This window comes from Streptomyces sp. NPDC005775, assembly GCF_042871565.1.
GTDB lineage: Bacteria > Actinomycetota > Actinomycetes > Streptomycetales > Streptomycetaceae > Streptomyces.
The window spans coordinates 113,132-170,802 of record NZ_JBIAIU010000009.1 but is presented as its reverse complement, the minus strand read 5'-3'; the positions used below and the strand labels follow the sequence as shown (position 1 = coordinate 170,802).

Genomic DNA, 57,671 nt, shown 5'->3' with positions numbered 1-57,671 from the left:
TCGGCCGATGCGAGCATCTCACCCGGACTACGGTCCAAGCTGCGCTGGCTCCCGCTACAGACCAGCCTCGGCTGGACGAAGAAGCGCCCCGTCTACGCGATCGACCACCCTGGCATCGCATATGCCCTCGGTGAGAGCCTGCGCATCTGGCAGCCAGGCGGGGACCTGCAGCAATTCGTTGGCCTGTTAGGCCCACTCAGGGTGCACCGACTGGAAGTATCAGCGGCCTCGGTGGTGGCCCCAGACCGCGCCCGTCCGGACCGTCAGCTCACTGAGGACTTCCGGTGGGCGGTCACGCGGTTGCAGGACACCCTCGTACGCGACGAGCCAGGCGTCGCCCAAGCCTACCACGATTGGGTCGTACTTACGGAGCTAGAAGTCCGGGTTCTGCCGGGCCTGCAGATCCAGATGAGACCGGGGCACGGACACGAAGTAATCGAGGTCCGCGTTGACGCGCACGTCGATAGGAAAGCAAAGGCACTCTTCCTCACGGCTCCCGAGGCACTGCGAACCAAGCGGGGAGCCGGTCTCGCTGTAGCGTCACTCTTCCTCGCAGAACGGGCTCGCGTGGGGCATCACTGGCGCGACATCTGGGAAGCAGACGGGGCGCAGGAGGCCGCCTCCGTCCCGCTCGTCTCGGCCGCCCAGCAAGACCACGAGGACCGTCAACGACTGGCTGCCCAGCTCAAAGAACGCTCCGTGTCGGAACCCTCAGGACCCGCAGTGCCCATCCAGAGACGCAGTGCTGAAGCGCCACCCGCCGTCCCGACGCCTAGCCTGACCGTTCTGCCTCACCTCCAACCGGCGACCGTAACCCCTGGCGCATCTAAGGCACTTGTGCCCACAGGCCGCAAGCTGATCGCCGCGGCCGACCTGGCATCCCGCGTCCCGCAGGTCACCCGAAGTGGCCCATCGGCGGGGGCGTCTCGTCCTGCCTGTACCCCGGGAAACCGGAGGGCCGACTCTCTGTCCCAACCGCGCCCCGGCGGGGCGACGCCCTCCGAGCGTTCCGGGCTGCTCGGCTACCGTGACTCCGACAAGGAGAAGATCGTTCTCGACCTGCTCGCCCAGATCCTTAGCGACAGCGGGCAGACGCTTGAGGACCAGCGCGGTGTCCAGCGCCTGGGTGCGGACGCTGTCGACTCCACCGGCCACTTCTACGAGATCAAGGCCCACGGCGGCGGCGAGCCTGCGGATGTCTCCCTCACTAGCGCGGAGCTCACGCGCGCACTGGCCGAAGGGAGCAACTACTCCCTGGTCATCGGGTCTTGCCTGGAGGAGGGCACCGGAACGCCGACGCTTCGGATCATCACCGATCCATTGCGCTACTTCGAGGTGGAGTCCATGTCGGAGGTCAGACTCAAGGGCGTACGCGACACGGATGCGGAGACCGATGTGTGGCAGTGGCCGAGCTGAGGCACGGGATGTCAGAGACGCTGCGCTGGTCGCGACCGAGTGAGCGCAGGATCTGGCACGTCCGTGGCGGACGGGACGGCGCCCTGGTCTTGCCGCAGCTCAGACAGGCCGAGTTGATCGCTCTGCTGTTACAGGCACACTCATCTGCTGCCGCTGGCTTACGAGGTGACGCAACGGAACAGTCGGGCCGAGGCCGAGCCCAGAGCAATGCTCAGGACTTGTGAATTGGTTACGGACGGAAGATGATCCCGAGAGATGCCCATGAACAACGAATGCGTGAGTACCAAACGGTCAGCCATACCCCTCACCGATATGGCAGGCCCGCCCGCTATTACGCACCAAATCGTTAGCTTGACGTTTATGCAGCTCTGCTGCCTGCGGTGGCTTCCGCGAAGTTTGGTTTGTCCTGTTTCCCGACGGGGTGCTCGCGTGCGCGGCGCTTGTTCTGCGTCCCGATTGGCCGGCCGGGGCCCGCGACGCTGGATTTCGGTGCGCTGGCCGGCTGAGGTGTTTTCCCGTGGAGGCGGCGAAATCCTCGACGGACGCGCGCGGGTGTGAGGCGCCCCTGACGGGCGGGCCGTTCCCAGGGATTGCGGAGGTCTTCTGCGAGGGGCCGGGCAAGGCGGAGTTGAGTGTGGGCTGCGATGACGAGCCAGGTCCAGCGGTCGGCGGCGGCCGGCTCGCGGAGTTTGGGAGCGGTCCACCCCAACGTCTGCTTGAGCATTCTGAAGGTGTGTTCAAGGTCGAATCTGCGCAGGAATGCCCGCCAGAGCCGGTCCACGTCGTCTGCCGTTGCGGCGGTGCCCGACCACCACAGCCAGACCGGCCTGGGGTCGTGGTCTCCACGGAGATGGTCGACCTGAAGACGGACGACGGTGCCTTCGATGACCGGCAGCTCTCCTTCGGGGTGGCCGACCCAGGCCGAGCGCCGAACCAGTAGCGGGTGCAGGCGATCCCAGGCACTGGCGATGGCCTTCCCATAGTGGGTGGTGTCGGACACCGTGGTGACCGACGGGACAGGCTGAGTGGCCGCGGCCTCGAACGCGAACACAGCCCCGCGCTTGGGCTTGCGCCCGCGCTTGCCCGGTGGCTGCGGCGGAGGCGGGAAGTACAGGACGCGGTCCGAACGCATCCTGCCCAGCAGCTCCACGGGCAGGTCCGCAAGCAGGAAAGCCAGACGGGTCACGTCATAGCCGGCATCAAGGACGACCAGGACAGGCGGGTCACCGACCTGCCACTGGCCTGTCACATCCAGCCGCTGGAACACGTCCCGGACCTGGGCGGCGGTGACGGCGATCGCGTCGTCCCAGGGACACAGCCGGACCACGTCCAGCAGGGCAGTCCACGACGTCCGCCCCTGCTCCAGAGCGGCAACGAAGGAGTAGGGCCACCCGGGGATCATCTGGGCCGAGCCCCTGCCACGACCGTACGTGTGGCAGAACATCCGGTCCGGGCTGGTATTCGCATCAGGCCGCAACCAGTTGCTCACGTCGACCGCCAGGACCAACCGCCCCTCCGATGTGCGGGGAAGCGGCAGCCCTGCCAGCGTTCTGCGCAGCCGTGCCACATCCAGATCTCCGTGGTTCAGGCCGCCGTACAAGGCGCCATGCCCGCGCCGGTGCTCGGGCTCCAACGACAGCTCGACCAACGTCCTCACCGGACCATCCGCGCACAGCAGGGCATCACTCAGCACGAACAGCGCATCGCGCCGCCCGGTCAGACAGGCATAGAGCCCCATCCGGAAGCCCGACAGTTCGGCAAACGCATCCCGCGGGGCGCCGTGGTGCAGCAGACTCATAGCGACGGCCTTCGTGTTGATCCCATGCCTCTGTGACGGAGCACAGGATCAAGCGAAGGCCGCTCTTACGTCCGGATCTTAGGCAAAATCATCAGCAAGTTCGAGACCGGTGTTCGACGGCAGACCATAAACGTCAAGGTTAGGGCTCGCAGAGAATCAAGGTGTTGCTTCCCGTGATGCGGCTCGTTGTTGTGATATGAGCGTCTCCGATGAGGTCCGTAGTCAACTCGCTGTGAAGTTCGGGATGTTGTTTCCGCACCTTGATGAGCGGCAGCGGCGGCTGCTGATGGAGGCCGAGGCCCGGGTCCTGGGGCATGGTGGTAGGTATCCGGGCGGTCGCCCGGGCGGCCGAGGTCAGTGAAACGACGGTCCGCAAGGGCGTGAGCGAGTTGGAGGCCGGCGTCGAGCCTCTGGGCCGGGTACGCAGGCCCGGTGGTGGCCGCAAGAAGGCCGTGGACCTTGACCCGGGTCTGCGGCTCGCACTGCTGGCACTGGTGGAACCCGATGAACGAGGCGATCCGATGTCGCCGCTGCGTTGGACGGTGAAGTCGACCAGGAATCTCGCGGCTGAGCTCTCCGCCAGGGGCACAGGGTGAGTGCCGACACGGTCGGGGACCTGCTGCGTGAGGAGGGCTTCAGCCTGCAGGCTGGTGCCAAGACCATCGAGGGGAAGCAACACCCGGACCGGGATACCCAGTTCCGCTACATCAGCGAGCGGGCCAGGCAGCACATTGACGGCGGACAGCCGGTGATCAGCGTGGACACCAAGAAGAAGGAACTGGTAGGCGACTACAAGAACGCGGGCCACCAATGGCGGCCTGCCGGTGAGCCGGTGCTGGTCAAGACGCACGATTTCCCGAACCGGCAGGGACCGGGCAAGGCGATCCCGTACGGGATCAACGACATCGCCGCGAACGCTGGATGGGTCGGTGTAGGCACCGATCATGACACCGCCGCGTTCGCTGTCGCCTCCATCCGGAATCTACGTCCTGCTGATCAAAGAGGGCGCGCGCGCCGACTGGCGTACCGGCCAGCGGGCCGAGGACGCTGAGTACTTCGCGGAGTCCGTGGACATCCACCACATCTTCCCGACGGCCTGGTGCGCGAGTGAGCAGATCCCTCCTGGGCGGTACAACTTCATCGTCAATCCCCGCTCGGCTCCCGTACCAACCGGATCATCGGTGGTGCAGCACCGTCCGTGTATCTCCGCCAGGGGCGCCGGCAACGCCGAGGTGAAGGCGGCCGTTGTTTCCGATCATCTCCGCACGCATCTGGCCGATCCGGTCCTGCCGGCCCGGGACGACTCCGATGCCTTCTTCGCAGCTCCTCAGGAAGCGTTGGCCAGGGCGATCGAAAGAGCGACGGGCAAGGCCGTGGTCATCGGTGAGGGCTACCCCGACAATGAGATCTCCCATGAGGACGTGGGCAAGGACGAAGGCGACGGCCGCTGACCCCGGAGCCGAGCCGTCGGCGGGTCTCTCTTGGTCGAAGTTCAGTGCGGCGTAGGTACTGTTCGAAAACGCGACATCCGACGTGGCGCGTGAAAGGTGTGATCTGAGTGAAGTACTTGGTTCAGCTTCGCCGTTGGCTGTCCGACCTCGACGAGGTCTGGCTCGGCGAGTTCCTGCGCGACTTCGCCGTCGAGGTCAAGCAGCAGGGCGGTCGGGTGCACGGGTTGCCGACGCTCGGCCGGAATGGTGCTCAGCGGGTGTGGGCCAGCAAGGCTCCGGAGAGCCTGCTGCGCAATCTCACCGGATTCGCGCTGGGGCGGGCGACGGGAGCGTTGTGCGCGCGAGGTTTTAGCCACGAGGAGATCGAGGCACCCGGCGAGGAGACGCTGGTCAGCATGATGCGTGCGCTGCCGCCGGAGCTCGCCGGCCTCGCCCTGTTCGGGCTTGCTTTCGACGAGCGGGAGCCTGGGCACACACCGGCACTCCAGGCGTGGGGCCCCTGTTGGCAGGCCGCCGAATTGCCTGCGGAGCCGTACGAGGAAGCGTCGGCGAGCGCCGTGGCGGACGAGCCCGGTGAGGTGTTGCTCCAGACGCTGGCCGAGCGCGTGGACGCGCTGAAGGAGAGTGGCGAGCGTACGGTCGATGCCTTGCGCAACGCAGTGGAGGACATAGCAGTCGGCCGGGAGACGGACGAGGAACCCGTCGTGCGCGAGCTCTCCGCCTGGGCGGCGGAGCGCCGGACCGTGGGGCGGCTCAGCGCTCGGCCGGCCGGTCTCGACCGTCCCTGGGGAGCGCTCGGCGGGTATGACGACTGGGCGGACCTGGTCGCCGAGGCCGAGAGCCGGTGCGAGAGGACACGCGCCGAGTTGGAGAAGGCACGCAGGTCGGCCGAGGTCTACCGGTCTCAGTACGGTGCGGCGGACCCGGAGGAGCGCGAGATCCTTGAACCGCTGCTGGCGATGTACGACAAAAAGGTCACCGAACTGGAGCAGCGGCTGGAGGAGTTCGGTGGCTCGGCCGATTGTGGGGCGCGGCCCGGGAACGGCCCTGGCGTCAGCGCGGTGGAGCCCTCGGAAGGCTCCGCTTCGGGCAGCGGCGGTCCGGAGCAGCCGGAGGTCGGCGAAGAGCGGGAGACGGTCCTCTCGGGGCCGGCCGCCGACGCCGATCAGGGAGAGGAGGACGCTACGGCTCCGGAATCCACAGCGGCTTCGGGCGCCGTGTTCCCGGTGGCCCCCTCGGACATCCCGGAGAGCGAAGACAGCGGCGTTGAGTTCGCCCTACGGGTGGACGACTCCACCGGCATGCCGTCGGACGGCACGGGCCGGACGGTCGGGGAACCACCCTCCGCGGACGAACTGATGAACCGTGAGGTCGCCACGGACGGTGGCACGGCGACCGGGGCGGAGGCCGGCGACACCGCGCACGCCGCGGAGCCGACGGAGACGACGGTGTCCAATATGGTCGAGGTCGAGGACGCTGGGAAAGAGAACGGAGCGGACAGTGCTCCGGTCGCTTCCGGAAAGGGGGAGCAGCCGGGCACGGCCGAAGCCGGAACACAGTCCGCTGCCGTCGGCCGGAAGGACCGGCTGCCCGATTTCGGGTCCGGTGGGGAAGCCGTGCGGGAGAGCGTGGTGACGCCGGCCGCAGCCGGGCAGCACCGTTCCATGTGGCAGGCCGGTGTCGGCCGGGCGCCGTCCCCCGTCGAGACCCTGCTCAGGGAAGGGAATTTCGCGGGTGCCTACTGGCTGAGCGTGGCGGCCGACGAACCGGAGGAATGCCGCCGGGCGCTGGCCTTCGCGGCCGCGGCCTTCACCCTGCGGGGCGAACCGGGCAGGGCGAACGAGCTCCAGAGCAACCGCGAGGTGGACCTCCTGCCCGACGCCTCCACCCACCACGATGCACACCTGGTTGCCCTATTCGCGACCTTGCGCACCGGGTTGGAGGCAGGCTGGCCGGCCGGCCCGGTCACGACGGCAATGGGGAACCCGCCGCAACTCGCCGCCCCCTGGGACAGGTGTGTCCAGGCCCTGGTGAAGACGGTGGCGGGCGGAGCCATGCTCCGTCCCGGTGAACTCCTTGACGGAGGCGTCGGCCAGGACGCCGAGCTCCGCACCGAGCTCGCGGACAGAGCACGTGCCGAGGCTGAGGCCCTGCCGCAGCGGACCATCACCCTGCAACGCGGCACCGTCGTGCTGAAGGCGCTCAGCGAGCCCACGGGGCCTTTGGGCACGACGCTCGCGGCGGTCATTGACTGGGCCGAGAACCGATGCGGCGCGGACCGGCTCGACTACTGCTTCAACACCTGGTTCGGACGCACGGGATCGCCGGACCGGCTCATCGACGAGACCGACCGGAAGCACAGTTCGCCGAAGCAGAAGCGAGAGAAGATCCACTCCGGGGCCCGGGAGAAGCTCCGGTCCCACATCCACAAGGTGGCGGGCCTGCTGGAGGAAGCGCGCCGTATCGCGTCCCGGCTCGGGCAGACCGGAATCCGCAGGGCCGACGACGAGCTGGCGCAGGCGGTGACCGAAGCACGCGCCGCACAGCCGCCGGCCGGTCCCGGCGGGGCAGCCCTGAAGGTACTCCTGGACTGGGTCTGCGGCACCGTGGCCCCACTCGGGGCTGCCACACCGGTGTCCCGTCCCGAGGGTCTGGAGGTCGACACCGACTGTCTGCTCGCGGTCGACGGTCTGTCCTGGATGCGCGAAAAGGGCGTCGACGCACCCGACCTCACGCCCCGGGGGACCGTGGACCTGCTGTGGAGCAAACTGCTTCGGCCCGACCCCGACGCGGCTTTCGAGACGTTCCTGAAGAGCGGTGACCTGCACCTGGCGCGGCGGCTCATCGAGCGGCGTTCCACCGAGGCCGGGACGGCGGCCGATCTGGCTGTGGCCGCCGAACTGGATCGCCAGCAGCGGACGCTGGACGATTCCACGGCGAAATGGCGTTCCCACCGGACGAGTCGCCTCGCTGCGGCCCGGGAGATGCTCGACCGCGTCCGGGTGGAGAACCTGCTCCAGCCGCGACGTGAAGCCTTGCTGGCCGCGAGGCTCACCGATGTCGAGGTGGACGCGACCCTCTGCTTCGCTGCGCAGTTCACGATCTTGAAGGGCATCGTCGACGAGCTCGGTGAGGTGCTGCGGGAGAAGACCGGGCAGCTTCGCGCCGAACTGGCCCGGCTGGAGTGCGAGGAGACGGACCGGGAGCGCATCGTTGAGCTGCTCGACCAAGGCGAGACGGTCACCGCGGAGGAACTTCTGTCGTTCGCGCGCAAGGGGGAGAGGCTGCGTGACACGCGCTCCCGGTCCGGGGACGAACTCGCCGAGTTCCTGGAAGGGGTGAACCACCAGCAGGCGCCGAAGCCTTCGGACAGCGGCGTCAGCGCGCGCTGGTGGGCCGAGCACTACGCCGGTGACGACGGCCTCCAACGGGAGGTGGGGCCGGCCCTGGAGTCCTGGGACAGCCTCGCTGACCCGCGTGACCGCAGGAACCAGTTCCAGAAGCACGTCAAGAACGTGCTCAGGCTGCTCGGGCTCGCCGTCGCCGAGGTGGGATTGGTCGATCAGGGTGGACGCAAGGACTGGAGCGTGCTCCGCCTCAACGTCCGGGCCACGGTGACGGAACGGACGGCTGGCTACGTCGCCGCGCTCGGCTCCGGAGCCAAGGGCGTGTACAAGGTGCTGCTCATCGCCGAGGAACAGCGTGGCGACGACGGCCTGCTGCGCCATCTCGGCGAGGCGGCGCACGAGGCCCACCTCGTGCTCCACCTGCAGCCGCTGAGTGGCTCGGGCCGGCGCAATCTGCTGCGTTCCGCGCTCGCGCACAGTCAGAAGGCTGTCGTCGTCGACCCCGCTGTGGTCGGCTGGGCGGCCGCACGCGCTCCCCGGTCCTTCCGCGCCGTCCAGCGGGTCACCCTGCCCTGGGCCGCGTACTCGCCCTACCTGCCCTATCGGCCGGGCCAGGTGCCTCCCGAGGTGTTCAAGGGGCGCCACACGGAACAGAACGAGGTGGCGGACAGGGACGGGGGTGTCTTCCTCTACGGCGGACGGCAGCTGGGGAAGTCCTCGCTGCTCCGTCTGGTCGCCGAGACCTTCGCAGCACCCGGGGAATCCGACGGATCGAGTGAGAAGGTGGCGCTCTATCTGGACCTCCGTAACCAGGAACTCGGTTACAGCAAGGGGCCCGAGCAGCTGTGGGTGCTGCTCGCCCGGGAACTCAAGGCCAGGGGTGTCCTGGAGAACAAGGTCTCCGACACGGCCGGCGCGGAAGTGGTCGCCGAGAAGATCGCCCGCTGGCTCCGGGCCGTGCCCGGCCGCCGGATCCTCGTCTTGGCTGACGAGGCGGACAACTTCCTCAACAGTGATGCCCGGGCCACCGCGTCCTCCGGTGGGGAGGCCACGTTCGCCACCGTGGTGCGGCTGCACCGGCTGATGCAGGAGACCGAGCGGGACTTCAAGATTGTCTATGCGGGTCTTCAGCAGGTCCAGCGATTCCAGCGGCTTTCCAATACCATCACCGCACACGGCGGACGTCCGGTGCTCGTCGGCCCGTTGCAGCCGACTGCCGCCATGGAGCTGGTGGAGGAACCGCTCGCCGCGCTCGGACTGTTCTTCGACACACCGGCCCTGGTGTGGCGCATCCTCGCCCTGACCAACTACCACCCCAACCTGATCCAGATCTTCTGCGACGGCCTCGCCGGGGAGATGCGCAAGCGGCCCGTCGCGCAGGACGGCAGCCCGGCCCGCATCACCGAGCGGGACGTCCAGCAGGTCGCCGCCTCGCCCGACTTGCGCAAGCGCATCGCCGAGCGGCTGCGCTTCACCGTCGACTTGGAGGACCGCTACCGGGTGCTCACCCTCGTCCTCGCGCTGCGCTGCCTCGACGACGGCTACGCCCACGGGTACACGGTTCGTGAACTCCTCGACGCCGCCCACCAGGCGTGGCCCGAGGGCTTCCCTCCTACCAGTTACGACGAGACCAGGGTCGACCTGGACGAGATGGAGGGGCTCGGCCTGGTGATCGCCCTCGACGGCGGGCGCTACGCCATGCGCAGCTCCAACGTCGTCAACCTGCTCGGCACTCGTGAGGAGCTGAAGGCCGAGCTGGAGACCACCGACTTCACCCAGCGGTTCGACTACAACCCCCGGATGGCCCGCCGCCAGCTCACCCCGGGCCAGAACGGCATGGCCCGGGTCAGCCCGCTCACCGAGGAGCAGTGGCACCAGGCTCTCGCGCACCCGATCTCGGGCATCGTCGCCACGCCCGCGCTGGGTTCGGGCCGGATCGGCGAGGCCCTGGCCCACTACCTCGGGGACAGCCGGGCGCTCCACCGCTGTGACTCGGCCGCCGTGGGCGCGGCGCTCGCGGTGACCAGTCGTACGAGGAGCCCTCAGGTGATCTTCGCCGACCTGCGGACATCGGAGGCCACGTCGGCCGCGGAGATCACCGAACGGCTCTCCGAATGGGCCGGTGCCGTCGGCGAGAGCAAGGACGAACGGGGCGGGCCGGGTGGCCTGCCGCGGCGACGGGCGATCGTCCTCACCGGGCCGATGCCGTACGAGTCCGCGGCCGAGGCCCGGCAGTTCCGGCCCAGGCGCTGGGACGTCACCAGCGTGCGGGCATGGCCGGACGGCCCGTTCGCGACCACCGCGGAACGGCGCGACCTCATCGACGCGACGGGCGGCTGGCCGGAACTCGTCGAAGGCGTCATGCACTTGGTCGGTCGCGGAGGCTACACCCGTGACCAGGCCCTGGAGCGGGTGCGGGACGCGGGCAAGCAGGTGAAACGAGCGGTCGACCACTTGAAGGCGGTCGGGCTGGCCAGTGCGGACCGTGACGCCCTCAAGGCGTGGTCGTACTTCTTCGACGAGCGGGAACTGCGCGAGAGGAAGGCGCTGTGCACGGCACAGGCCGTGGCGGAGGCGGCGGACCTGACGACGGAGGAGGCCGAGCAGCTGCTCGGCCGTGCCGATCTCCTGGGACTGATCGACGAGACCCTCGCCGGTCCGACGCTCGACGCGGTGACCTTCCGGGCACTGCAGGCGCTGGTGACGGCGGAGGAACAGCGGTGACAGCAGCACCTCCGCGGGCCGCCGCCCCATCCGGCGCCTTCGGCGCGCCGGTGCCCGGGCACCAAGCGCAGACGGCCGCCGTGAGTCGTGCCTTGTGCACCGGGTCCAGTGTCGTCTGGTACTTCGCGGACGCCGCCGTCCAGGACGGAACGGCCCGGACGTTGCTCGGCCTTCTCGACCGAGCGGTGGGGCACCCGGTGCGGGTACCGGCACCGAAGCCCGCCGGGGCGGGCGGCCGGGCCGACATCTGGGCCGCCGGGGAGGATGCCGCGGACGGGCCGGGGCGGAACCCGGCCCAGGACGCCACCGCGTACGATGCGGTGCCCCCGCCGCAGGCCGGGTCCGAAACGGTGCCGGATGGCAGCGGTGCGTGGGACGACCTGTGGGACACGGAGCCGCCGGTGCGCGTTGCCGCGACGGACGACCGGCCGGCCGATACGACTGCCGACAGCCTGCTCCAGCGCCTGGCGGTCGAACTCGGCACGTCGTTCGACCCGCTGGACGCTCTTTTCGCCGACCCGGGCTGGGAAGGAGCCACGGTTCTGATCGAGGCGTGGCACGGCGAGGAGCGGGAGGAGCTCGCGGTACTGCTCCGGAGGTTCCAGAACCTCGCACGCGATTCCGGCCGCGAGAGCGCGCGCAGACCGCGACTGCTGGTGGCGGCCCGGCACCGGGACCTTCCGCCGGACCTGTCGGCGTACCTCGACAAGGGTTTCGCCAAGGCCGTCTGGTGCTGGAACGTTACCGACCGTCTGGACACCGCGGTGACCGTTGCCTCGGCCGCCGGACCGAACGGGGGAGTGAGTCCGGCCGGGCGGCTCCGTGAGGAACTGCGTCGGGAGGCCGTGGTGGAGATCTGCGGCCCCGATCTTGCCTGCGCGACCGAGCTGACCGGGTCGTGGGACGGCTCGGTGGCCGGACTGCCCGGATCGCTCCTCGCCGTACGGCACCGGGTGCGTCCGCACGAACCGCCGCCAGGCCGGTGGGATTCGGATCCGCTCGGGGAAGCGGTGACCGGAGACCGGCCCGGTCAGGAAGGCCAAGAGCACTGGGATGCCGGGACCGCCGACGGATGGTGCGGGCGCATCCGAGTGTCGCCTCTCGTATGGTTCGGGTCAGCCGGCGGCGGGATGAGGCTCAACCGCTACCTGTGGCGTGCGCAGAACAGAGTCCTGCTTCCGTTGCTGGATGAGGCTCGCGCCTACTATGCCGGGCTGGTTCCCACCGCGGCCGTACGCGGCGAGAGCAGTCTCCTGCTCGCATGCTCCCGCGGTACGGGGCGCGGGCCCGACGGCGGCCCGCCCCGGAGTGCCTCGCTCGAACTGGGGGAGCTCTGGTACGCCTGCGTCTCCGGCGAGCTCGCCCTCACACCGGCTCGACGGAGCCGGCTGCGGACTCTCCGGGACGCCCGGAACAAACTCGCGCACCACAGCGTGCTCTCGGACGAGTCACTGGAGCAACTGATTCCTGCCCTCCTCGAACGCTGAGGCGAACGGGAGAGGGCAAGCCGGTATCGCGAGAGGAGGCCGACAGGTTCCTCCTGGTCCACGAGGAGGCCGCCGACAGCGTCTTTGTCCTCCTTGCGCGGGGCGCTGCCGTGTTCCGTCGGACCGTCCCCGGTGGCGAGTGCGGGCGGGAAGACGGGTGAAGGGCTCTCCGCCGGCCGCCCCTCTCAGCCCTCGGGCCGCAGCGGTCCGCGCTCGTACGCCTTGGCGAGGCGCTGGGGGACCAGGTAGGTGGAGGCGTCGACGGTGATTGGTGTCAGCTGAGGGGTTGTGTCTGCGGGTGTGTCCAGTAAACGGCCCTGTCTCACTTTCCGGCACAGGGCGCGATTTCCCCACAGGAGGCCGGGCCCCTCCGGATCCCCGTACTTTCCTGAACGGAACCCTTGGGCCTGAACTCTGCAGCCCAGCTGTGGCGCCAGGCAGGGGAGTTGGCAGGCTCCAGCATCGGCACCTGGTGGTTCTTGGAGCCGGGTTCGAGGGCGAACCCGCTGATCGGATCTGCTCCGGTAGCCGTCTGGGCGCGGCGCGCTGTAGCTGTATACGCTGGTGTTGCCTTAACGGAGTTTGGTGGACACGAACGTCGACAATGCGAACCGTCAGGTCCGTCTGTCGTTCTTCGGGTAAGGCTGCGTCTGCCGTCACTGAGCTATTTCCAACTCGTTCACTCATCTTGCAGTTGAGATGCAACAGGGTGAAGCCCTTGATGGATAGTTTTTCGACCAAGAGAGCCGTCTCAATTAGAGGCTTCGCATGCTTGTCTAACCACCGTCATCGACGTGTCCAGCTCCACGCTGCGTTTCCTCGCACACCAGCTGAGAGGACACCGCGCGCGGTCGGGTCCCGGTGGCGACGGCTGAGCGCCGGCCGCCAAGCCCACCTCGCGCTCGCCCACCTCCGCGTCGGACACACCTATGCTCAGCTCGCCGCTGGCTTTGCGGTCGAAGCTACGACCGCCCACCACTACGTTGCCGACGACAGCCCCCGCGTTCGGAGCCGTGTCGGCGGCCGGGCCGCAGGGGCCGTCGCCGGTGTTGGTGCCCTCGGGGGATCACGCCCCTCCTTCTTTGACCATGCGGAGGTTCAGGGGAACTGCCCTCGCCCGCCCGAACTTTGAACGACGATGTATCCGCAGGTCCGAATAGGACAGCAGGTCGGGAATCAGGGGGCGTCATGCACGTTGATCTGCGTATGGAGCAAGGTACGGGCGAACTGCGGTCGCTTCATGTCTGGCTGCGGAACGACGCAGCCGTGCGGCGGTCCTCCACTTCGGAGGTGAAGGCGGACGGGCCCCCTCAGCCGGGGCAGATGGGGTCCACCCTGGAAGTGATCAAGATGGTCACCGAGAATGGCTGGAGTGCGGCCTCATTCGTGATGGCTGTCGTCGCCTGGAAGCGGACTCGACCGCAGAGCCCGCAGATCACGATCACCAGAGACGACACGACCATTTCGCTCACAAACTGCAGCGACGACGAGGTGCGGCGTGTGATCCGCGTCCTCGACGACGGGCAGAGTGGGGAGAGCCGAGGCGAGTGAGTGTGTTGCCTGATCCGGGAGCATCGCGTGCCGTCCTCATCGGATCGAGCCGATTCGATCACCTTGAGCCGTTGCCGGCCGTTACCAACAATCTCACCGCACTTGCCGAAGCGCTCGCGTCGCCTACCTCATGGGGGCTGCGGCCGGAGCACTGTTTGATCTTGGCGAACCCCGGGTCCGCCGACGAGGTGATGGCCGCGTTGCGCGCTGCTTCCCTGGAGGCCCGGGACACCCTGCTCGTGTACTACGCCGGACATGGCCTGGTCGACCTGCAAAGTCGTTTGCAGCTGGCGTTGCCCAAATCCCAGCAGGACTGGCCGGAGTCGTCTCTCCACTATGAATGGCTGCGCCAGGCAGTCCTGGCGGGGCGCTCGGAACGGCAGGTCCTCCTGCTGGACTGCTGCTTCAGCGGACTCGCCCTGGGCACCATGGCCGGCGGACAACCTACGCTGGTCGATCACGCTTCCGTGGAAGGGAGCTACCTTCTGGCCGCATCCTCGGAAACGAGTGCCGCTCTCGCTCCGCCAGGTGAGACCTACACGGCCTTTACCGGCCAACTGCTGGAAATTCTGCGCCATGGAATAGTCGGCGGTCCCGAGTTGCTGGAGCTCGACGCGGTGTATCGGCATCTGCGGGTGTCGTTGGCCGCTCAGTCGCGCCCCGAGCCACAGGCCAGAAATCGGAACACGGGAGCCCGACTGGCTCTCGGTCGAAACCGAGCGTTCGACCCGGACTCTCCCGTCGGTACGTCCGGTGGCCTGGATCCGTCCCTCCGCGCCTGGCCCTCACCCGTGGGTATCCGGACAGCCGAGGGATTCATCGCGCGGCTCGGGGATGTCCGTGTGGTGTCCGGGCTGTCGCAGAAGGCGATCAGTCAACGATCGGGCCGCAAGATTACGGACGGCACGGTCAGTAACTTGCTGAATCGCAAGACGCTTCCGCGTACATGGACTGCGATCCCCACGTACTTGTCGGCGTGCGGAGTACCTGAGGACCAGGTGCAGCAGTGGATGGAAATATGGGAGAGAGTCGGCGCGGAACAGGCAGGCACAGCGCAGGGCTTGACGGCCTCTGCTGCAGAAGACCGGAAGCCCCAGATTCGGACCAGGAGGTTCTGGCGGAGGAAGGCCGGTAATACCGCGCGTCCCGAGCGGGGTTGAGCACTCGGCCTATCGGGCTGGCGACCCCTGGGCAGTGGGATTCGTCCGCTGGGGTGTTGTAGCGGGCGCATCGGAATCGCCGCCGAAGAGGGCGTTCCAGGCGGCGATGGCGAGCACAGCCAGAGTCACCACGAGCCAAGTGGCGGGTTTCTTCATGCGTCGGGAGACCGTCGTGGGCCTGACGTAAGTCGCTGCCCGGTAGTGCCCCTTGCGGCTCTGCGCCACTGCTGATCCTTCCTCGCAAACCGATGGGGACGAGTAGCTCGTCCTGAGAGGGATTGTGGCAGGGCTCTGTTGTGGTTGTCGGCGCCTTCGGGCCTACCGGCCGGAATCCGATGGTGTGGGCTGATCGCACCATGAGTCGGGGGCGCCTTCGGCCGGGGGGTCTGCAGGGTGGGACGAGGTGATCAAGCTGGCTGACACTCTGATGTGGGAGGAGCGGGAGAAGCTCTGGGAATACGAGGAGCGGATACTCGCGGGCGAGGTCCAGGAGTGAGCGGGGGTGTTCGTCTCCCTGCCCCGCCCCCGCGTGGCAGGCGGCCTTGACCACTGCGTGCAAGGGGCAGCGCGCCTCTTACGGAGCCTCCGCCGGCAGCTGATCGAAGCCAATTGCCCTCGTCGGAGAGGGACGTCCCATCATGGTTGCTCTCTGTCCTCGCTACGAAGGTGCCGTTCTCGCTGGTCAGGGAGCCGTGCCAGTTCTTGAGCTCAAGCATTTAGATGCCGCCGGGGGCGACGACGAGCAGGTCCACGGCAGGGCCAGCACGCTGAGCCGGCTGACCAAGGCGTCCCGCTCGGAGGCGGTGAGAGCGCCGGAAGCCCTTGAGGTAACAGCGTGGTCTACCTGGAATTTAAGTCCGAGATCGGCGACGAGTCTCCTGCCCACTGGGACATCCTCACAAGGGGGTGAACGGCCCCACCGGACGGCACCGTCGGACAACTCGTTTGCTCTGTGACGCAGTTCGTTGTCATACCTGTCTCGTAGCGTGACCGGATGCTTAGAGCAGGCGCCCCCGGCGCTTCCACAAACTGTACCCTCGAGCTGCCTGCTACCTCGCTTCGTGCGTGGCCACCACAGCCGGATCCGCTGCGTGTGGTCGGAGGCGGCCGCGAGGTCCGGCGTCAGATGCTGGGCCAGATGCGCGGCTTCTGGAAAGAGCAGAACCGGGAGAGGCGTGAGCGCACACAGGCCGAGGTCGAAGCAGCTCAGGCTCGTCAGGCTGAGGCCCATGCCTACTGGGACCGGCACAAGGCCGCAGTCAAGCAGCAGTGGGCTACCCGCACGACCGGGCGTGGGCAGACCATGGTCGCCGATATCGCTGAAGTGGCCGCGCAATGGCACCAGGACAACGGCGCCCGGTCTGAGGACGTTTCCGCAACAGCCGATCGCAGAGAAGTCCCGTATCTGTGGCAGTGTCCCCTTGGGCTGGGCCACGAACCGTGGCGGGCCACGCCGAAGGACAGGGTGCTGCGCGGTGCGGGGTGCCCCTCCTGTCGACAGCTGATCAGGCTCGTCGACATTTCCACCTTGGCCGCGCAGTACCGCGGCCCGGCGCGCGTGTCCGACATGAACTATGCGGCGCATGAGCGAGTGCCCTGGACCTGTCGGACCTGGGCAGTCGACCCCGCGAACGGTTCTTGGCGGCAGGTCGAGCACCATTTTGAAGCCGTAGTCAAGGAGCGCGCCCTCCAGGCAGATGCCTGCCGAGTCTGCGCCGGATACGTGGTGGATGACACCAACTCGCTGCGCACGTGGTTCCCTGAGATCGCCGACGAGCTGGACGATCCCGACGCCGATGCGTGCCGACTGCCCACCACGCGGCACAACGTGCCGAGGAGGCAGGCCGCGGGGGAGGCGTCTGGAGGGGTCTATGCAACGTTTCCCTGGCGGTGCCGCCGCGGGCATTGCTGGGAGGCGACCATTCTCAACCGCGTTCAGGGAGGCGGCTGTCCATCCTGCTCGCTGTCGGGCATCTCCAAGGAGCAGGTCCGGCTCGTCGCCGAGCTCGCGGGACTCATTCACCTCGTCCCGCCCGGGCCCACGGACCCTCGGCTGCCGGACGATCTGCCGGACTTCTCATCGCATCAGCTCTTCGTCCCACCGCAGCACAAGCCAGATCACTGGCGCTACAAGGCCGTAGAGGTCGACGCCGTCTTCCAGCTGGCGGTCGGGACCCGGATCGGCGTTGAGTACGACGGAGCCTTCCATCACTCCATCAAGCGCAGGGACCGACGGCAGTACGAGAACGAGAAGGGCAAGGTCCTCGTCGCCGCCGGCCTGCTGGATCTGCTCGTCCACGTGCGACTGGGTGACCTGCCCCCGCTCGAGACCGCGCAGGCGCTGGCGGTGCCGGTGCCGGAGCGGTCCACCGCCTACCAGCAGGCATGCGCCGCAGCCGCGGCGATCGAAGCCCGGTTTCCGGGTAGCGTTCCCGGACTCGACGCCTACCTCGTCGGCGGACACTCTCGACACCAGGACCAGGCTGACGCATTCATCGTCGCTTTATGGGGCGAACTACGGCCCCCGCGGCGCAGACCCGCACGAACACAGCCACGGCGCCCGCGCCCACTCAAGGAAACGCCTCCTCACAACGACAGCCTTCTGACGCCCGCGGGCACTCCGTACCGCAACCCCGATCGCCCGAAGGAGATCCTGCGCGACTATTGGTGTGCCTGCGGCAACCCACGCCTGTTCACGGCCGTCCAGGCCCAGGTCACCTCCGGCAACACCAAAAGCTGCCGCTGCTTGCAACGCCAAGCCAAGCGACCATGGCGCACCCCCCTGTCCCGCGCGGAGACTCGAGCGGTGCGTGAGTGGGCTCGGCAGCAGGGAATCGACGTCGGCACGAGCGGACGGCTTGCCGATCGGGTCGCTGCCTCCTGGCATCTGCACAGGGCCGGCCGGTTGGACGTTCTAGGGGCAGACGGGCTGGTCGACGACCGCCGCGTGACGCAGTGGGCGCAGAGAGACGGTGTGCACCTGGGTGCGAGGGGTCGGGTGACTAGCGGGGCCTGGCTCGCCTACGCGGCGCACTGCCTCGGACCAGATGAATCGGACATCGCCGCTAACCGACAGCAGCAGGTGCGCACCACGGTTCAGGAGAGCCTGTTCGAGTTTAATCGCCCCGACTCCAGCCGGACTCGGAGCGGCCCATTCACACTCTGACCCTCGAACGCACGGGCTGTCGTGCAACCGGTCGGAGCGCTCAAGGATCTTAAAGGTCTGGCTCGGGCAGGTGCGAGCGTGAACTCCGCTACCTCCGGGGTCGGATAGACCTTGGTGAATCCGGCGACGACGTGTGCCTCCGCCTTCCACCGGCCCACCTGAATGAGGTCGATGTCGAGGCTCATCTCTGACAGCCAACGTGTGCACGGCCGCGGCTGCCCCCCTTCACCGGATGCTTTGCAGGAGCGCCCCCGTGGCCGTGACGGTCCAGAACGACCACCCGTTGCGGTTCGGATTGACGTGCGGGTTGAGGGCCCGAACCATGGCCACTGCCGCCCCGCTGGGGGATTCGTACACCCCGCGGCCCGCACCGGAAGGGATCGTCACGGTGCGGGACGGCGGATCGTAGTAGGCGGTGGTACGCCGGCCTTCGTACACGGCGTGCAACTCGACGCCCTGCTCCGTGCGCAACGCCTGCACGTCTGCCTTGACCAGCGCGGGCGCGGAAGTACCCTCCGCGATCACGGTCTCGTCGGCGGGCATCTCGTCGGCGTCCTGACGGACGGCCCTCCCGTCGTAGGCGGGCAGACCCAGGAGCTCGTTGAGAACGTTGGCCAGCAGGCTCCTGCGCGCAGCCAGGAAGTCGGGGAACCGGTCCAGGGACCGCAGCTCCGGGTCGCTGGGGATCCACTGTTCCGCCAGGCGCTCCGGCGCGATGCCCGCCATGTACTCGGCGGGCAACCTGGAGGAGATCATCTTGTTGGTCTGGCCGGTGACGAAGGCCAGGTTGGCGAGGCTGTTCCACTCCTCCTTCGCGTAAGTCCCCTGGACCCGGGCGCGAGGGAATACGTGGTGGAACTCGATCCTGGAACCGCTGTACATCGGCTGATCGCTGATGGCGATGTTGGTCGACCAGTCCCGCGCCCTGCACCGCAGCGCGGCAATGTAGAGCAGTTTGAAGAAGGCGTGCGTGGAGTACTTCTGCTCCAGGTCCCTTGGGTGCAGTGCGCTGTCCAGGGATCGAGGGCCGGAGGCCCGGCGGATGAGCTCGGCGAACAGGTCCTCCCCGGCACGGGACCTGATCAGCCGGGCCTCCGCGTCGATCTTGCCCTCGACCTGCAGCGAGTAGTGGCTGAAGGCCATCGCCGTATACACCCAACGACGCAGCAGCTGCGCCTCTCCCGGACGCAGCTTGCCGCTCCGGTGATAGAGCAGCAGCGCAGGCACGATCGTGACGTTCGGCGAGGAGAGGATCTCGGACCGGGGGATCGAGCACTCGCCTTTCAGGAAGTCGATGGCGAAGCGAAGGGCCCTCTCGGTGGCGTGCCACGCCTCCTTCAGCGCGGTCTCGTCCACCTCCGCTCCGATGAGCTTGATGTGATGGGCACCGGTGCCCGCGAGGAGGCTCATGAGGCGCAGAACGGCTTCCCTGTTCAGGTCGAAGTCGCTATCCCGTAGCTCCTGGTGAAAGGCGTCCATGGTGTCCAGGCCGGTGGACCAGCGGGCCGCGATGGCGCTGTACACGAGATCGCCCTTGGACAGCCGTCGACCGCCCTTGTTCAGCCGGGCGAACAGCTCGGCGACCTCCTCGTAGTCGTCGGACTCATAGGTGATGACGGCGATCTGGTGAGACCGGATGTTGTTCACCTTCTGCAGCCGCTGCATCCAGGTGCCGAAGTCCGGGTTGTCGGGGGACACGCCGGCCTTGTTCAGGACCGGATAGAACTGCACGTTCTCCCGCAGGAGCGTCGACACCGGGATCAGGAGCGGATCCTTGCGCTGCACGGCGCTCGGGGTCACGAATTCTTCGGTACGCACGTCGAAGCGCAGGTCTATGTGCCGACCGTCGGCCTTCGACTGCGGTTGGTAGACCCATGCGAGGGAGGTCAGCCGCTGCTGCCCGTCCAGCAGATAGAGGGGTTGGTTCGTCGCTTTGTCGGTCTGGACGACGGCCGCAGTCTTGAACGGGACGTTCAGGCCGGTCTTCCACAGCAGCAGGGCGCCGACCGGATAGCCCCGGTAGAGGGAATCGAAGAGATCACGTACGTCAGGCCGCATCCAGACGAAGTCGCGCTGGATGGAGGGAATGACGACCATGCCCCGCAGCAGGTTCTCCACCTGGGAGATGATCTTTTCGTTCGCCAGTCCCATGCCGCCCCCAGCTTTCGGGTGATCCGTCACATCCACGGTAACCGCCATCCGGGTGCGGCCGGCTGGTTTCGGATCTTTGCGCTACTCCAAGCAATGGCCACAACTGCATGGCCCGATCGGCCGTCAGCCCTCACCAGTGGCTCCGCTTGTCCGCACGGACGATCGTGGAGTGCGCTCAGGGCATGAGACGCGACACCGCAGTGCGGCCCCTGGTCGCGCTTCACTGACGTCTCGTGGCGTGCTGCGGGAAGACCGTCTGTCGTGTCGTCGTTGGAGCGCAAGCGTAGGTCGACCGCGAGGCCGATAGAGATCCCTGGACGAGCGCGACCGTATAGTTGGCAGATGACTCTGTCCGCCGAGTCGAACCCCCTACGAAGTGCCGGTCGCTCGCACGTGACGGTCTCCGTCACGTTCAGTTCTACGGCGAGGGAGCACAGTAGCTCGGGTCTGAGCCGACGTGAGTACCTCGCGAATCGACAGTGACAGCCTCCCAGAGAGTCAGAATCCCAACCGAGCGCTCGTTGGCGTGGTCGGCTAGCCTCAGGGTTGCCTTAACGGAGTTTGGTGGACACGAACGTCGACAATGCGAACCGTCAGGTCCGTCTGTCATTCCTCGGGTAGAGCGGCGTCTGTCGTCACTGTAGGAATGATGTCCGGCCGCACCAAGTGCCCACCTGCACGGCCGAGGAACTTGCCCTTCTCTTCCGGACCACCATGAGCCCGGCCCGCCCCCCCCCACGGCTGCACGGGCGTCCAGAGCGCCCTGGCCACCAGCGACTCCGGACAGGCATTACGGGACCTCCTCGCCGATTGACGGAACAACGGACGCTTTCGCCCGCGGCAGCGGTTCCAGCAAGCCGTTGACGACGGCGACCTGCCTCCCCCCGGCAGATCCGGCGCTCTTGGTTCGTCACGTCACCACCCTGGCATTCGGCGTTGCCGTGCGAGCGGCGAGCGCCAGACACCGCGAGCAGCGGAGGCGCCGCCCGGCCGATGTCGCCGTCCCAGGTCCGGATGCGGCGTCAAATCCGGGTCCGGCGGGGTGAGCCGGTGGACGCGTTCGTCGAGGTTCGCCGGGCCGGGACGCGTCGGGAAGCCCGGAAGTCCGGACCGCGGAAAGCCTTCCTGGGGCCAGGGGCGCCGCTCCGCGTCCCGTTCGAACGAGGAGTCGCTCGCGCCGACGGTACTGGGCTGACGCGCATGCGAGGCCGAGCCGAGGCGGTTACGGGACCAGCAGAACCCGGCCCAGCGCGGCCCTGTCGTCGAGCAGCCGGTGCGCCTCGGCCGCCTCGGCGAGCGGCACGGTGGCGTGCACGGAGGTGGTGAGTCTGCCTGCGGCGAAGTAGCCGGCGAGCTCGTCCATTTCCGCGCGCGCCTGCTCGGGCCTGGCCATCCGCCATGCCGTGAGGTTGAAGCCCGCCAGGGACTTCAGCGCGAAGATGCTCGTGACCGGTACGGAGATCAGGTCACCGCCGGCCGCACCGTAGGTCACCGCCCGGCCGTACGGCGCCAGCACCTCGAAGCTGCGCTGCAGGATGTCGCCACCGACCGCGTCGAGCACGACGTCGACCCCGCCCGGCACCGCCGCGCGCACCTGGTCGGTCCAGTTCTTCTCGGTGTAGTTCACCGCGACGTCGGCGCCGTGCCCGCGGGCGAACTCCAGCTTGGCGTCCGAGCCGGCGGTGGCGACCACCGTGCCGGCTCCGAGCAGCTTCGCGATCTGCACGGCGAGGTGTCCGATGCCTCCGGCCGCGGAGTGCACCAGCACCGACTCACCGGGGGTGAAGTTGCCCGTCCGTAGCGCGCGCAACGCGACCGGCGCGCCCATCGGCAGCATGGTGGCCGAACCGTTGTCGATACCCTCGTCCACCTTGACGATCCACTGCGCCGTGGCGAGCACGTAGTCGGCGTAAGCGTCCTCCGCCGCGAGGGCCGCAATTCGTTCTCCGACCGCGAATCCCTCGACACCCTCACCGACGGCCTCGACGGTGCCGACGACGTCACCGGTCAGCTTGCCCGGCAGCGGCCGCTGGAAGATTTCCCCCGCCTCCGGCCCCTGCCGGTACTTGGTGTCGACGAAGTTGGCACCGACCGCCTCCGTCTTGACGAGCACCTGACCCTCACCGGGAACCGGCACCTCGGTCTCCTCGACCTGCAGGACCTCTGGTCCCCCGTACGCGTGGTAGCGGACACGCCGCATGATGACCCCTCTGTCCCGGCTAAAGTGGACTGTCAGTCAACTCGCGTCAAGCGTACTGGACCGCCGGTCCAGTTGTCTCGGAGGTTTCTCGATGGCGGAAGTCCGACGCGAGCGCGCCGACGCGGCCCGTAATCGCCGCGCAATCCTGCGCGTCACCGAGGAACTCCTGGCCGTGTACCGCCCGGAAGAGATCTCCATGGAACAAGTCGCCGCGGCAGCGGGCGTCGGAAAAGGCACCGTGTTCCACCGCTTCGGCAGCCGCGTGGGCCTCATGGACGCCTTGATCCAGGACCGCGCCCTGGCCTTGCACGATGCCGTGGTCTCCGGCCCGCCTCCGCTGGGTCCCGACGCCGACCCACGGTCGCGCCTTTTCGCGTTCCTCGACGGCATCGTGGACGTGGTGGCCCGCAACAAGGGCCTGCTCGCGGCCCTCGGCCACGCCGCCACCACCACTCAACGCCCCAAGGCGGACGACAACCATCCTGTCTACCGCTTCTGGCACGGCCACCTCAGCATGTTGCTTGCCGAGTTGCAGCCCTCCCTGGACGCCGAGTTGGTGGCGCACGTTCTGTTGTCGACCCTGGGCAGTGAGCCCATTCTGCGACTCCTGGAGAAGGGAGAGGGAGAACGGCTTGTCGTCACGTTGCGGCTGATGGTGACGACCTTGCTGGATACGTGATTCAGCCGACCTGGCCGAGGTCGTCGGGCTCGTGGGGCGCGTGTTCGGGTCGCGTGCCGCCGATTTCTACCACGCGTGTGCGAACGGAAAGAGGCTTGTGCGGGACGGACCTGCGTACGATCGGGCGTCCTCACGACGCATGCGGTAAATGCCGGCCAGGCCGTTTCGTTCGGATCACTTCCGCTGGTCGAGGCTGTCGTTGATGATGTCCGTGTGACTCACCGCATCAGCGCTCTGATCTCGGCCCTCGGCGTCCTTGTCAGCGTGATGCTGCTTGTTGCCGGCGTTCGTGAGTACTGCTCTGGGGAGTCCGTCCTCTGGCCCGTGGCTGGAGCCGTGATCTTCCTCAGCGCCTCACAGGTGCTCGTGCGGGACGTGCGGCGGCTCCGCAGTGGGCCGAGCGACTGACTGCGGCGCCGTTCCGGCCGGCCCCGCCGGTCGTTGTTCGTGTGTGCCGCTATGGATGTGCGGTGGGCGCGAATCGAGCCGTTACTCCCAGGTCGGCCGCCTCAGCGGGTGTGGCCGGTGGCGGAGCCACCTGGAGATGATCGACGCGATCGCCCGGAAGTTCTGGACGGGGTCGCCGGCTCCGGCTGCCGCCGCGGCACCCGCCGCCCCCCACCTCCGAGCGGTGCTGAACGACCCCGCACGGGCTGTGCTTGGACATTGCCGGAAACGCGCTTGCGGCCCGGCGGATCCGCCGGACGGGATGCGTGAGACATGCACTTACTTGCCCGGCTTTCGCTCGGAATCGCCTCGTCCTCTCTTGCGCGAACACCCCTTGACGCCCTTGCCGCCCGGACCTACATTCCTGCAATAGATCGGAAAGTGTCCTAACTATTCAACGAGGAGCCACTCCATGGCCGCTCCGGTGAGGGGAACCCCGGGTACCCCGCGCACCATGCGTGCGATGAACGACCGCGCGACCCTGGACCTCCTCGTGGCGCACGGCACCCTGACCCGGGCGCGCATCGGCGAACTCACCGGCCTCTCCAAGGCGACCATTTCGCAGATGCTGGAGCGTCTGCAGAGCGCCGGGCTGGCCAGGGCGGTCGGGGCGAAGACCGGTGGCCCCGGTCCGAACGCACTGCTCTACGAGGTCGACCCCTCCGCCGGGCATGTCGCCGCCCTGTCCGCAGGTCCCACCGGCATCACCGCGATCGTCGCCGACATCGCCGGACGCGAGGCCGGCCGCTGTCACATCGCGGCGAGTGCCGTCGCCGAGGACGTACGTCACCGCACCGCCCAGCTCGTCAGTGAGGCCGTCGACGGGGCGCTCGGCCGGGCCGGGCTCGGGCACGACGACATCTCGGCCGCCGTCATCGGCACGCCGGGAGCCATCGACCCCCGCACCGGACAGCTCCGCTACGCCCCCCACCTGCCCGGCTGGCACTCCCGTACCCTGCGCGGCGAACTGGCCGAGGTGCTGGGCACCCAGGTGGACATCGAGAACGACGTCAACCTCGCCGCGCTCGCCGAGCAGTACGACGGCGCCGCCCAGGGCCGGGACAACTACGTGCTGGCCTGGATCGACGAGGGCGTCGGCGCCGCCATCGTGCTCGAAGGGACGCTCCTGCGCGGCGCGACCGGGGGAGCGGGCGAGATCGGGTACATGCCCCTGCCCGGCGCGCCTCTCGCGCGAGAACAAGCAGCGGGGGCCGGCCAGGACGCCGGGGGCGGCTTCCAGAGCCTCGTCGCCGCGGCTGCCGTACGTCGGCTCGCCGGCGGCACCGCCTCGCTCCAAGAGGCGCTTGCCGACGACTCCGTACGCGAGGAGCTGGCCCGCCGGCTGGCCTCCGGCCTGGCTTCGGTCGTCGCCGTGGTCGACCCCGACCTCGTCGTGCTGTCGGGCAGAGTTGCCCAGGCCGGCGGCGAATCACTCCGTGCCCTCGTGGAGCAGGAGATGACCGGCCTCGCGCTTCCCCGGCCCGAGCTCCGCATCAGCGACCTGGATGGCGACCCCATCCTGATCGGCGCTCTGCGCCGCGCCCTCACCCGGGCACGCCACACCGTCTTCGACACCTCCGCCTGATCCCCCGCCCCCTGTTCCGTACTCCCCAGTGGGGGAGACCACCGCAAAGGAAGCCGCCATGAAGCGATGGCGCATGCGCACGTGCGTGTCCGCGGCGATCGCCACGGCCGGACTACTGCTGTCCGGCTGCGCCAACCCCGGCGTCGGCAGCGCCGACGACGACGTGACCGCTCCCGTCACTCTGAAGTTCTGGCACGGCTGGTCGGCGCCCGGCGAAGTGAAGGCGATCAACGATTCGATCGCCCGCTTCGAGAAGCTCCACCCGAACATTCACGTCCAGGCGACCGGCAACGTCACCGACGCCACGATCAACCAGGCCCTGCGGGCCGGTGGCGACAGCTCGCCCGATGTGATCACCTCGTTCACCACCAACAACGTCGGTCAGTACTGCGACTCGGGAATGTGGGCCGACCTCGACCCGTTCCTGCACAAGACCGGCGTCGACAAGACGAAGGTCTTCCCCAAAAGCCTTCTGCGGTACACGAGTTTCGAGGGCAGGCAGTGCGCTCTGCCGCTGCTCGCGGACGCCTTCGGCATGTACTACAACAAGGACGAGTTCAAAGCGGCGGGCATCGCGCGTCCGCCGCGGACGATGTCGGAGTTCGTGCGCGACGCGAAGAAGCTGACTGTGCGCTCCGGCAAGGGTTCGTACAAGCAGGTCGGCTTCATGCCCAACTTCCGCCTCTACCAGAACAGTCCGGACCGGCTGTTCGGCCAGTGGGGCCCTACGTACTTCGACAGGAAGGGCAACTCGGTCCTCGCGGACCAGAAGGCCACAACGGACTTCTACCGCGTGACACAGCAACTCGCCGACGTGCAGGGCGGGTACGACGCGCTGGAGAAGTTCCGCACCTCATTCGGTGACGAGATGTCCGCGCAGAACGCCTTCCTCACCGGGAAGCTCGCCATGCACCTCGACGGCGAGTGGCGCGGTCTGATGCTGAACGAGGCCAAGGCCGACTTCGACTGGGGAGTCGCCCCGCTCCCGGTGCCCGACGACCAGGCGGACACCTATGGGCGCGGCTATCTGACAGGCACGGTCACCGGCATCGGGCACAGCAGCAAGCACCAGAACGCGGCCTGGGAGCTGGTCAGGTTCCTGACGACCGACACGCGTCAGGTGGTGGACTTCGCCAACGCGATCCACAACGTGCCGTCCACGTTCGCGGCGCTGAAGTCGCCCGACCTGGACGCCGATCCGACGTTCAAGACGTTCATCGACATCGCGCAGAACAAGTACAGCCAAGCCATGCCGCAGTCCACCAACGGCGGCATGTACATCACGTCGCTGCAGGACTTCTCCTACACCGCCGAGGCGGGACGGATCCCTGACCTGCACAAGGGGCTGCGCGAGCTCGACGCGCAGATCGACGCAGACACCCTCCAGTCGAAGAGCTGACCGACGCGGGAGCACCACACCATGGCCCTCACCCTCTCCATCCCGGCGCGGCGCAGACTGCGCACGCTCGGCTTCCTCTCCCCGTGGTTGATCGGGTTCAGCGTCTTCTTCGCCTATCCGCTGATCGCCACCGTCTACTTCTCGTTCATGCACTACAACCAGATCCAGGCGCCGACCTTCGTCGGCCTGCGGAACTGGACCTACGTCTTCGAGCAGATGCCACTGTTCGGCCCCGCCCTGTGGAACACCCTCTGGCTGGTCGTGATCATGGTGGCGCTGCGGGTGGTCTTCGGGCTGACGCTCGGCCTGTTGATCACGAAGATCAAGACCGGCCCCGGCCTCTTCCGTACCGCCTTCTACCTCCCCTACCTGGCGCCCCCGGTCGCCGCCACCGTCGCCTTCGTCTTCCTCCTCAACCCGGCGACCGGGCCGGTCAACGGCATACTCTCCGCCGTCGGGATCGACGGTCCCAACTGGTTCAACGACCCCAGCTGGGCCAAGCCGTCGCTGGTCATGCTCTCCCTGTGGGGCATCGGCGACCTGATGGTGATCTTCATGGCGGCCCTGCTGGACGTGCCGAAGGAGCAGTACGAGGCCGCCGAGCTCGACGGCGCGGGAGCGTGGGCCAGGTTCCGGTACGTCACCTGGCCGTCGATCACACCGATCGTGATGTTCGCGGTGGTCACGGGTGTCGTCCAGACGATGCAGTACTACACCCAGGCCCTGGTGGCCGGGAAGCTCGCCTCCGGGGTCTCGATCGGCCCGGGCTCGGTCATCCAGCCCGGCTACCCGGACCACTCGACTCTCACTGTCCCCCAGCTCGTCTACTCGATGGGCTTCCAGAACTTCAACACCGGCGCGGCGTGCGTTCTGTCGCTCGTGCTGTTCGCCATCGCGATGGCCGTGACCATGCTGCTCATGCGTAAGCGCTCGGGCCTGCTCTCGGCGGAGGACTGATTCCGGTGACCACTACGACCATCGAAGCCCCGGCCGCTACCAGGCCCCCCTCCATCTCGCGCGCGCAGGGCCCCGCGGCCGCCCGCGCCCGCCGCAAGCGTGTGCTGAACTGGATTGCCGTGCACAGCGTGGCCCTGGCCGTCGCGCTGCTGTTCGTCCTGCCGTTCGTCTTCGTGTTCCTCACGTCCGTGATGAGCGACGCGCAGGCCATGAGCGGCGACCTGTGGCCCAGTTCCTGGCACTGGGAGAACTACACCGCCGTCTTCCGCACGGAGGGCTTCCTCACCTGGTGGAAGAACTCCCTCATGTACGCCGGGCTCGGCACGCTCTTCACCGTCTGCTCGGCCGTCCCCGTCGCCTACGCCCTCGCCAAGTTCCGCTTCCGCGGCCGGCGCGGCCTGATGATCCTCGTCATCTCCACGATGATGCTCCCGCCTCAGGTCATCGTGATCCCCATGTACCTGGTGTGGGCCCAGCAGTTCCACCTCTCGGGCACGTTGTGGCCGCTGATCATCCCGATGGCGTTCGGCGACGCGTACTCGATCTTCCTGTTGCGGCAGTTCCTGCTGACCATCCCCAAGGAGTACATCGAGTCGGCCCGCGTCGATGGCTGCGGGGAGCTCCGCACGCTGCTGACGATCATCGTTCCGATGGCCAAGCCCGGGATCGCCGCCATCGCGCTGTTCCAGTTCTTCTACTGCTGGAACGACTACTTCGGCCCGCAGATCTACGCGGCTCAGAACCCCGCTTCCTGGACGCTGAGTTACGGACTGGAGTCCTTCAAGAGCGCCCACAGCGTCAACTGGAACCTGACCATGGCCGCGACGCTCCTCGTGATGGTGCCGGTCGTCATCGTTTTCTTCTTCGCACAGAAGGCCTTCGTCGAAGGCGTCACACTCACCGGAGTAAAGGGCTGATTGATGAAGCTGGCAGTAGTGGGTGGCGGGTCCACCTACACACCTGAACTGATCGACGGTTTCGCACGGCTGCGGGACACCCTGCCGGTCGAGGAGCTCGTGCTCGTCGACCCGGCGGCCGACCGGCTCGAACTCGTCGGCGGCCTCGCCCGGCGGATCTTCGCCAAGCAGGGCCACCCGGGCAGGATCGTCACCACCTCGGACATCGACGCGGGCGTCGCCGACGCCGACGCGGTCCTGCTCCAGCTGCGCGTGGGCGGCCAGGCCGCCCGCAACCAGGACGAGACCTGGCCGCTGGAGTGCGGCTGCGTCGGCCAGGAGACCACCGGAGCCGGCGGCCTCGCCAAGGCCCTGCGCACCGTCCCCGTCGTCCTCGACATCGCCGAACGCGTCCGGCGCGCCAACCCGGACGCCTGGATCATCGACTTCACCAACCCGGTCGGCATCGTCACCCGGGCACTGCTCCAGGCCGGCCACAAGGCCGTCGGCCTGTGCAACGTGGCGATCGGCTTCCAGCGCAAATTCGCAGCTCTGCTCGACGTGACCCCCGGCGAGGTGCACCTCGACCACGTCGGCCTCAACCACCTCACCTGGGAGCTCGGGGTACGCCTCGGCGGCCCCGCGGGCGAGAACGTACTGCCGCGCCTCATCGCCGAACACGGCGACGCCATCGCGGACGACCTGCACATGCCGCGGGCGGTCGTCGACCGGCTCGGCGTCGTCCCCTCCTACTACCTGCGGTACTTCTACGCACACGACGAGGTCGTACGGGAACTCGCCACCAAGCCGTCCCGGGCGGCCCAGGTCGCCGCGATGGAGAAGGAACTCCTCGCCATGTACGGGGACCCGGCACTGGACGAGAAGCCCGCGCTGCTCGCCAAACGCGGCGGCGCCTTCTACTCCGAGGCAGCCGTCGACCTGGCCTCGGGCCTGCTTGGCTCCGGCGGCTCACCCCTCCAGGTCGTCAACACCGCCAACAACGGAACCCTGCCCTTCCTCCCCGACGACGCGGTTATCGAGGTGCAGGCCGCAATCGACGCGAAGGGGGCCGTCCCGCTGGCCGTGCCGGAGCTCGATCCCTTGTACGCCGGTCTGATCGCCAACGTGACGGCGTACGAGGACCTCGCGCTGGAGGCCGCGCTGCACGGCGGCCGCGACCGGGTGTTCAAGGCACTGCTCGCGCACCCCCTGATCGGCCAGTTCGAGTACGCCGAAGCTCTCACCGACAAGCTTCTCGCGCACAACCGGGAGCACCTCGCGTGGGCATGAACGCTTCCCTCCTCGCCATCGACGCGGGGAACAGCAAGACGGACGTCGCCGTCGTGGCCGTTGACGGCACAGTCCTCGGTACGGCCCGGGGCGGCGGCTTCCAGCCGCCCCGGGTGGGCGTCGAACCGGCAGTGGACGTTCTCGCCGAAGCGGTCGAGGTGGCGCTCGCGGCGGCGGGCGCCACCGGCGTCGAGCATGTCTCCGCGTGCCTGGCCAACGCTGATCTTCCCGTCGAGGAGGCGCAGTTGGGGGAGGCTATCCAGCGCCGGGGCTGGGCCCGGAGCGTCGATGTACGCAACGACACCTTCGCGGTGCTGCGTGCCGGCCTGACGGAGGATGCCGAGCCGCGAGGTGTGGCCGTGGTGTGCGGCGCCGGGATCAACTGCGCGGGCATGCTGCCCGACGGCCGGACGGCGCGCTTCCCCGCCATCGGCCGTCTCTCCGGGGACTGGGGCGGCGGCGGCGGCCTGGCCGAGGAGGCGTTGTGGTTCGCCGCACGTGCCGAGGACGGCCGCGGCGAGCCCACCGCGCTGATGCGGACGCTGCCCGCGCACTTCGGGCTCCCGTCCATGTACGCACTGATCGAAGCCCTGCATCTTGCTCACCTCGCACCGCACCGCAGGCACGAGCTGACGCCGGTGCTCTTCGCCACGGCCGCGGACGGGGACCGGATCGCGCGTTCCGTGGTGGACCGGATGGCGGACGAGGTCGTGGCGATGTCCACCGTCGCCCTCACCCGCCTCGGCCTGCTCGCGGAGAAGGTGCCGGTACTCCTGGGCGGCAGCGTCCTGGCGGCCCGCCACGCACAGTTGGACGGTCGCATCCGCACCTTGCTGGAGCAGAGGGCTCCGCAGGCCGAGGTGCGGGTGGTCGCCGAACGGCCCGTGCTGGGAGCGGTGCTGCTGGGGCTCGACGCATCGGGCGCGGAACCGGAGGCGTACGCCCGCTCCAGGGCGCACTACGAGAGGACCACCGGAATCGCGGCCCCCCTGCGGTCCACCGGCCGTCCGCAGGCCTCGCAGCGCTTCGACCCCGGAGGCCGGGCCGCCGCCACACCGGGGTAGCGCCGTCAGCACGGGAGAGGGATGCCCTGTGGGTCGTGGGTGGGCCTGCGGACTCTTGAGGGACTGGTTCCAGTCACTGCGCGCTCCGTTGTGGGCGCCCGGTTCGACCGTTCTGTGGAGGTATTTCCCGAGAAGTTCTCGGTCGCGCGGCGAGTGCTGGGGTGAAACCGACGACGGCGGGGCATCTTGCGGCAGCGTGTGGGCAACCTCGGGACGGGCCGTACGGATGGTGCCAATCTCCGGACCCGGGCCACCCGTTGCCGCGCTTCCCGTGCTGTCCACGTGACCCTCGTGCCGGCCGGTGTTGACTTCGCCTACTAGTGCAGATTCACTAGAGCGGAACTGATGTCCTCACACTATGGGGTAGTGATGATGTGGCAGCTGACGGGAAGGGGCCCCTCCGTGGGCAGGGCTCGTGGGGCTGAGCTGCGCAGGTGCGTGTCGGGCGCGAACAGGGTGAGGTGCGGGACGCCGTGACCACTCATCCCTTCACGTCGCGCGTCCGCATCCAGTCGGGCGTCGCGCGAGTGATTCTCTCCGGTGAACTGGACTTGGACACCGGATCCGCCGTCCGGGAGGCGGTAAGAGCGTGTCTGGCGAAGGAAGCGACGAGCCTGTGTCTTGATCTGACCGGTGTCTCGTTCTGTGACTGCGCCGGCCTGAGCGCTTTGTTCAGGGCACGGACGGCCGTTCTGGGGGCCGGCGTGGATTTTGTCGTGGAAGGCGTCGGAACTCAGCCGGCACGGCTGCTTCGCCTCATCGGGGCCGAGGGCGTCTTCGTCATGAGAGGCGCGAACCCGGAGTCGGATCGCCGGGCCGCGCGTGTGGCCCCCACTCACCGTGGCGCCGAAACGGCGGCCACCGCTGAGTCGCTCCCCCGGGGACTGGCATGATCGTGCGATCCGCCACTTGCAAGGATGTCTTGATGCCCTCACGTTCCCCGTCCACCCGACCGGTCAGGATCCTGTTGGTCGAGGACCACGACATGGTGGCCGAGGCGATATGCCTCGCCCTGGAGCGCTCGCCCGGGCTGCAGATCGTGGGGCGTGCGGCATCGGTGGCGTCGGCACTGGCCGACGTGCAGCGGCACGAGCCGGATGTCGTACTGCTGGACCGGCGCTTGCCGGACGGCGACGGGGTCACTGCCATCGCGGATCTGCTGGCCCTCGCGCCGGACGCCCGCGTCCTGGTCCTGGCCGGCGAGGGCAGCGCCTCGGTAGCCGCGCGCGTCGCGGAGGCGGGCGGAGCAGGGCTGATCCTGAAGGCCCGCGGTCTGCGCGAACTGGAAGAAGCGGTACGTCGGGTGGCAGCGGGTGAGGTGGTGTTCAGCCAGGATCTGCTGGGCGACGTGCTGGAACGGTTGACCGGCAGGGCGCCGGGGCTCGGCGCGGACCTCACCCCGCGGGAACGCGAAGCCCTTCACCTCCTGGGGGAGGGGCGCACCACTGCGGAGATCAGCGAGCAACTGGGAGTGGCGCTCAACACAGGGCGCAATCACGTCCAACGAGTGTTGGAAAAACTGGGTGCGCGTTCCCAGCTGGAAGCTGTGACGATCGCGCGACGTGAGGGGATCCTCGCGTGACGCAGCAGCCGCGACCACAGACGCCGGCGCGGAAGTCGGCGGCTCCGTTGTCGGATGCCGCCTTCACCCTGCTGGTTCAGGGGGTGCTGGACTACGGCATCTTCATGCTCGACCCGCAGGGCTACATCATCAGTTGGAACGCGGGGGCGGAGCGGATCAAGGGATACAGCGCAGAAGACATTCTCGGACAGCACTTCTCGGTCTTCTACCCGCCCGAGGACCAGTCCTCGGGCAAGCCGAAGTGGGAGCTGGAGACCGCTGTGGCCGAAGGCAGACTGGAGGACGAGGGCTGGCGCGTACGCAAAGACGGCAGCCGGTTCTGGGCGAACGTGGTCATTACCGCGTTGTGGGACGAGGAAGGAGTGCTGCAGGGGTTCGGCAAGGTCACCCGTGACATGTCCGAACGGCGGGCGGCGCAGCATGCGCTCATCGAGCGACGACGGCTGTTCGATCACCTGGTCCAGGCCCAGGAGACGGAACGACGACGGATCGCGTGGGACGTCCACGACGACTCCATCCAGGCGATGGTCGCCGTCGGAATGAGGCTGGAATTGCTGGCGGACAACATACCGGAGGAGCACTCCGCGGAGCTGCGGCGTCTCGACACCTCGGTGCGCGAAGCGATCAGCCGGCTCCGGAGCCTGACTTTCCGGCTGCATCCGCCCGGGATCGACCGGCACGGCTTGGTAGAAGGACTTTCCAGCCACCTGGAAGACGTCGTGGGCTCCTCCTGGGGGATGCCCTACTCGTTCGAACACCGGCTGGACCGCGAGCCTCCGCCCGAGACGGCCATCACCATCTTCCGTATCGTTCAGGAGACGCTGCTGAACGTGCACAAGCACGCACGTGCGAGCAGAGTCGACGTCCGCGTCGACTCGGCCGACAAGGGAGTCCTGACGCGTGTCAGCGACAACGGAACCGGCGCGCCCATGTCCCAGGACGGCACCCGCGAACATTTCGGGGTCATCGAGATGCGGGAGAGGGCCGAGACGGCCGGAGGATGGTGGTCCATGCACAGCCGCCCGGGAACGGGCACGACAGTCGAGTTCTGGGTGCCCAATCCACTTCCGGTCTCGACGACGTCGGAAAGCGCGCCGTGACCGCGGCGACGCCGGCCGGTGCCCCCGGCTCACCGTTCAGCGTGATCCTCTGCGATGACAACGTGATGCTCCTGGAGACGTTGAGAGAGGTTGTTCAGGCACAGCCCGACCTCGAGGTCGTGGGCACCGCGCGCAGCGACGAGCATGCGCTTCGCCTCGCGCACCGGCATCAACCGGACCTCGTCATCCTGGACGTCCGCTTCCCCGGCGGAGGCCCCTTCGTTGCGAGGGACATCGCACGGTGCTCACCGGGCAGCCGAATCGTGGCGTTCTCCGCGTACGACGACAAGGGTTCCGTCGAGCAGATGATGAACGCCGGCGCTTGCGCGTACGTACTCAAGGGTGCGAGCAATCGGGAGCTCCTCACTGCCCTGCGACGGGCGACAGCGCCTCGGTGAGGGCGCGCCCGCACGGGTCGGCGTCGCCTTCCCCCGCGCGGGATCGACCTGCACGTCGACGTCACGACGCCGCCCGGTCAGCCACCTCCGCAGCCGGCCGCACGCGTGCGTGTGTCGTGACAGATCTTCCGCAGACCCGGCTTGCACCGGCCGCGCGAGACCAGGTGTGAGCGACGCCGTTCTCAGGCGCCGGGGAGGAAGAGACAGAACGGGTGACCGTGAGGATCGCGGAGGACATGCACGTCCTCCTGCGGTTGGTGCGCCTCCAGCGTGGCCCCCAGGGCGCAGGCCCGTTCGGTCTCCGCTTCCAGGTCGTCGACCTGCAGATCAAGGTGCGCCTGCATCTGCTGGGTGCCTGCTCGTGGGGGCCAGACGGGGGACCTGTGGTCCGCTTCCATCTGGAAGCTGAGACTGGGACGCTCCTGCCCGGGAGCGCGCAGCCGGACCCACTCAGGTCCCCGTTCGGCTTCCTCCCATCCCAGCAGAGCGCGATAGAAGTCGGCCAGGGCGGGCGGGTCGGGCGTACCGAGAACAATGGCACCGAGCGTCGTCGTCATGTTCCCCACCTTGCCCCGACTCCCGAGACCATGCGTTTCGTAGCTGGTGCCGCGTCAGCCGAGGTTCCCCCGAAGGGGCGGCGGTGTGCGCCGCGTCGGCGAAGGACGACGCTCGTGTGCGATGCGGGGCGTTCACCACGCTCCGTCGCTCCCCGCCGCCCCTTCCGTGCTCTCGCGCAGTACGAGCCGGTGTGCCACGACGCGGTCCTGCGGGCTGCCCACGTCGTCGGGCCGAGGGGGCCCGGGGCGGGTGGCCTCGTCGATGCGGTGCAGGAGCAGGCCCACGGCCACCCGGGCCACCGCCTCCTTGTCCGGGGCGACCGTGCTCAGGGAAGGAATGCTGAACCGGCCGCCCTCGACGTCGTCGAAGCCGATGACGGCCACGTCCTCGGGAACCCGTGCCCCGTAGGCGTGCAGCGCGCGCAGCGCCCCCAAGGCCAACTGATCGTTGAGGCACAGGAGTGCGTCCGGACGCACCCCTTCGGCCAGTACACGGTGTACGGCGGCCGCCCCGTCACTCATGTGGAAGGCCTCCACCGGCAGCAGGGAGGCCGGGTCGTACGGGATGCCTGCTCCGGCCAGGGCGATGCGGTACCCACGGGTGCGGGCCTGAGCGGTGCCGACGCACCCGTCGTCCCGCCCGCCGACGGTGAGGATGTGCCGGCGTCCCAGAGCGAGGAGGTGCTCGGTGGCCTCGCGGGCCGCGCGTTCGTTGTCGATCGCCACATGGTCGGCACCATCGGTCAGCAGTTCGCCCAGCAGGACGGTCGGCGGGGGCCCGGAGTGGGCGTGCAGATCCTCCGGTGCGAGGGCCAGCGGGCTGAGGATGACACCGTCCACGAAGTCCGAACCGAAGCCGGCCAGCGCGGCCTTCTCCCGCTCACGGTCCGCGCCGGACTGGTGGATCAGCACGGTGAGGGAGCGTCTTTCGGCCTCCCGGACGACGTGGCGGGCCAGTTCCGCGAAGTACGGGACGTCGAGCTCCGGCACCACCAGGGCGATGATCCCCGTTCGCCCACTGCGCAGGTGCCGTCCGGCGAGGTTGATGCGGTAGCCGAGGTGGTCGATCGCCTCCTGCACCACCCGCCGGGTCCGGTCCGACACATGGACGTAGTCGTTGAGCACGTTGGACACCGTCTTCTCCGACACCCCCGCGTGCCGTGCGACGTCCTTGATCCTCGGCCGTGCCACCCGCAACCTCCCCGCCCTCGGTACGCGCCGAGTCTATGTGGTGCCCTGCGGCGGGCCGGGGCGGCTCCGGTGCGGGGGCGCGGGGGGCGTAACCGGCACAGGTAGTGCCCCAGCTCTTTACAGCCAATGTACATCGATGTAAAAACAGGTCACCGCACCAGGAGATCCGGTGCGGATCACCTGATGTGCACGGGCGGCCGACGGCTGCCGTGCCGATGGCCCATGCCGTCGGCCGGGCACGTCGTCCGGCCGTCGAAAGGTCAGTGATGAACTCTGAACCCCCTGCCCGAGGGCTGCTTGGCGCCTCGGGCCCCACCCGGTCGCCGGACATCGGCCGCCGTCGGCTGCTGCGCTACGGGACAGCCGGAGCGGCGGCGTTGGTGGCCGCGGGCCCGCTGGCCGGGTGTGCCTCGCCCGCCCGTGCCGGTGGGGCCTCCTCGCTGAAGGTCTGGGACCTTTTCCAGGGCGGCGACGGCATGCTCATGGACGAGATGATCGCGGCCGTCTCGCGGGGGACCGATGGTTTCGACGTGGACCGGACGATCCTGGACTGGGGCCCGTCGTACTACACCAAGCTCGCCATGTCCGCGGCCGGCGGCCGGGCCTCGGATGTGGCCGTGCTGCATCTGTCACGGCTGGCCGGATACGCCCCCGGCGGCCTGCTCGACCCCGTCGACCTGGACCTCCTGGCCGAATTCGGTGTATCCGAGAAGGACTTCGCCCCCGCGGTGTGGAAGCGCGCCCGGCATCAGGGCACGGTCTACGCGATCCCTCTGGACGTACACCCCTTCATCGTGTTCTACGACAAGGACGCGGCCGGGGAGGCGGGGCTGCTCGACCCGTCCGGCGACCTGGCGCCGATGGGCTCACCGGAAGCGTTCCTGGACGCCGGGAAGAAGCTCGCCGAGGTCACGGGCAAGTCCGGCATCCTCTTCGGACACGTCACGGACACCGCTCAGAGCTGGCGCCAGTTCGCGGCGCTGTACGCCCAGACCGGCGCCTCCTTCACCCTGCCGGACGGCGGCCCGCCGAAGATCGACGTCGATGCCGCCGTGAAGGTCGTGACCTTCATGAAGCGGCTCTTCGACGGCCGTACGAACCCCGACAACCTTGACTACAACGGCGCGATGGCCGCCTTCATGGACGGCCGCGGCGGCATGATCATGGCGGGGGAGTGGGAGCTGCCGACGTTCCGGAAGTCAGGTATCAAGCACCTGGGCGCGGCCCCCTTCCCGCAGGTCTTCGACCGGCCTGCCGTCTACGCCGACTCGCACAGTTTCGTCCTGCCGCACCAGGACGACCCCGATCCTGCCCGGCGCCGCGAGGCCCACCGGTATATCGCCGAGATCGTCAAGCAGAGCCTGACCTGGGCGAGCGCAGGACACATCCCGGCCTACCTGCCCGTCCAGGCCCGCCCCGAGTACGCGAAGCTCGACCCCCAGTCCTCCTATGCGGCCGCGGGTGAGATCGCCGTACTCGACCCGCCGAACTGGTTCGCCGGAGCCGGCGGCAACTTCCAGAACCGCATGTGCCAGCCGCTTCAGTCGGCGCTGCTCGGCAACACCTCCGCCGAGAAGGCGGTACGGCAGATGGTCCGGGAAGCGGACAGCCTGCTGCGCCAGCCCAACCCGGTCGCCTGACGACAGCCGAAGGAGCCGCATCGTGACCACCACCGCGCCCGCCGGAGCCCCGGCGGCACCGCAGATCTCCGACACCCCACCCGCACCCGGGCGCCGCCTCTCCCTCACGGGAGGCGGAGGGCTGTTCGTCCTTCCGTTCCTGGTGTTCTTCGGTCTCTTCCTGGTCTGGCCCGTGGTCCAGGGCCTCTGGATGAGTCTCACCGACGCCTCCCTCACCCTGCACGACCCGGAATTCGTCGGCTTCGCCAACTACGCCGAGGTGTTCGCGGACCCGGACGTCTGGAGCAGCCTCGGCAACACCGTCCTGTTCACGGTGATCTCCTGCGTACCGCTCGTCCTGGTGGCCATGGCCATGGCGCTGCTCGTGCACAGCGGACTCGCAGGCCAATGGGTGTGGCGGCTTGCCTACTTCGCCCCCTATCTGCTGCCCGTCACGGTGGTCACCCTCATCTGGACGTGGCTCTACCAGCCGGACATCGGCTTCGGCAACCAGCTGCTGACCTCCCTGGGACTGGAACCGGTCGGTTGGCTGTCCGACGAGTCGGTGGCGATGTGGTCCGTCGCCGCCCTCACGGTCTGGTGGACGGTCGGCTTCAACTTCCTGCTCTACCTCGCCGCCCTCCAGTCCCTGCCCGTCACCTACGACGAAGCTGCCGCGCTCGACGGCGCCGGCGCCTGGCGGCGGCTGTGGTCCGTCACCCTGCCCCAGTTGCGCCACACCACCGTCCTGGTGGCCATGCTCCAAGTGCTCGCCTCGCTCAAGGTGTTCGACCAGATCTACATCCTCACCAAGGGCGGGCCCAACGGCTCCACCCGGCCGATCCTGGAGTACGTCTACGACGTCGGGTTCACCGGGTACCGGCTGGGCTATGCCTCGGCGGTCAGCTACGTCTTCTTCGCGATCGTCATCGTCGTCTCCGTCGTGCAGCTGCGCTTCTTCCGTCAGGAGGGCTGACCGTGTCCGCCATCCCCACCTCTGTCCGCCCGCCACGCCGACCGCGCCGAGAGGCGTCAGGGTCGCCTCTGCTGCTCGGCCACGGACGGCTGCCCCGCGTACTCGCCTCGACCGCCCTGACCGTCCTCGCGGTCGTCTGGCTGCTGCCCTTCCTCTGGGCGGTCGCCACCTCGGTGCAGAGCGAACAGGACGTGATGAAGTCGGGTCTGTCCCCGTTCAAGGGAGCCTTCACGCTCTCCGCCTACCGGCAGATCCTGGAGCGTGGAAACGTTCCGACCTGGGCCTTCAACAGCCTGCTGATAGCCGCCCTGGTCACCGCGCTCACCGTGGCCGTCTCGACACTCGCCGCGTACGGCTTCTCCCGCGGCACCTTCCGCGGGAGACGCGCCTTCCTCGCCGTCACCGTCGCCGCGATCATGATCCCGCCCCAGCTGCTCATCGTCCCGCTGTTCGAACAGATGACGATGTTTCACCTGGTCGACACCTACGCGGCGGTCATCCTGCCGCAGGTCGTGGCCCCCATGATGGTCTTCATCCTCAAGCGCTTCTTCGACGGCGTCCCCCGCGAACTGGAGGACGCCGCCCGCATCGACGGCGCCTCCGAGCTACGTGTCTTCTGGTCGATCGTGCTCCCGCTGTCCCGCCCGATCGTCGCCGCCGTCGCGATCTTCGTCTTCATCGGCGCATGGAACAACTTCATGTGGCCCTTCGTCGTCACCAACGACCCGGATCTCATGACGCTTCCGGTGGGCCTCGCCACCGTCAAGGACGCCTACGGCGTCCAGTACGCCCAGGCCATGGCATCCGCCCTCCTGGCGGCGCTCCCGCTGATCGTCATGTTCCTCCTCTTCCAGCGGCGCATCGTCAACTCCGTTGCCACGACGGGCCTCGGCGGCAGCTGACCCGGCCGACCCTCATTCCGCGCGCCGGCCTCCCGGCCGGCCGCCACCACCATCCGACTGGAGCGCTTGTGCACACCCCCTCCGTCCCCCGTCCGGAGTACCCGCGACCGCAGTTCGTGCGTCGCGACTGGTTCAATCTCAACGGGACCTGGCAGTTCGAGACCGACCGCGGGGACAGCGGGCTCGAACGAGGACTCCTCGACCGCGACCTCACGGGCGAGATCCTCGTGCCCTTCGCCCCCGAGTCCGAGCTGTCGGGCGTCGGTGACACCGATTTCCTGGAAGCCGTCTGGTACCGCCGGCGGTTCACACCGCCCGCCGCGTGGGCCGGCCGCCGGGTGCTGTTGCACTTCGGTGCCGTCGACCATGACACCACCGTCTGGGTCGACGGCACCGAAGTGGTCCGTCACCGGGGCGGCTTCACCCCCTTCACCGCCGACCTCGGCGACCTCGCCCCGGCCGGCCGCGAGGTGGAGATCACCGTCCGCGCCCGCGACCCGAAGTCCGGCCCCCAGGCCCGCGGCAAGCAGGCGATCGAATACGCCAACCACGACTGCAACTACACCCGGACAACGGGCATCTGGCAGACCGTCTGGGCCGAGCCGGTCCCCGACGCTCACCTTCGGCGCCCTCGCATCACCCCCGATCTGGCCGGGGGCGCCTTCGCCCTGGAGCTGCCCCTGTCGTCCCATCGCCCCGGCCACCGGGTGCGGGCCGTTCTCAGCGACGACGCGGGCGAGGTCTGCCGCGCGGAAACGCGGGCCGACCTGGATCTCGCACCCCGTCTGCACCTGGCCCTCCCCCAGGTCCGGCGCCGGGAATGGAGCCCGGAGGACCCCTTCCTGTACGACCTGCGGCTCGAACTCCTCGACGCCGAAGGCGAAGTGTCCGATTCTGTCGAGAGCTACGCGGGCCTGCGCGCCGTTTCCATCCGGGGCAGGGCCGTCCTCCTCAACGGACGGCCCCGCTTCCAGCGCCTCGTCCTCGACCAGGGCTGGTACCCGGACGGCCTGATGACCGCCCCCTCCGACGCGGCCCTGATCCGTGACATCGAACTCGCCATGGAGGCCGGCTTCAACGGGGCACGGTTGCATCAGAAGGTCTTCGAGGAGCGTTTCCTTTACCATGCCGACCGGCTGGGATACCTGGTCTGGGGCGAGTTCGGTGACTGGGGTTGCGAGATCGGCGGGTCCTCGGGCGACAACCAGCGGCCCGACGCATCCTTCGTCGCCCAGTGGCTCGAAGCCGTGGAACGCGACTACTCCCACCCCTCGATCGTCGGCTGGTGCCCGCTGAACGAGACCTACCAGAAGCTCCACGACCGCATCACGCAGCTCGACGACGTGACCCGCGCGATGTTCCTCGCCACCAAGGCCATGGATGCCTCCCGTCCCGTGATCGACGCCTCCGGCTATTCCCACCGGGTACTGGAGACGGACATCTTCGACTCGCACACCTACGAGCAGGACCCGGCCGCCTTCCGGAAGCTCGTATCCGGCCTCGCCAAGGGGGAGCCCTTCGTCAACGCCTACGAGAACGGGGCCGCCTACTCGCAGCCGTACAGGGGCCAGCCCTACTTCGTCAGTGAGTTCGGCGGGATCTGGTGGGATCCGGCGGCCGCAGCCGCGGAGTCCGGCAGGGACCGCACGCTCTCCTGGGGCTACGGTGACCGGGTGCGGACCGAGGACGAGTTCCATGAGCGCTTCGCCGGCCTCACCGCCGCGCTGCTGGAGGACCCGCACATGTTCGGTTACTGCTACACCCAGCTGACCGATGTCTTCCAGGAGCAGAACGGCGTCTACCGCTTCGACCGGAGCACGAAGCTGGACATCGCCCGCGTCCGGGAGGCCCAGTCGCGACCGGCCGCGATCGAGGAGCCGGAAGCCGGCTGACGGAGGCGGCACCGGTTCACCCGCCCCTGCCCGGGGGCGGGTGAACCGGACGCCTCAGAGCCGTTCGAGTCGCCAGACCTGCGGCTGTTGGCCGTTGCAGGTCCACTGCTGGACATTGGCCCCCGCCGTCCGGGAGCCTTGGGCGACGTCCAGACAATGCCCGGCGGACCTGACCACCAGGCGGTAGTAGCCGCGCCCCACGTTCTCCAGCCGCCAGTCCTGTGCGGTCTGTGCGTTGCAGCCCCACTGACGGACGTTCGCACCGGGGGCGCCGGAGCCGTTCTCCACGTCCAGGCAGAGACCGCTGTTGCGCCCGGTGAGGGTGAAGTAACCGCTCCCGCGCGCCCGCAGGGTCCACTCCTGCGGGGCCAGGCCGTTGCACGTCCACTGCTGGACGTTGCCGCCCACCGCACGGGAGTCACCGGCCACGTCCAGGCAGTCGCCGCTGTTGGCGTTCACCAGCCGGTACCGCGCCCCGTCCACGACTCCGGCCGCGTCCGCGCTGCCGGTGACCGGGCCGGTGGCCACGTACGGGCGGCAGACGCCACCGTCCCAGTCGGTCGCGATCTGAAGCACGGTGCGGCCGTCCGTGGAGGGCAGCAGGGGGGAGCTGTAGTTCGGGCAGTAGGTCGCGGTCGGCGCCGTGACCCGCACCGGGGCCTCGATCTCGTACCACGGTCCTGTGCCGCCCTCCGTGTTGGCCAGGATCGTGCGCCCGCTGTCCGCCGCGGGTGTGCCGTCGCGGTTGAGGAGTTGCTGGCCGACGAGCAGGATCCGCCCGTTCGGTCCGCCGCCGGGCGCGGGAGCCCAGGCGATCGTGGGCGCTGCGCGGAAATACTTGCCGTCCACGGTCTCCGGGCGGAATCCCAGCGAGGCGGGGTCGCCCCAGTCCCAGCCGTCCGGTGAGGTGCGGTAGTGCACCACACACTGGTACTGGCCGCCCGGATTGCAGATCTCGTAGCTCATGAAGTACGTGCCGTTCGGCAGCCTGCGCACCACGGGCATGCCCGGCCGGTCCGGTTCCCATCGGCCGGCCACCGTGTTGCGGCGGTCCTGCCAGTGGATCCCGTCGTAACTGCGGGCCGCGGCGAGTTTCTGGCTGTGGGCCGGATCCGTCTCGTCGGCGTAGTGACAGACGAGCGCGCCGTCGGCGGCCACGGAGAACTCCGGTTCCCACAGTCCGCCCGACCCGGACGCTGTGGCGCAGGAGGACAGGTAGGACCAGGTGCGGCCCACGTCGACGCTTCGCCAGACGCGCAGGGCCATACGCCGGTTCGGCTCGTCCTGCCCGGCGGAAGCGGCCCACAGCAGCGTACCGGCGCGCATGTCCCCGACCTGGCCGGGAAGTTCGAACAAGGTGGAGCAGCACAGTCCCTGCCCGGTCGCCGACTCCGGATCGGCGATCCTGCCCACCTGCCGGAAGGTCGCTCCGGCGTCGGTGCTCTCGTGGATGGCGCCGATGCCGTTGTTCCCGTCGAAGGTCACGACGCTCGCGAGCACCCGACCGTTGGCGGATCCGCTGTGCTCCAGCCGGACGGCACGGGGGTAGAGGCCGGTCCCACTGCCCAGGGGTGTGCCGGTGGCCGGGACGAGGGCGGTGGAGGGCCCGGTGGCCGAGGCGGAGGAGGTGACGGCTTGCGCCGGCGCGGCTGTGGACGGTGTGAGCGACAGACCCAGTACCGCGGCCAGGAGCGGTATCGCAGCACGCACCGCCCACCAGGTCCGGTGGCCGGCGGTCGTGGGGGCGGGCCGCGGAGACCGGCCGGTGAGGGCGAGTCGGCTTCGGGTGCGCAGTGGTCGGCGTAAGGAGAGCACAGGCTTCCTTCCTTCGGGACACGGACGCGTGTCAGGCGGCGGGGCGCGGACCGTGGCTGTCGTTGCTTCGGATTTACGCAAGGGCGGGGCACTACGCGCGCAGGCTGTGCACATGGGTGCGAACCTGCGGACGGCGACACAGTAGGGCTGCATGTACATCGATGTAAATGGGCGTGCGACCTATGCTGCCCGCGTCCTGGTGAGCGGGGGGCGCAGCCTCCCGAACCGGGGTGTGGGAGGCGGGCCGCCCCGAGCGGTCAGGGCGCGACGGAATGGGCCGCACCTCGGCGGTCCGGTGCCGGAGCCGTGCCGACCGGCGGCGGTGCCGCTTGCGGTGGCCTCGACAGGTCAGACGCGGAGCAGGTCGGTGGAGACCGCCCAGAGGCGCTTGGCGGTGGCGGGATCCAGCGCCCATTCCTTGACGCCGTGCGGGTGCTGCGCGAGGTCGGCTTCGTTCGTGACGGTGCAGGCCTCCTGTGCGTCGTCCAGGTAGTGGCCTCCGGAGTGCGCGAACTCCGGGGCGACCGCTGCGACGATGCTGGTGGCGGCGCCCTGCTCGACCGTCTTGTAGGTGAACACTCCGGCGGCTTCGGCCGCGTCGAGCGACTTCTTCTGTTGCGTGGTGAAGTTCCGCTGCAGTCCCGTCGCGACACCGCCGGGGTTCACCGCATGGGCGAGGATGCCGTCGGATGCCCAGAGGCGGCTCGCCTCGACGGCGAACAGAGAGTTCGCCGTCTTCGACTGGGCGTAGGCGATCTGCGGATCGTAGCCGCGACGCTCGAAGTGGAGGTCGTCGAAGTCGATGCCGGCACGCATGTGCGCCGTCGAGCTGACCGAGACGATCCGTGCTCCGCCGCGGTCGGCCGCTCCCAGGGCCAGGGCGTCGTGAAGGCCGGTGGCGAGGGCGAAGTGGCCAAGATGGTTCGTCGCGAATTGCAGCTCCCAGCCCTCACGTGTGCGTTCGAGGCCACCAGTGACCACGCCCGCGTTGTTGATCAGCAGGTGCAGCGGGCCGTCCCACACGTCGACGCATCGCGTGACAGTGGCCTGGTCGGCAAGGTCGAGCCGGACGGTTCGGGGCCGTATCCCTCCGGTCGACTTCTCGATGGTCTCGGCGACGGCGTCTCCCGCCGTCGTGTTCCGGACGGCGAGCGTCATCTCCGCCCCGGCAGCGGTCAACGCGCGAGCCGTCTCGATCCCGATTCCGGAGGAGGCTCCCGTCACGATCGCTCGGACGCCGGTGAGATCGACGCCCCGCAGCACCTCCTCGGCGGTACTTGAGGCGGTGAAGGGCGTGGAGATGGGTGCGCGAGCAGTCATGGCGGCGACTATACGGACTAGCCTTGATTTGTATAGTGCGACTCCCGCTCGTATGCTCGGTCCCATGAACAGTCCCACCGCCGGCCAACCGCCGTCGGCAGTCGCCGACACCGACCGCCGGACCATGGTTCTGGACTCCGCCATGGTCACGTTCGCGCGATTCGGTTACCGGAAGACCTCGATGGAGGAGGTCGCGCGGGCGGCGGACATCTCCCGGCCCGGGCTGTACTTCCTCTTCTCCTCGAAGGAGAGCCTTTTCCGTGCCGCCGTCACTCAGGCACTGGAGCGCGACATCACAGCGGTCGAGCACGTTCTGGCCGAATCCGGCCGCCCCCTTGCGGAGCGCCTCCTCGATGCCTTCGATCAGTGGGCGGGCCGCTATATCGGTCCGCTGACACGCGATGTGGCGGTGGTCATCGAGGACAACCCGGGCCTCCTGGGGGAGATCGTCGAGACCATGCCGCAACGTTTCGAGCAACTGATCACAGACGCGATCGCCGTCGAGGCAGGACGAGCGGCGGCCCGCCAAGTCGCCCAGACGATGATCAGCGCATCGACCGGCCTCAAGCACCAGGCCCCGACACGGGACTTCTACCGCGAACGACTCGAGGTCGCCATCGGTCTCCTGGTGCGCTGAAGACGCTCACCGAAGCCGCGGGGGAGACCCCGGCCGAACGGCCAGGTCCGACCGCCCGGCCGGAACCGGCACCGACAGGGGGCGGTCGGCGCGCGTGCGGGCCCGCCACCCGTTCATCGGTGGCGGGCCCGCACGCGTCACGAACGGTTCAGTAGATGTTGGCCTCCACCCGGGAGCCCTCCTCACGTCCCGCGTTGATCTGCGCGCGCAGCGAGATCTCGTCGTAGACACGGACCTCCTTCACGATGCGGCCCTCCTGGATCAGGAACTGCGAGACGCCGAGCACCGTGACCGGCCGGCCGGTGAGGGGGCCGAACTCCGGGGCTCCGCGGTAGGTGCCGTGCATGGTCCACAGGACGGCCACCCGCAGGCCCGCGTAGCGCGGGGAGTAGTTCGTCTGGATGTCACGGACGGCGAACCGCGCGTCGGGGAAGGGGCCGACCATGGCGAGCAGGTCGGCCTGGTAGCGCTCGGGCCGGATGACGGTCCGGTCACCGATGGTGTGGAGGAAGAGGTCACGGTCCATGTAGTCGTGGACCTTGTTCAGCTGACGCTGCGTCCACACCTCGTCGATGAACCGGAGCACCATCTCGCACTCGGGGCGGAACTCGTCCGGCCGCTCGCCGCTGACCCCGTTCAGCAGCACGTCGTGCGGCGGCTCCTCGAGCATGGAACCGCTGTACCCCTGGAAGGTCAGCTGTCGGGCTGCCTCGTCCGGGTCCTGGCCGCGCTGCAGGCAGTCGGCCAGGTCGTCGCGGACCACCCACTCCTCGACCATCCGGCCGCGCCGGTACAGGCAGTTGGCCACCGTGCGCTTGCGGACGCGGATGTTGTGGCCGTCCACGAGGTGCTCGTCCGCGGAGAAGACCAGGTGGGAGCTGAGGAACGCGTCGTCGCCACGCGCCTCCCACACCACGTCCTCCGCCTGCCCGATGTGGCCGGGCGTGCTGCCCATGCGGATCGTGCTGCCCTCGATGACGCCGTCGCGGCCGACGACGGTGCCGAGGCTGGCGTGCACGATCGAGTCCGGCTCGTAGTTGTCGACGATGTGGGCGATGTCGCGGTCGACCCAGATGCGGTCGGTCACCTCGCGGATGAAGTCGTCCGGGTCCTTGTAGGGGAGGTACGCGACGGGGTCGAGGGTCATGGTGCTTCCGTTCCTGAGAGGTGAATGCGTATGTATGTAGTTGTCAGGAGATGGGGCCGGGGTGGTTGTTCGCCCGCTCACCGGCACCGGGCCGTGCGCGCTACCCGCGGGCGAACTTGTCCGCGCCCAACTGGCTCCGGTACGTCTCCTTCATGAAGGCGGTCACCACGACGAGCGCCAGGACGGCGCCCACCGCCAGGTAGGCCCAGACGGCGTAGATGGTGTCGAAGGTGCTGACCAGGAGCGTCGCGACGAACGGCGTGATGCCCATGAAGATGGAGAACGAGCTGTTGTACGCGATGGCGCTGGCGCTGAACCGCGTGCGGGTGGTGAACAGTTCGGCCGCGCACACGGTGACGATGCCGGTGAGGAAGAACTCCGGCACGATGTAGATGAGCTGGCTGGCCACGGCCGCCCCGAAGGTCCCGTGCTCGCCGACCCGGAAGGCGAGCGGCACCAGCACGATGCAGGCGACGGCTCCGGTGACCAGCATCGGCTTGCGCCCGATGCGGTCCGACAGCATGCCGGCCAGTGGCAGGGCCGGGATGAGCACGGCGATGGAGACGGCGTTCGAGGTCAGGGCCATCCACCGGGGCAGACCGAGTGTGTCGGTCAGGTACTGCGGATAGAAGGTGACCCAGCTGTAGGAGAGGATCGCGAGCATGACCGAGATTCCGCAGAAGACCAGGATCGGTCGCCACTGCGTGCGGAGCGCCTCACGGATCGGCGAGGTGACGACGTCCGTTCCCTCGTTCGTCGCGCGGACGAACTCAGGGCTCTCCTCGATGTGACGGCGCAGCCACACCCCGACCAGGCTGAGCGGGATCGCCAGCAGGAACGGCAGGCGCCAGCCGTACGAGTCGAGGGCGTCGCCGTCGAAGGCCCAGCTGGTCAGGGCGGCTGTGCCGGCGCCCGCGAGGGTGCCGACGAAGCAGCTGTTGGACGCGTACGACGTGTAGTAAGCCCGCCGGTTCGGCTCCGCCCACTCCACGATGAACGCGACGGCCCCGACGTACTCGCCGCCGGAGACCGCGCCCTGGGCGACTCGCAGCAGCAGGAGCAGGACCGGCGCCCCGACGCCGATCTGCTGGTAGGTCGGCAGGACCGCGATCAGGGCGGTGGCCACGCCCATGGCCACGATGGTCCACAGCAGTGCCTTCCTGCGTCCGACCCGGTCGCCCCAGCGGCCCACGAGGGTACCGCCGAGCGGGCGGAAGAGGCAGGCGATGGCGATGATCGCGTAAGTGCCCAGCACCGCCACGGTCCGGTCGCTCTCGGGGAAGAACGCCGGGGCCATGACCGGCGCCATGTAGCCGTACAGGCCGTAGTCGAACTGTTCGACGAAATTACCGATGCTGCCCGCACCGATGGCTCGGCGTATCGCCTTCCGCTTGTTCAGGTCGACCTGGGGTGAGTCGACGGCCGGGACGGGCGGCGCTGTGGCGGACATGGCTACTCCGATCACACGGGAAATGGTGACTGCATACGTATGAACTGATCGGGAACACTAAGGACCCGGGAGGGGTGCGTCAAGGGTGTGCCGCAGAAGAGGGCGGACGGAGTGACGGCCCGCGCCCGCCCGGTCAGGCGGGGTCCTCGGCCGCGCCCGTTGTCCCGGGCCGGGCCAGGGAGCGCATGGTGTCCATGAGGACCTGGGCCATGTTGTAGAGGATCAGCTGGTCCCCCCGGCGCTCGGCGGCCCGGGCGGCGTCGAGGTCCGGCACGATCGTCATCACCGCGCGTCCGGCGTCCCGTGCCGCCACGTGCGCCCGGGCGGTGAGACCGGCCACGACACCGGGCTCCGGGAAGCCGCAGTCGGCGGCCAGGTCGGCGGGGCCCACCAGGACCGCGTCCACGCCCTCGGTGCCGGCGACCGCGTCGGCGTCCTCGCAGGCGCGCCGTGTCTCGATCATCGCCACGACCAGGGTCTCGCGGGACGCGGCCACATGCTCGGCCGCCGTGACCGTGCCGAACCGGCCCGCTCTGCTGTAGGTGGCGAACCCCCGCTCCCCCCACGGCGGGTAGTGGCTCGCGGCCACCACCCGTAGGGCGTCTTCGCGACTGTCCACGTGCGGGAATATCAGCCCGGCGGCGCCCAGGTCGAGGCAGCGCAGGGCGAGTGCCGGCTCGGCCGTGCCGACACGGACCAGGACATCCGTCCCGTGCGCCGCCGCGGCCGTCAGGTGCTGCTGGAGCAGCGCCGTGTCGGCGGGCCCGTGCTCGCAGTCGATGACGACGTAATCGAGTCCCGCGACCCCCGCCATCTCCACCAGGGTCTCCGAGGGGAGCCGCAGCAGCGCGCCCCGCAACCGCTCGCCGTCCGCCAGTCTCCGCTTGAGGCTGCGGCGCGGTGCGCCGTGTGCCGTCACCGGGCCACCATCCCCGCGGAGAGGTCGATGTCGGCCCCGCACAGTCCGCGCATGCGGAGCATCGCGCTGACGGCCTCGCCGACCTCCTCCTCGGTGACCATCCGGCCCAGCGCGGAGCGGGCCACGAACGCCTGCTCGGCCTCCGCGTAGGTGCTGCCCGTGCGTTCCGCCTCCAGACGGAAGTTGCGCTCCATGCGTGGACCCGAAACCGGTCCCGGGGAAAGGGAGTTGACTGTGATGCCCTGCGGTCCCACCTCGCCGGCGAGTGTGGCCGTGAGGCCGATGACCGCCATCTTCGACGCGCAGTACGGGGTGCGCCCGAGGAGGGGGCGCTTGCCCGACACCGAGGCGATGTTGACGACGTCGCCCGCGCCCCTGCGGATCATGGCGGGCAGGAAGGCCCGGCACATCAGGAACACCCCGCGCACGTTCACGCCGAAGACCTCGTCCCAGTCCTGCGGGGCGATCTCGGTCAGGGGCGCCACCGGGCCGGCGATCCCGGCGTTGTTGACCAGGACCGATATCTCCTCCTCGGCCAGACTCCGGGCCAGCTCCTCGACGTCGTCCGCGCGGGAGACGTCGCAGACGCGAGGGGAGACCCGCGGGCCGAAGTCCGAGGCGGTCTCCTCCAGCGCGGTGCGGTTCCGGCCCGTGATCACCACGCGGGCCCCGTCGGAGAGCAGGGACCGCGTGATGGCCCGGCCCAGCCCGCTCCCTCCCCCGGTGACGAGCGCGGTGCGGCCCGCCAGAGGGTCGGTGCGGCCACTCATGCGGCGCCCTCCTCGTTCCACGGCAGAGTGCCGTTGCCGTACTTGGCGGCGCGGACGTCACCCGAGCGGGCATGGCCCTCGAAGAGCTCGACGCGTGCGGCCCGGCCGCACACCTCGCCGAGCAGCGCGGAGGACGCGGTGTCGGTGACCTCCTGGTACGTCACCGTCTTCAGGTACTTGCCGACCCACAGGCCACCGGTGTAGCGGGCGGCCCCGCGGGTGGGCAGGACGTGGTTGGTGCCGATGACCTTGTCGCCGTAGGAGACGCAGGTGCCTTCGCCGAGGAAGAGCGCACCGTAGTCGCGCATCTTCTCCAGTGCCTGGCGGGGGTTCTCCGTCAGGACCTGCACATGCTCGCTGGCGTAGGAGTCGGCGATCCGGAAGGCCTCGTCGAGCGAGTCGGCCACCACGATCTCGCCGTGGTCGCGCCAGGCCGGCGCGGCGAAGTCCCGGGTGGGCATGGAGGGCAGCAGGCGCTCGATGTGCCGCTCGGCCTCCCGGGCGAGCTCTTCGGAGGTGGTGACCAGCACGGCGGGGGAGTCCGGGCCGTGCTCCGCCTGCGACAGCAGGTCGACCGCCACCACGAACGGGTCCGCGTGCTCGTCGGCGATCACCAGGATCTCGGTCGGACCGGCGAACAGGTCGATGCCGACCTCGCCGAACAGCTGCCGCTTGGCCTCCGCCACGTACGCGTTGCCGGGGCCCGCGAGCATCGGGACGCGGCCGATGGTCTCGGTGCCCACGGCCATCGCCGCGACGGCCTGGACGCCGCCCAGCAGGTAGATCTCGTCGGCGCCCGCGAGGTGCATCGCCGCGACCGTCGCGGCGGGGACCTCGCCCCGGATCGGCGGGGTGCAGGCTGCGACGCGCGGGACGCCCGCCACCTTGGCGGTCACGACCGTCATGTGGGCCGAAGCGGTCAGCGGGTAACGGCCGCCGGGCACGTACGCGCCGGCGCCGGACACGGGGACGTGCCGGTGGCCGAGGCGGACGCCGGGCAGAGTCTCGATCTCGACGTCGGCCAGCGCGTCACGCTGGGCCTGGGCGAAGGTGCGGACCTGCCGCTGCACGAAGCGGATGTCGTCGAGGACCGTGCCGGGCACGCCGGACATGATCCGCCGGACGTCGTCGGGAGACAGGCGGAACGACTCGGGGCTCCAGTTGTCGAACTTCTCGGAGTACTGGCGGACCGCGTCGTCGCCGCGCAGGCGGATGTCGTCGAGGATGGCGTGGACGCGTTCGGCGACATCGGCCCGGGCCGCGCTCACCTGCGCGGCGGGCACGGGGGACTTGAGGTGTCGGGGCATGACGGCTCTCTTCCACTGCGGATGAAGGGGCGGGGGTTCGGTTCGGGAGACGTTCAGGGGGTTACGGTGACCGGTGCCGCACCGGCGGCCGCGACCAGGTCGCGCAGCGCGGCAGTCACCGCGCCGGGTCGTTGCCACGGGAGCAGGTGTCCCGCGTCGGGCAGCAGGGTCAGGGCGGCTCCGGGGACGGAGTCCGCGATCGTGCGGTGGAAGCCGGGCGGGCACAGCGTGTCCCGCGCTCCGGCCAGGACGGTGGTGGGGCAGCGGACCGTCCGCAGCACGGCGGTCGCGTCCGTGCGGGTCGCCTGCGCGGCGAGCTGGGCGCGGGCGGCGGTGGCGCCCACGGCGTACGCCATGTCGCGGTAGCGCCGAGCGTCCCGGGGCGAGGGGCGGCGGTCGGGGAACATGTCCGGCAGCGTCCGCTCGACGACGTCCGGGAACCGGCCGGCCGCGATCAGTTCGTCCATCTCCCGCCAGGCCGCGTACTGCCCGGGACGCGGGGGGCCCGCGTTGGTGGCCATCACGCACAGACCGGCCACGCGCCCGGGCGCCCGGCGCAGCACCTCGAAGCCGGTGATGGCGCCCAGGCTAAGCCCGACGAGCACGAAAGGTCCGTCCACCGCGGCGAGTACGTCCTCGGCGAGCGCCCCGATGTCCGCCCGCCGCAGCGCGATGTGGTGGACCTCGTGGCCCGCGGGGAATTCGGCGTCGCGCCACAGACTCGCGTCGCAGAGCATTCCGGGTACGACGACCAGCGGCAGCGGGCCGGCCGCGCCCCCGGGCGCCACGGCGGTCACCAGGAGCGCGCGGAGCGCGGCAGCAGCGCGTACGGGGCGACGTACCCGTTGTGGTCGATGCCCAGACCCGCGTCCGCCGCGCTCTTGAGCACCTCCTCGTCCCACTCCAGACGGACGCGTCCGTCGCCGGAGTTGACGACGAGGAGGTCGCCCCGCTCCTCGCCGACGTTGCGCAGGGTGCGCCAGGCGTCCTGCGGGACGGAGAGCATGTCCCGGGGGCCGAGGCGGACGGGGAGCGGGTCCGTGTCGTTGAGAGTGACCTCCCACAGGCCGTCCTTCACGATCAGGGTCTGGGTCTCGCGCTGACGGTGGGTCGACACGCCCTGGCCGGGGTCGGCGCGGAGCCAGGCGACGTTGTGTCCGTGCGGGTTGAACACGCGGGGCTCCTGGTGCGGGTCCTCGGTCATGCCGTAACCGATGACACAGCTCAAGCGGGCACCGCCGCCCGGCAGAGTGCTGTCGAGGAAGGGGCGCTCGGAGAACACCAGCTCGTCCGCGGCGGCGATCCGGCGCTTCATCTCGTCGGGGCTGTAGTGGCGCAACAGGTCGAGGTGCTCCTGCGCCAGAGGGCTGACGAGCTCGGACTCGGGCGGCACGGTGTCGCCGGCGACGGTGTCGACGAGCTTGTTGTCGGCGGAGAGATACAGGCCGTGCTTCTGCGCCTCGCGCAGGACCGAGGGCCCCCAGATGATGCCGCCGGTGTCATCCATGCCCAGCACGGTGAACATCCAGCCGTCGTCCGGCCCCGTGTTGGTGAATCCGCGGAAGATCCAGGTGGGGATGGAGGCGATGTCGCCGGCCCTGAGGGTGAGTTCGCCCTCCGTGCCGTCGACGCCCCAGCGCAGCAGGTACTCGCCCTCGGTGCAGACGAACACCTCGGCGGTGTAGTGGAGGTGCAGATTGTTGGTGATGCCGTGCGGCATCGCGGCCGCACCGATGTTGTAGCCGTGCGGGAGCCGGAGATTGACGTGCTGCCCGGCTGCCTGGGAGACACCCGGCCCGATCATCGCGTAGTTCTCCTTGCGATCCGAGCCGGGCGTACGGCAGTCGATGAAGGCCTGGTTGCAGGAGACGAAGTCGCTGCGGCGCACCGTGCGGCGGGCGAGCTCGCTGGGGGATACGACGACATCGGGCATGACTGCTCCTTGCTCGTGAATACGTATGTATTCCATGACAGGTGCCGACGGGGTGGATGTCAAGGGGTGGGTGCGGTCTTTGTCTCTCATAAGAAAGGGGCGGTGTTTCCGACGGGAACGTGACGGCATTGCGCCGCTCGGTCCGCGCAGGCTGCGTGAGGCATACGTATAGTGGCTGGGCGGGATCGGTCGGTCCCGGTGGTGAGGAGGGGAACGCCGATGGGGATCACCAGTCATGACGTGGCCAGGCTGGCGGGGGTCTCGCAGCCCACGGTCTCCCGCGCGCTGCGCGACGACCCCCGCGTGTCCGCGGGCACCCGCGAGAAGGTCATGCGGGCCGCCCAGGCGTTGAACTACGTGCCGAGCGAGGCCGGGCGCACCCTCTCCACCCGTGCCACCCGCAGGGTGGGTGTCATCGTCACCGACCTGACGAATCCCTTCTACCCGCACATCATCGCCCCGCTCCACGACGAGCTGAGCAGTCTCGGTTACCGGATGATGCTGATCACCGAGCGGTCCGACGAGGCGGTCGCCGAGGAGACACTGCTCGACCAGTCGATGGACGGCGTCGTCCTCGCCACGGCGACCACGGACTCCCGTCTCCCCGCCCAGCTGGACAGACGGGGCATGCCCTACGTCTTCCTCAACCGCGACACGGGCCGGGGCGACGACTTCGCCTCCGTCGTCGACAACGAGGGCGGTGGACGGCTCGTCGCCCGTGAACTCCTGGCCCTGGGACACCGCCGTGTCGCCGGCATCTTCGGCGCGGCCAACACCACGACGGGGCGCGAACGCGAGATGGGTTTCCGGCTGGCGCTCGCCGAGGAGGGCGTGGCGCTGCCGGAGGCCCGGGTGGTGCGTGGCGCGTTCGAGTACGAGACCGGCTACCGGGCGCTGCCCGCCCTCCTCGAGGCCGACGAGCCACCCACGGCGGTGTTCTGCGGCAATGACGTCGTCGCCATCGGCGTCCTGAACGCCGCCCTCGCCGCCGGAGTCCGGGTTCCCGACGACCTCACCGTCATCGGCTTCGACGATCTGCCGATGGCCGCCTGGGAGGTGTTCCGGCTCACCACCGTCCGGCACGACCTCCGGGAGCTGTCGCGGCAGGCGGCGCGGCTGCTGGTCCGGCGGATCGCCAAGGACGTCGACCCCGCGGGGGAGCGCCTCGTCCTGCCGACCGAGTTCGTGCCCCGCGCCACGCACGCCCGCGTCCACTGAACCCTCCGGGTCACACCGTTCGCTCCGGCTCCCGGGTGCTGATGGCCGGGCCGTCCGCGCGCGCCCCCGCCCTGCGCTGCCGCAGCACGCCCAGGCCGACGAGGATCGCGGCGAGGCCGAGCGACAGCCACAGTTCCAGCCTGTGTCCCGGCAGTACGGCCATGAGCACCAGCACTCCGGCGATGAACGCGATCGTGGCAAGGGTGAGGTAGGGGAACCCCCACATGCGGACCTCGGCCGGCTGCCCTCCCTGGCGGCGGGTCGCGTACTGAGTGAGGGCGATGACCATGTACATCATCAGAGCGATCGCTCCGCTGGAGGCGATGAGGTACGAGAACACGTCCGGCAGCAGGTAGTTGGCGATGACCGCCGCCATGCCGATGACCGTGGAGGCCACGACTGCGTTCCCCGGGACTCCACGCCGCGAGGTGCGGGCGAGGGCGGCGGGAGCGTCGCCCCGGGCCGCGAGGGAGAACATCATGCGGGACGCGGTGTACACGGCCGAGTTGAGGCAGCTGCACACGGCGATCACGAGGACGGCGTCCATGATCCAGGCGGCGCCCGGGATGTTCATCCGGTCGAGAGCGGCCTGGTACGAGCCGCCCGCCAGGTCGTCGGCGTTCCACGGGACGAGACAGACCACGATGAGGATCGAACCGATGTAGAAGAGGCCGAGGCGCCATACCACCGCCCGGACGGCCTTCTTGATGTTCTTCCGCGGTTCGTCGGACTCGGCGGCGGCGATGGTGACGATCTCGCTGCCCTGGAAACTGAACATCGCGGTGAGCAGACCGGCGATGACGGCCATGGCTCCCTGTGGGGCGAATCCGCCGTGGCGCCACAGGTTCGACACGCCGTGCGTGTCCGACCCCGGCAGCAGGCCCAGTACGGCGAGCACGCCCAGGACCAGGAACCCCACGATCGCGATGACCTTCAGAAGGGCGAACCAGTACTCGAACTCCCCGTAGTTGCGCACCGCGAGCATGTTGCTGCCCGCGAGTACGACGATCACCGTCAGCGCCGGAACCCAGCTGGGCACCGACGTCAGGCCGGCGATCACCTCGCCTGCCGCGATGGCTTCGATGGGGATGACGAGAATGTAGAACCACCAGTACAGCCAGCCGATCGAGAAGCCCGCCCAGGGGCCCAGTGCACGGTCGGCATAGGTGGAGAAGGAGCCCGTGTCCGGCTGGGCGACAGCCATCTCGCCCAGCATCTGCATGACGAGCACCACGAGCGCCGCAGCCAGAAGGAACGAGATCAGGACGGCCGGCCCCGCCGCGCTCACGGCCGTGGACGACCCGACGAAGAGTCCGGCGCCGATCACCCCGCCGATGGAGATCATGGTGATCTGGCGGCCCTTGAGGCCCTGGGTGAGCACGGCACCGTTTCCGCTTCGGGCGGGCGCCGGTGACGAGGATGGGCGGTGTCGCATGGGAGACCTCGGGTGGGGGCGGGGTACGGGGGACCGGTGGGGGCGCCGGAGTGGCAAGGGTGACGGAACGGGCCGGGCGCGGCCGGTGCCCTCGTGCCGCCGCTCGGCGGGCGGCGGCACGAGAGGGGGGTCAGAGCTGGTCGCGCAGAGTTGCCGGGATCTCGTCGAACGCGCCGGACGTCCGCCCGATGCGATCGATGCGCAGCGTCGCCGTGGCACCGTGGGCGGCCAGCCCCTCGAACGCCGAGATGCGCTCGACAGCGGGGGCCAGCGACGCGGTCCCCTCCTTCGAGGCGCGCTGGTAGGTCAGCGGCTTGAGGAACCGGGAGACCGAGAGACCGGCGTTGTAGCGGGCGGTCTTGCCCGTGGGCAGCACGTGGTTGGTGCCGGCGATGCCCTTGTCGGAGTAGGCGACCGTCGACCACGACCCGATGAACAGCGAGCCGTAGTTGGTGAGGTTCTCCAGGTAGTAGGCGTCGTCCTCGGTCTGGATCTCCAGGTGTTCGGGGGCGATGACATCGGCGACCGCGACCGCGTCGGCCCGGTCGTCCACGACGATGACGGAACCGAAGTCGCGCCACGCAGGGCCCGCGATGTCCCGGGTGACCAGGGATTCCAGCTGGCGTTCCATCTCCGCGATCACCGCACGTCCCAGCTTCTCGGACGTGGTGACGAGTGCGGCGGGGGAGTTGGGGCCGTGTTCGGCCTGTCCCAGCAGATCCGCCGCGACCCACACGGGGTCGGCGCTGTCGTCGGCGATGACGGCGACCTCGGAGGGGCCGGCCAGCAGGTCGATGCCGACCCGGCCGAACAGCTGGCGCTTCGCCTCGGTGACGAACGCGTTGCCCGCGCCGACCAGCATGTCGACCGGGGCCTCGCCGAGCAGGCCGAAGGCCATGGCGCCGAGCGCCTGGACACCGCCGAGAGCGAACACCCGGTCGGCGCGCGACAGGTAGGCGCCGTACAGAACGGCAGGATGGGCGCCGTGCTCGCCGGAGGGGGGAGTGCACGCCAGCACTGTGGGCACCCCGGCGGTCTTCGCCACGTTCACCGTCATGAAGGCGCTGGCGAGAAGCGGGAAGCGGCCGGCCGGCAGGTACGCGCCGACGCGGGACACGGGGACGTACCGCTGGCCGCCGGCGACACCCGGAGCGACCTCGACCTCGAAGTCCGTCAGGTGCTCGCGCTGCGCCGCGGCGAACCGGTGGGTGCGTTCGTACCCCAGCTCGAGGGAGGTGCGGACATCCGGGGGCAGGGCGTCCCCCGACCTCTTGAGCTCGGCGGCCGTGATCTCCACGTCGCCCGACCAGCCGTCCAGCTCCTGGGCATAGGCGCGCACCGCGTCCATGCCCTTGTTCTCGATCTCCGTCAGCATCTGCGACACCCGCTCGACCACCTTGGGGTCGCGCTGGGCGGGGGGACCGTCCACGGACGGCTTCTTCAGCCACTGGAACGGGGGGAGGGCCTGTGCTTCATCGTGCGTGATCTGCATGGCAGGGACGCTAGACGCCACGCTGCCACAGGACCAGAGGGGCGATTCCTGTCCCACTCACAGGGTTTCCCTGCGAGTGGGTTGCAGCCGCCCGCTCAGAGGCCGAGGTCGGTACGGAGCTCACGCAAGGTGTCCTCGGCCAGCCGGGCGAGCTCTCTGGTGGCCCGTGACAGCGGATGGCCCCGCCGCTTGACCAGGGCGATCGTGTCGTAGAGCGGGTCGGCGAAGGAGGCGGTCCGCAGCCCCGGAGGGAACGACGGGCCGGCGATCACCGCCCGGCTGGCGATCGTGTCGCCCACACCGGCGGCCACGAGGCCCAGGGCAGCCTCGACGCGCTCGATCTCGATGAGCGGCTCGATGCCGACGCCGGCCAGCTGGGCACGCTCCGCGAGCTGACGTCGGGTGGGGTCCTGCCAGCCGTAGTGGGCGTCATAGAGGACCAGGGGGGCCTGGGCGAAGGCCTCCATCGTCACCGGTACGCGGGTCCGCTCCTCGCTCGCGCTGACGTAGAACACCTCGTCGCGCAGGAGCGGGGTCACCACGAGCCCCTCATCGTCGATGGGCAGGATGACCAGGCCCGCCTCGATCTGCCCCGCCGACACGGCGGCCGCCGTCTCGGCCGAGTTCTGCCCCACGAGCCGGACCCGGACGGACGGGTACCGGGCGTGGAACATCTGCACGAGGTTGGACAGCAGGTAATAATCCGCGTTGCGCAGAACGCCGAACGTCGCGGTCCCCCCGCCCAGGGAACTCAACGAGTGCACGGCTCGGGTCCCGCTCTCCGCGGCCTCCAGCGCCTGCTGGGCGTACGGCAGCAGTTCCTGCCCGGCGGACGTCAGGGTCAGGGTGCGGCTGCCTCGCGCGAACAGCTCGGCGTCGAGTTCCGCCTCGAGGCGCCGCACCAGTTCGGAGGCCGACGCCTGCGCGATGTCCATGGCCTGCGCCGCCGCGGTGAACGACCCGAGCCGACCCGCCTCCACGAAGGCCCGCAGCTGGGTGAGGGTCATGTCTTTCCCGTGTCCTGTCGAGTCGGTGAGGAGTGTCGCGGACGCGACGGCCCTCGTGCTTCCGCCGGGTCGGCACGGCAGCCGTACGCGGATGCCCAGCAGCTTACCCACGGGTTTCCCCTGTGGATGCCGCTGGGAAAGGGGGGCTTGTCCTGGATCAGGCACGGTGATTGGCTCGTCGCGCCCCGGATGTCGACCCTGCGCGGAAGGTTGCCCCACGATGACGGCCCCCCTGT

Annotated in this window: 42 protein-coding genes and 4 pseudogenes (2 of these 46 running past the window's edge); 27 read left to right on the top strand and 19 right to left on the bottom strand. The window is 69.1% G+C overall.

Annotated features, from left to right (window positions below):
• Positions 1-1,416: the 3' portion of a sacsin N-terminal ATP-binding-like domain-containing protein gene (locus ACFYPA_RS21710; RefSeq protein ID WP_389133610.1), read on the top strand. It extends 3,168 nt beyond the left edge of the window; only the last 1,416 of its 4,584 coding nucleotides appear in the window; the start codon falls outside the window, past its left edge; it ends in the stop codon at positions 1,414-1,416.
• A 358-nt stretch (positions 1,417-1,774) separates the two neighbouring features.
• On the opposite strand, the gene ACFYPA_RS21705 is transcribed toward ACFYPA_RS21710, so the two are convergent.
• The gene (locus ACFYPA_RS21705; RefSeq protein WP_389133608.1) at positions 1,775-3,214 is read right to left on the bottom strand and encodes an NF041680 family putative transposase; all 1,440 of its coding nucleotides are present in this window, start codon (positions 3,212-3,214) and stop codon (positions 1,775-1,777) included.
• 196 nt (positions 3,215-3,410) lie between these two features.
• On the opposite strand from ACFYPA_RS21705, the pseudogene ACFYPA_RS21700 reads away from it, so the two are divergent.
• The 4 genes and pseudogenes from ACFYPA_RS21700 to ACFYPA_RS21685 form a co-directional block, all read left to right on the top strand.
• A pseudogene (locus ACFYPA_RS21700) lies at positions 3,411-4,196 on the top strand (ISAzo13 family transposase); the annotation flags it as partial.
• 85 nt (positions 4,197-4,281) lie between these two features.
• Positions 4,282-4,665, top strand: a complete 384-nt coding sequence (locus ACFYPA_RS21695; protein WP_389133606.1) for a hypothetical protein — start codon at positions 4,282-4,284, stop codon at positions 4,663-4,665.
• A gap of 107 nt (positions 4,666-4,772) precedes the next feature.
• Positions 4,773-10,736: a hypothetical protein gene (locus ACFYPA_RS21690; RefSeq protein WP_389133604.1), complete on the top strand. Its 5,964-nt coding sequence runs from the start codon at positions 4,773-4,775 to the stop codon at positions 10,734-10,736.
• Between the two features lie 80 nt (positions 10,737-10,816).
• Complete coding sequence (locus tag ACFYPA_RS21685; protein ID WP_389133601.1) at positions 10,817-12,223, top strand: hypothetical protein; 1,407 nt, start codon at positions 10,817-10,819, stop codon at positions 12,221-12,223.
• 185 nt (positions 12,224-12,408) lie between these two features.
• Here the strand turns inward: ACFYPA_RS21685 and ACFYPA_RS21680 are convergent.
• Positions 12,409-12,513, bottom strand: a pseudogene (locus ACFYPA_RS21680) (50S ribosomal protein L32); the annotation flags it as partial.
• 498 nt (positions 12,514-13,011) lie between these two features.
• Here ACFYPA_RS21680 and ACFYPA_RS21675 point away from each other — a divergent pair.
• From ACFYPA_RS21675 to ACFYPA_RS21665, 3 genes and pseudogenes are all read left to right on the top strand, one after another.
• A pseudogene (locus ACFYPA_RS21675) lies at positions 13,012-13,214 on the top strand (transposase family protein); the annotation flags it as partial.
• A 197-nt stretch (positions 13,215-13,411) separates the two neighbouring features.
• Positions 13,412-13,774, top strand: coding sequence for a hypothetical protein (locus ACFYPA_RS21670; protein WP_359352824.1), 363 nt, complete (start codon positions 13,412-13,414; stop codon positions 13,772-13,774).
• Positions 13,771-14,934 carry a caspase family protein gene (locus ACFYPA_RS21665; RefSeq protein ID WP_359352822.1) on the top strand — a complete coding sequence of 388 codons (1,164 nt, stop codon included), beginning with the start codon at positions 13,771-13,773 and terminating at the stop codon, positions 14,932-14,934. The genes ACFYPA_RS21670 and ACFYPA_RS21665 overlap by 4 nt, the downstream gene beginning before the upstream one ends.
• Positions 14,935-15,584: 650 nt before the next feature.
• Here ACFYPA_RS21665 and ACFYPA_RS21660 read toward each other — a convergent pair.
• A pseudogene (locus tag ACFYPA_RS21660) lies at positions 15,585-15,686 on the bottom strand (nuclease-related domain-containing protein); the annotation flags it as partial.
• Between the two features lie 374 nt (positions 15,687-16,060).
• Between ACFYPA_RS21660 and ACFYPA_RS21655 the strand changes: the two are divergent.
• The gene (locus ACFYPA_RS21655; protein WP_389133598.1) at positions 16,061-18,100 is read left to right on the top strand and encodes a zinc-ribbon domain-containing protein; all 2,040 of its coding nucleotides are present in this window, start codon (positions 16,061-16,063) and stop codon (positions 18,098-18,100) included.
• A gap of 225 nt (positions 18,101-18,325) precedes the next feature.
• Here ACFYPA_RS21655 and ACFYPA_RS21650 read toward each other — a convergent pair whose 3' ends face one another.
• On the bottom strand, positions 18,326-20,251 hold the full coding sequence (locus ACFYPA_RS21650; RefSeq protein ID WP_389133595.1) for a DUF262 domain-containing protein: 1,926 nt from the start codon (positions 20,249-20,251) through the stop codon (positions 18,326-18,328).
• 1,222 nt (positions 20,252-21,473) lie between these two features.
• Positions 21,474-22,451 (bottom strand): zinc-binding alcohol dehydrogenase family protein, encoded by a 978-nt coding sequence (locus ACFYPA_RS21645; RefSeq protein WP_389133592.1) that lies wholly within the window; start codon positions 22,449-22,451, stop codon positions 21,474-21,476.
• A gap of 91 nt (positions 22,452-22,542) precedes the next feature.
• On the opposite strand from ACFYPA_RS21645, the gene ACFYPA_RS21640 reads away from it, so the two are divergent.
• The 11 genes from ACFYPA_RS21640 to ACFYPA_RS21590 all read left to right on the top strand — a co-directional run bounded on the left by ACFYPA_RS21640 (position 22,543) and on the right by ACFYPA_RS21590 (position 33,848).
• The gene (locus tag ACFYPA_RS21640; protein ID WP_359083473.1) at positions 22,543-23,130 is read left to right on the top strand and encodes a TetR/AcrR family transcriptional regulator; all 588 of its coding nucleotides are present in this window, start codon (positions 22,543-22,545) and stop codon (positions 23,128-23,130) included.
• A gap of 901 nt (positions 23,131-24,031) precedes the next feature.
• Entirely contained in the window at positions 24,032-25,162 is a 1,131-nt protein-coding gene (locus ACFYPA_RS21635; RefSeq protein WP_359083678.1) for an ROK family transcriptional regulator, read from the top strand.
• A gap of 58 nt (positions 25,163-25,220) precedes the next feature.
• Positions 25,221-26,561: an extracellular solute-binding protein gene (locus ACFYPA_RS21630; protein ID WP_359315800.1), complete on the top strand. Its 1,341-nt coding sequence runs from the start codon at positions 25,221-25,223 to the stop codon at positions 26,559-26,561.
• A gap of 21 nt (positions 26,562-26,582) precedes the next feature.
• The gene (locus ACFYPA_RS21625; protein WP_359315803.1) at positions 26,583-27,518 is read left to right on the top strand and encodes a sugar ABC transporter permease; all 936 of its coding nucleotides are present in this window, start codon (positions 26,583-26,585) and stop codon (positions 27,516-27,518) included.
• A gap of 5 nt (positions 27,519-27,523) precedes the next feature.
• Positions 27,524-28,435: a carbohydrate ABC transporter permease gene (locus ACFYPA_RS21620; RefSeq protein WP_359083467.1), complete on the top strand. Its 912-nt coding sequence runs from the start codon at positions 27,524-27,526 to the stop codon at positions 28,433-28,435.
• A gap of 3 nt (positions 28,436-28,438) precedes the next feature.
• A complete protein-coding gene (locus tag ACFYPA_RS21615) occupies positions 28,439-29,704 on the top strand; it encodes a 6-phospho-beta-glucosidase (protein WP_389133587.1) in 1,266 nt (421 codons plus the stop codon).
• Entirely contained in the window at positions 29,695-30,768 is a 1,074-nt protein-coding gene (locus ACFYPA_RS21610; RefSeq protein WP_359320048.1) for a BadF/BadG/BcrA/BcrD ATPase family protein, read from the top strand. The genes ACFYPA_RS21615 and ACFYPA_RS21610 overlap by 10 nt, the downstream gene beginning before the upstream one ends.
• A gap of 473 nt (positions 30,769-31,241) precedes the next feature.
• The gene (locus ACFYPA_RS21605; RefSeq protein ID WP_359085621.1) at positions 31,242-31,661 is read left to right on the top strand and encodes an STAS domain-containing protein; all 420 of its coding nucleotides are present in this window, start codon (positions 31,242-31,244) and stop codon (positions 31,659-31,661) included.
• A 32-nt stretch (positions 31,662-31,693) separates the two neighbouring features.
• Positions 31,694-32,350, top strand: coding sequence for a response regulator transcription factor (locus ACFYPA_RS21600; protein ID WP_359320046.1), 657 nt, complete (start codon positions 31,694-31,696; stop codon positions 32,348-32,350).
• Positions 32,347-33,450: a PAS domain S-box protein gene (locus tag ACFYPA_RS21595; RefSeq protein WP_359085623.1), complete on the top strand. Its 1,104-nt coding sequence runs from the start codon at positions 32,347-32,349 to the stop codon at positions 33,448-33,450. Before ACFYPA_RS21600 ends, ACFYPA_RS21595 begins: the two co-directional genes overlap by 4 nt.
• Positions 33,447-33,848, top strand: a complete 402-nt coding sequence (locus ACFYPA_RS21590) for a response regulator transcription factor (protein WP_359085624.1) — start codon at positions 33,447-33,449, stop codon at positions 33,846-33,848. Before ACFYPA_RS21595 ends, ACFYPA_RS21590 begins: the two co-directional genes overlap by 4 nt.
• 182 nt (positions 33,849-34,030) lie before the next feature.
• Here the strand turns inward: ACFYPA_RS21590 and ACFYPA_RS21585 are convergent, their stop codons facing one another.
• Positions 34,031-34,405 (bottom strand): VOC family protein, encoded by a 375-nt coding sequence (locus ACFYPA_RS21585; protein WP_359085625.1) that lies wholly within the window; start codon positions 34,403-34,405, stop codon positions 34,031-34,033.
• A 132-nt stretch (positions 34,406-34,537) separates the two neighbouring features.
• Complete coding sequence (locus tag ACFYPA_RS21580; protein ID WP_359085626.1) at positions 34,538-35,596, bottom strand: LacI family DNA-binding transcriptional regulator; 1,059 nt, start codon at positions 35,594-35,596, stop codon at positions 34,538-34,540.
• Between the two features lie 266 nt (positions 35,597-35,862).
• Between ACFYPA_RS21580 and ACFYPA_RS21575 the strand changes: the two genes are divergently transcribed.
• From ACFYPA_RS21575 to ACFYPA_RS21560, 4 genes are all read left to right on the top strand, one after another.
• The gene (locus ACFYPA_RS21575; RefSeq protein WP_359320043.1) at positions 35,863-37,236 is read left to right on the top strand and encodes an extracellular solute-binding protein; all 1,374 of its coding nucleotides are present in this window, start codon (positions 35,863-35,865) and stop codon (positions 37,234-37,236) included.
• Between the two features lie 22 nt (positions 37,237-37,258).
• Positions 37,259-38,191: a sugar ABC transporter permease gene (locus ACFYPA_RS21570; RefSeq protein ID WP_359320042.1), complete on the top strand. Its 933-nt coding sequence runs from the start codon at positions 37,259-37,261 to the stop codon at positions 38,189-38,191.
• A gap of 2 nt (positions 38,192-38,193) precedes the next feature.
• Positions 38,194-39,093 carry a carbohydrate ABC transporter permease gene (locus tag ACFYPA_RS21565; protein ID WP_359320041.1) on the top strand — a complete coding sequence of 300 codons (900 nt, stop codon included), beginning with the start codon at positions 38,194-38,196 and terminating at the stop codon, positions 39,091-39,093.
• A gap of 68 nt (positions 39,094-39,161) precedes the next feature.
• The gene (locus ACFYPA_RS21560) at positions 39,162-40,985 is read left to right on the top strand and encodes a sugar-binding domain-containing protein (RefSeq protein WP_359320039.1); all 1,824 of its coding nucleotides are present in this window, start codon (positions 39,162-39,164) and stop codon (positions 40,983-40,985) included.
• Between the two features lie 54 nt (positions 40,986-41,039).
• On the opposite strand, the gene ACFYPA_RS21555 is transcribed toward ACFYPA_RS21560, so the two are convergent.
• On the bottom strand, positions 41,040-42,800 hold the full coding sequence (locus ACFYPA_RS21555; protein WP_389133581.1) for an RICIN domain-containing protein: 1,761 nt from the start codon (positions 42,798-42,800) through the stop codon (positions 41,040-41,042).
• 348 nt (positions 42,801-43,148) lie between these two features.
• Positions 43,149-44,120: an SDR family NAD(P)-dependent oxidoreductase gene (locus tag ACFYPA_RS21550; RefSeq protein WP_359320036.1), complete on the bottom strand. Its 972-nt coding sequence runs from the start codon at positions 44,118-44,120 to the stop codon at positions 43,149-43,151.
• 64 nt (positions 44,121-44,184) lie between these two features.
• Here ACFYPA_RS21550 and ACFYPA_RS21545 point away from each other — a divergent pair, with 64 nt between their 5' ends.
• Positions 44,185-44,757 (top strand): TetR/AcrR family transcriptional regulator, encoded by a 573-nt coding sequence (locus ACFYPA_RS21545; RefSeq protein WP_389133578.1) that lies wholly within the window; start codon positions 44,185-44,187, stop codon positions 44,755-44,757.
• 148 nt (positions 44,758-44,905) lie between these two features.
• On the opposite strand, the gene ACFYPA_RS21540 is transcribed toward ACFYPA_RS21545, so the two are convergent.
• The 7 genes from ACFYPA_RS21540 to ACFYPA_RS21510 form a co-directional block, all read right to left on the bottom strand.
• Positions 44,906-45,904: an ester cyclase gene (locus ACFYPA_RS21540; RefSeq protein ID WP_359085634.1), complete on the bottom strand. Its 999-nt coding sequence runs from the start codon at positions 45,902-45,904 to the stop codon at positions 44,906-44,908.
• Between the two features lie 100 nt (positions 45,905-46,004).
• Positions 46,005-47,354, bottom strand: coding sequence for an MFS transporter (locus ACFYPA_RS21535; RefSeq protein WP_359085635.1), 1,350 nt, complete (start codon positions 47,352-47,354; stop codon positions 46,005-46,007).
• A gap of 133 nt (positions 47,355-47,487) precedes the next feature.
• Positions 47,488-48,273, bottom strand: a complete 786-nt coding sequence (locus tag ACFYPA_RS21530) for an aldolase/citrate lyase family protein (RefSeq protein ID WP_359320034.1) — start codon at positions 48,271-48,273, stop codon at positions 47,488-47,490.
• Positions 48,270-49,043, bottom strand: coding sequence for an SDR family oxidoreductase (locus tag ACFYPA_RS21525; protein ID WP_359320032.1), 774 nt, complete (start codon positions 49,041-49,043; stop codon positions 48,270-48,272). Before ACFYPA_RS21525 ends, ACFYPA_RS21530 begins: the two co-directional genes overlap by 4 nt.
• The gene (hisD, locus tag ACFYPA_RS21520) at positions 49,040-50,350 is read right to left on the bottom strand and encodes a histidinol dehydrogenase (protein WP_359320030.1); all 1,311 of its coding nucleotides are present in this window, start codon (positions 50,348-50,350) and stop codon (positions 49,040-49,042) included. Before hisD (ACFYPA_RS21520) ends, ACFYPA_RS21525 begins: the two co-directional genes overlap by 4 nt.
• Positions 50,351-50,403: 53 nt before the next feature.
• A complete protein-coding gene (locus ACFYPA_RS21515) occupies positions 50,404-51,138 on the bottom strand; it encodes an alpha/beta fold hydrolase (protein WP_359085639.1) in 735 nt (244 codons plus the stop codon).
• A gap of 5 nt (positions 51,139-51,143) precedes the next feature.
• On the bottom strand, positions 51,144-52,283 hold the full coding sequence (locus tag ACFYPA_RS21510) for a cupin domain-containing protein (RefSeq protein ID WP_359320029.1): 1,140 nt from the start codon (positions 52,281-52,283) through the stop codon (positions 51,144-51,146).
• A 219-nt stretch (positions 52,284-52,502) separates the two neighbouring features.
• Between ACFYPA_RS21510 and ACFYPA_RS21505 the strand changes: the two genes are divergently transcribed.
• Positions 52,503-53,501, top strand: a complete 999-nt coding sequence (locus ACFYPA_RS21505) for a LacI family DNA-binding transcriptional regulator (RefSeq protein ID WP_359085641.1) — start codon at positions 52,503-52,505, stop codon at positions 53,499-53,501.
• Positions 53,502-53,511: 10 nt separating this feature from the next.
• Here the strand turns inward: ACFYPA_RS21505 and ACFYPA_RS21500 are convergent, their stop codons facing one another.
• The 3 genes from ACFYPA_RS21500 to ACFYPA_RS21490 all read right to left on the bottom strand — a co-directional run bounded on the left by ACFYPA_RS21500 (position 53,512) and on the right by ACFYPA_RS21490 (position 57,435).
• Positions 53,512-54,882 carry an amino acid permease gene (locus ACFYPA_RS21500; RefSeq protein ID WP_359320027.1) on the bottom strand — a complete coding sequence of 457 codons (1,371 nt, stop codon included), beginning with the start codon at positions 54,880-54,882 and terminating at the stop codon, positions 53,512-53,514.
• Between the two features lie 184 nt (positions 54,883-55,066).
• A complete protein-coding gene (gene hisD, locus ACFYPA_RS21495; RefSeq protein WP_389133571.1) occupies positions 55,067-56,428 on the bottom strand; it encodes a histidinol dehydrogenase in 1,362 nt (453 codons plus the stop codon).
• 95 nt (positions 56,429-56,523) lie between these two features.
• Entirely contained in the window at positions 56,524-57,435 is a 912-nt protein-coding gene (locus ACFYPA_RS21490) for a LysR family transcriptional regulator (RefSeq protein WP_359085644.1), read from the bottom strand.
• A 220-nt stretch (positions 57,436-57,655) separates the two neighbouring features.
• On the opposite strand from ACFYPA_RS21490, the gene ACFYPA_RS21485 reads away from it, so the two are divergent.
• A protein-coding gene (locus tag ACFYPA_RS21485; RefSeq protein ID WP_389133568.1) for a carbon-nitrogen hydrolase family protein crosses the window boundary here: on the top strand, positions 57,656-57,671 show its 5' end (the start). It continues 860 nt past the right edge of the window; 16 of the gene's 876 nt are visible here — the first part of the coding sequence; the start codon lies at positions 57,656-57,658; the stop codon falls past the right edge of the window.

Coding starts and splice junctions, on each gene's coding strand:
- ACFYPA_RS21705 (WP_389133608.1), bottom strand. CDS start 3,214: ATGAGTCTGCTGCACCACGGCGCCCCGCGGGATGCGTTTGCCGAACTG.
- ACFYPA_RS21670 (WP_359352824.1), top strand. CDS start 13,412: ATGCACGTTGATCTGCGTATGGAGCAAGGTACGGGCGAACTGCGGTCG.
- ACFYPA_RS21655 (WP_389133598.1), top strand. CDS start 16,061: ATGCTGGGCCAGATGCGCGGCTTCTGGAAAGAGCAGAACCGGGAGAGG.
- ACFYPA_RS21650 (WP_389133595.1), bottom strand. CDS start 20,251: ATGGGACTGGCGAACGAAAAGATCATCTCCCAGGTGGAGAACCTGCTG.
- ACFYPA_RS21645 (WP_389133592.1), bottom strand. CDS start 22,451: ATGCGGCGTGTCCGCTACCACGCGTACGGGGGACCAGAGGTCCTGCAG.
- ACFYPA_RS21640 (WP_359083473.1), top strand. CDS start 22,543: ATGGCGGAAGTCCGACGCGAGCGCGCCGACGCGGCCCGTAATCGCCGC.
- ACFYPA_RS21635 (WP_359083678.1), top strand. CDS start 24,032: ATGCGTGCGATGAACGACCGCGCGACCCTGGACCTCCTCGTGGCGCAC.
- ACFYPA_RS21630 (WP_359315800.1), top strand. CDS start 25,221: ATGAAGCGATGGCGCATGCGCACGTGCGTGTCCGCGGCGATCGCCACG.
- ACFYPA_RS21625 (WP_359315803.1), top strand. CDS start 26,583: ATGGCCCTCACCCTCTCCATCCCGGCGCGGCGCAGACTGCGCACGCTC.
- ACFYPA_RS21615 (WP_389133587.1), top strand. CDS start 28,439: ATGAAGCTGGCAGTAGTGGGTGGCGGGTCCACCTACACACCTGAACTG.
- ACFYPA_RS21600 (WP_359320046.1), top strand. CDS start 31,694: ATGCCCTCACGTTCCCCGTCCACCCGACCGGTCAGGATCCTGTTGGTC.
- ACFYPA_RS21585 (WP_359085625.1), bottom strand. CDS start 34,405: ATGACGACGACGCTCGGTGCCATTGTTCTCGGTACGCCCGACCCGCCC.
- ACFYPA_RS21575 (WP_359320043.1), top strand. CDS start 35,863: ATGAACTCTGAACCCCCTGCCCGAGGGCTGCTTGGCGCCTCGGGCCCC.
- ACFYPA_RS21550 (WP_359320036.1), bottom strand. CDS start 44,120: ATGACTGCTCGCGCACCCATCTCCACGCCCTTCACCGCCTCAAGTACC.
- ACFYPA_RS21545 (WP_389133578.1), top strand. CDS start 44,185: ATGAACAGTCCCACCGCCGGCCAACCGCCGTCGGCAGTCGCCGACACC.
- ACFYPA_RS21540 (WP_359085634.1), bottom strand. CDS start 45,904: ATGACCCTCGACCCCGTCGCGTACCTCCCCTACAAGGACCCGGACGAC.
- ACFYPA_RS21535 (WP_359085635.1), bottom strand. CDS start 47,354: ATGTCCGCCACAGCGCCGCCCGTCCCGGCCGTCGACTCACCCCAGGTC.
- ACFYPA_RS21525 (WP_359320032.1), bottom strand. CDS start 49,043: ATGAGTGGCCGCACCGACCCTCTGGCGGGCCGCACCGCGCTCGTCACC.
- hisD (WP_359320030.1), bottom strand. CDS start 50,350: ATGCCCCGACACCTCAAGTCCCCCGTGCCCGCCGCGCAGGTGAGCGCG.
- ACFYPA_RS21510 (WP_359320029.1), bottom strand. CDS start 52,283: ATGCCCGATGTCGTCGTATCCCCCAGCGAGCTCGCCCGCCGCACGGTG.
- ACFYPA_RS21505 (WP_359085641.1), top strand. CDS start 52,503: ATGGGGATCACCAGTCATGACGTGGCCAGGCTGGCGGGGGTCTCGCAG.
- hisD (WP_389133571.1), bottom strand. CDS start 56,428: ATGCAGATCACGCACGATGAAGCACAGGCCCTCCCCCCGTTCCAGTGG.
- ACFYPA_RS21490 (WP_359085644.1), bottom strand. CDS start 57,435: ATGACCCTCACCCAGCTGCGGGCCTTCGTGGAGGCGGGTCGGCTCGGG.